The organism is Paraprevotella clara YIT 11840 (assembly GCF_000233955.1).
Lineage (GTDB): Bacteria > Bacteroidota > Bacteroidia > Bacteroidales > Bacteroidaceae > Paraprevotella > Paraprevotella clara.
Map to the genome: position 1 here is coordinate 1 of NZ_JH376586.1, position 57,305 is coordinate 57,305.

Below are 57,305 nucleotides of genomic sequence, written 5' to 3' on the forward strand. Positions count from 1 at the left end.
GTGCCCTTTTTATCTATTTTTTCCTAGCGCGCTTCTTTCTCTCCTTGCTATTTTTCCATAATCTAGGTCATTATTCCGTTGTTTAGCGGGATGGAGTGCGTATTATGGTGGGGAGTGGAGAATATAGTTCAGGAGTATGCTTACAGTCTGGCCGAAGGATGTCTGAAGGCTTACTGAAAGATGACTTTCTCTATTCTTCAGTGGTAATATGTTGTATGTTAGGGCGTTCTCGGGATAGATGAAAAATGAAGCATGATTTGGAAAACTTACTGGGGAAAGGATGATTCTATGTCATTTTATATCTTGGTGGTTAAGAATAAATAGCATAGTTCGTCTGGTTTAAATTCGTTACTTAGGATTTTGTTTCAAATTTATCTCTGCTATCGTTTAAGATACAAACAAAAGCGTTATCTTTGTGAATGTCATGAACTACATCAGAGTTACTTATGCCTAAAGATAAGGCTAGTCCTAGAGTAGTTTCCTATGACAACAGTATATAAAGGGATTTATGTCTAAATTTGTTTGATTATAAAAAGTAAAGTGATGACTCACATCAATATAAAAGAAATCTTATGGAAGTTGCATATAGATAGCTTGACAGCGATGCAGCAAACCACGGTTGAGGAATACAGAAAAGGGAAAGACCTGGTACTTTTATCTCCGACCGGATCGGGAAAAACGATCGCTTATTTGTTGCCTTTAGTACAATCTTTAAAAAATGAGAATGTTCTTCAAGCTGTAGTATTGGTACCTTCTCGTGAGTTGGCATTACAAATAGAGCAGGTTTTCAAGTCTATGGGAACGGGCATTCCTGTTATGAGTTGCTATGGCGGCCGTCCGGCCATGGATGAGCACCGTACGATGAAAAGCTTGAATCCACAAGTTATAATAGGAACTCCGGGGCGTATGAACGACCATTTAAATAAAGGAAATATCGATGCCTCACATGTTCATACGTTGGTGATAGACGAATTTGACAAATGCCTTGAGATGGGCTTTCAGGAAGAAATGTCGGAGGTGATTGCACAAATTCCGTATTTGAAACGTCGCTTCCTTCTCTCGGCCACAGATGCGCCGGCTATTCCTCGGTTTGTATCAGAGGGAGATTTTTTGAAATTGAATTTCTTGGAAGATGAAGAGCAGATTCCGGAACGTATAAAGGTTTATACGGTGAAATCTCCAGAGAAAGATAAGTTGGAGGTCTTGTCCAAGCTTTTGTGCTATTTGGGAGATAAAAGTTCTTTGGTTTTTGTGAACTACCGTGAAAGTGTAGAACGAGTTTACCGTTATTTGCTTCAAGAAGGAATCTCGTGTGAGATGTTTCATGGAGGAATGGAACAGAAGGACCGTGAGCGTGCGCTTTACAAGTTCAGTAACGGATCGTGTAATGTGTTTGTTTCAACGGATTTAGCCGCGCGGGGACTGGATATACCCAATATAGACCATGTTATCCATTATCATTTGCCGCTCAATGAAGATGCTTATATTCATCGTAACGGTCGGACGGCGCGGTGGGATGCTTCCGGAAATGTCTTTCTCATATTAGGGCCGGAGGAATACTTGCCCGAGTTTATACAGCAGATTCCTGAAGACTATGTGTGGGAAGGGCCTAAGCCCGAGCCTGCCAAGCCCCAGTGGGTAACACTTTATATCGGAAAAGGAAAAAAGGATAAAATCAACAAGGTGGATATTGTGGGGTTCCTGTCAAAGGTAGGAGGATTGGGCAAGAGCGATATCGGGCGTATAGATGTGAAAGAACACTATGCTTTTGTCGCTATCAGGCGGAATTTGCTAAAAGAAACCTTGGCCGCCGTGTCCGGACAAAAGATAAAAGGCATCAAGACGATTATAGAAAAGACAAAATAAGATTACGAGTTGTAAGTGCAGAAAGCTGTTTTTTATAATATATGATAGCAAAAAAAGCGCTTGACTTAAAAAATGTGGCCTCAATCGTTGCTTTTATGGATTTTATTTTCTACTTTCGCAGATGTTATGCTTAGAGTAACTGATAATTAATCTTAAGTTTTACAATTTAGATGAAGAAGTATAATTTTAATGCAGGTCCATCCATGTTGCCGCGTGAAGTAATAGAGGCAACAGCAGATGCATGCTTGGATTTTGAGGGTAGCGGTCTTTCCCTGATGGAAATTAGCCATAGGGCAAAGAACTTCCAGCCTGTAGTAGACAAGGCTGTAGAACTGGTAAAAGAATTACTCGACCTACCGGCCGGTTATTCGGTTGTTTTTCTGGCAGGAGGTGCCAGTACGGAATTCTGTCGTGTTCCCTATAATTTTTTGGAGAAGAAGGCAGCTTATTTGAATACAGGTACATGGGCCAAGAAGGCTATGAAAGAAGCAAAGTTGTTCGGTGAAGTGGTTGAAGTTGCTTCTTCGGCCGAAGACAACTATACCTATATTCCGAAAAACTTTACGATACCGGCTGATGCAGATTATCTGCATATTACGACAAACAATACGATTTTCGGAACGGAAATGCGTTATGATTTGGACAGTCCTGTTCCTTTGATTGCCGATATGTCGTCAGATATATTCTCCCGTCCGGTAGATGTGAGCAAATATAATTGTATATACGCCGGAGCACAGAAAAACGTATCTATGGCCGGAGTGAATATCGTTATCGTAAAGGACGAAGCTTTGAATAAAGTAAGCCGCCAGATTCCCACAATGCTGGATTACATGACCCATGTGAAAAACGGTTCCATGTTCAATACGCCTCCGGTTGTACCCATCTACTGCGCCATGAAGAATTTGGAATGGGTGAAGAAAAACGGCGGAGTAGAGGCTATGGCTCAGCGTGCAAAAGAGCGTGCAGACATGTTGTATACCGAAATTGAACGTAACAAGTTGTTCCGTGGAACGGCAAAGGCGGAAGACCGTTCATATATGAATATTTGTTTTGTAATGAACGACGAATACAAAGAATTGGAAGCCGACTTTTTGCAGTTTGCTACGGAACGCGGCATGGTGGGCATAAAAGGCCACCGCAGCGTAGGCGGTTTCCGTGCTTCATGCTACAACGCACAGACGATAGAGGGCGTGCAGGCATTGATACAAAGTATGAAGGACTTTGAAGCTCAACATTAAAAGGCTATAAAGACAGGCACGCCTTATACAGAGGTGTGCCTGTTTGTTTATGGGATGTATTTAAATAAAATAACTATGGCTAAAATATTGATTGCTACAGAAAAACCGTTTGCCAAAATTGCAGTGGACGGTATCAAAGAGGTTGCAGAGACAGCCGGATTGGAAATCGTTTTATTGGAGAAATATACGGAGAAGGCACAACTTCTGGCGGCAGTGGCCGACGTGGAAGCCATGATAATCCGCAGTGACAAGATAGATAATGAAGTTTTTGATGCGGCAAAGAACTTAAAGATCGTTGTCCGCGCCGGAGCCGGTTACGATAACGTAGATTTGGCGGCTGCCACCGCACACGGGGTGGTGGTGATGAACACTCCCGGTCAGAATTCCAATGCCGTAGCCGAACTGGTGTTCGGTATGTTGGTATTCGCCGTACGTAACTTTTATAATGGAAAGGCCGGTACGGAGTTGAAAGGAAAGAAATTAGGAATCTTGGCATACGGTAATGTCGGTCGTCGCGTAGCGCATATCGCAAAAGGCTTCGACATGGATGTTTATGCATACGACGCATATTGCCCTGCGGCGGCTATAGAATCCGATGGGGTGAAGGCAGTCTCTTCGCAAGATGAATTGTTTGAAAAGTGCGAAGTGGTTTCCTTGCATATCCCGGCTACGGCAGAGACGCGTCAAAGCATCAATTATGCCTTGGTCGGCAAGATGCCCAAGGGAGGAGTGTTGGTCAATACGGCCCGGAAAGAGGTCATTAATGAACCGGAATTGCTGAAGTTGATGCAGGAGCGTACAGACCTGAAGTATGTCACGGACATCATGCCGGAAGCGGATGCAGATTTCCGTATGTTGGAAGGCCGTTATTTCTCTACACCTAAGAAGATGGGTGCACAAACAGCCGAGGCCAATATCAATGCCGGAGTGGCTGCGGCTCATCAGATTGCCGCATTCTTCAAGGACGGATGTACGAAATATCAGGTAAATAAATAATCGTAGGGGCTATGGCTTGGGTTAAACCGTTTAAGGGGCTTCGTCCGCCTAAGGATTTGGTGGAACGGGTAGAGTGTCGTCCGTACGACGTGCTCAGTTCGGAAGAAGCCCGTATAGAGGCAGGCGACAACGAGATGTCGCTCTATCATGTGATCCGTCCGGAGATAGATTTTCCGGAGGGAACGGATGAATACGCTTCATGTGTGTATGAAAAGGGGGCAGAGAATTTTGCCAAATTTCAGCGTAACGGCTGGTTGGTGGAAGACGCTAAGCCCATGTATTATATTTACGCACAGACCATGAACGGGCGGACACAGCACGGCATCGTGTTGGGAGCTTCGGTCAAGGACTATATGGACGGGATAATCAAAAAGCACGAACTGACGCGGCACGAAAAGGAAGAAGACCGTATGAAGCATATCCGTATTACGGATGCGAACATAGAACCGGTCTTTCTGGCTTATCCCGATAATGCCGCGTTGGCTTCTTTGATAGACCGATATGCAAGGCGTGAGCCGGAATATGATTTCGTGGCCCCGATCGACGGTTTTCGCCATCGGTTTTGGCTTGTGGATGATGAAGCGGATATTGATGCGATTACGAAAGAATTTGCAGCCATTCCCGCATTGTACATAGCAGACGGCCATCATCGCACGGCTGCGGCAGCTTTGGTGGGACAAGAGAAAGCTTTAGCCCATGGAGGGACGCACCCCGAGGCGGAATACAATTATTTTATGGCCGTGTGCTTTCCGGCAAGCGAACTGACTATCTTGGATTACAACCGCGTGGTGAAAGACCTGGGGTGCTATACCTCAGATGAGTTCTTGCAGGCTTTGGAGAAGGATTTCGAAGTGACTTGCATGGGCGGTTCGGCGTACAAACCTGCGCAGCCGCATGAGTTTTCGCTTTATCTGGATGAAAAATGGTACAGGTTGCGTGTACTTCCGGGACGTTTTGATGAAAACGATCCGATAGACGTGCTCGACGTGACTATCAGTAGCCGGCTTATCTTGGATGAGCTTTTGGGCATTAAGGATTTACGTCGGGATAAGCGGATTGACTTCGTAGGAGGACTGCGTGGTTTGGATGAACTGAAAAGACGTTGCGACAGCGGCGAGATGAAAATGGCGTTAGCATTGTATCCGGTGTCTATGCAACAAATCATGGATATAGCGGATTGTGGGAAAATCATGCCCCCAAAAGCTACTTGGTTCGAGCCTAAATTACGCAGCGGACTGGTGATTCATAAACTTTCATAAAGAAAAAATAATTATCTTTGCAACTCCGGTTGCCGGTGGAACCCGGCGGCCAGAGTTTTTTGAATAGGAAGGATATGGAAGGAAATGACGTATATAAGACGATAACAGCAGCGGCGGAAGGAGAATATAGCGAGAAGCGGAGCAAGTTCCTGGCTTTCATTCATCCTGTGCATACGGTAGACGAAGTGAAAGAGCAAGTGGAGTTCTATCAAAAGAAGTATTACGATGCGCGCCATTGTTGCTATGCCTATATGCTGGGACACGAACGGAAGGATTTCCGTGCCAATGATAACGGAGAGCCCTCCGGCACAGCGGGCAAGCCGATTCTGGGACAGATTAATTCTTACGGACTGACGGATGTTTTGATTGTCGTCATCCGTTATTTCGGTGGAATCAAGTTGGGGACGAGCGGTCTGATACAAGCCTACAAGGCGGTGGCTATCGAGGCTATACAGGCGGCCCGGATTATAGAAAAGACTGTGGACGAGGAAATCACGTTTTTCTTTGAGTATCCTTTCATGAACTCCGTCATGCGCATTGTCAAGGAGGAAGAGCCGTCTATTGTCCGTCAAGGGTATGAACACGATTGCAGCATGACGCTGCGCATCCGGAAAGGGAGTATGCCACGCCTAAAATCGAGACTGGAGAAAGTGGAGACATTGAGGTTTGAAGACGATGGAGAGTAGAAGAGGGAAGTGTCAGATGGAATAAAAAGAAACGGTGTGTTCCGCCAGAAGAGGGGAACACACCGTTTCTTTTTTTGATATGGGGTCAGGTTTACAGATTATTGCATTCATCCACCCATGCCGTAGCCGACGCGTCGCTGGGCATTCGCCAATCTCCACGAGGACTCAGGCTACAGCTTCCCACCTTAGGACCGTCGGGCAGGCAGGAACGCTTAAACTGTTGCGAGAAGAAACGACGGAAAAACGTTGTCAGCCATTTCTTTATCGTTTCGTCAGTGTACTTTCCGGCGAAAGCATATTGGGTCAGATAGAATATCTTGGACGGGCGGAAGCCGAAACGCAAGGTATAATATAGGAAAAAGTCATGCAGTTCGTAAGGACCGACCAAGTCTTCTGTTTTCTGGCTGATGTTGCCATCTTCGTCTGCCGGTATCAGTTCGGGGCTGATCGGTGTGTCCACGATATCCAACAAGGTGGCTTGGGAGGATTCGTCGATGACGCTGTCGGCCACCCACTTGACCAAATGTTTCACCAACGTCTTGGGGATAGAGGCGTTGACGCCATACATGCTCATGTGGTCACCGTTGTACGTGGCCCATCCCAAAGCCAGTTCCGACAAGTCACCGGTTCCCACTACCATGCCATTCATCTGGTTAGCCACATCCATCAGAATCTGCGTACGTTCGCGTGCCTGTGCGTTTTCATACGTCACATTATGGTTGGCCATGTCGAAATTCAAGTCCTCGAAATGTTGTATGCAGGCCTTTTTAATGCTGATTTCTCGCAGGGTTACCCCCAGGCTTTTCATAAGGTTGACGGCATTGGTGTAAGTACGGTTGGTGGTTCCGAAGCCGGGCATGGTCACGCCGACGATGCCTTTGCGCGAGAGTCCCAATTTGTCGAACGTTTTGGTGCAGACCAATAAGGCAAGGGTGGAATCCAGTCCGCCGGAAATCCCGATGACTACGGTCTGGGTTTGTGTATGTACCAATCTTTTGGCCAGTCCTGCTATCTGTATGGCAAAGATTTCCTCGCACCGTCCGTTCAGTGCCTTTCCTGCCGGAACAAAAGGCATCGGATTGACTTTACGGCTTAATTCAATGTTTTTGGAAGCAAACAGTTCGGTGTCTATCTGTATGACGTCGTGCGATTTCAACCGGGCTACAGAAGCGCTGAATGTGGTGTTCACACGCCTTTCCGCACGCAGGCATTCTACGTCTATTTCGCTGTAAACCAGTTGTTCTTTAAAAGAGAAACGTTCGTTTTCCGCCAACAGCACTCCATTTTCGTAGATAAGTGCCTTACCGGCAAAAACAACATCCTGTGTGCTTTCGCCGAATCCTGCCCCCGAGAATACATAACCGGCGAGACATCTTGCACTTTGTTGTGCCAACAAGGCTTTGAGATAGTCCTGTTTGCCTACGCCTTCGTTGTCTGCACTGAGGTTGAAAATGATTTCAGCTCCCTGGAGTACCAATTCGGAACTGGGGGGAATGGGAGCCCATACGTCTTCGCAGATTTCCACTCCGAAACAGCAAGAGGGAGTATTGAAGACCAGGTGGCGGCTCAGCGGCACCATTTGTCCGCAAATCAATACATTGCTGTTTCCGTGCACATCGCCGGATGTGAACCAACGTTGTTCATAGAATTCCTTATAGTTGGGCAGATAAGTTTTGGGGATAAGCCCTAAAATCTTCCCTTTTTGTATCACTGCCGCACAATTCAGCAGCGTACCGTGGTAAGCGACAGGCAGTCCTATGATAGAGATGATGTCTAATGAGCGGGTGAAGTCGAGGATGCTGATAAGGCACATTTCCGCTTCGTCGAGCAGCAGTTGTTGGGCAAATAAGTCGCCGCAAGTGTAAGCCGTGATGCTAAGTTCCGGAAAACAAATGATTTCTACGCCTTTACCTTCCGCCTGAATAATCAAACTTTCAATTTGTTGCGCGTTGTATTTGCAATCTCCTACTTTTACGCCGGGGATGGCTGTGGCAATTCTGACAAATCCGTAATTCATGTTGCTATGTTTGATATTTGTTCCTTGAAGATAAAAAAAGAGATTAAGAGACTGATAGTGAGTTAGATTTATTGTCGTTACCCATAAAGGGGTTACGAATTAGTTATAGTACAGATGTTTAGGTTCTCTGCGCTTTGCATAACTTCAAAAAACTCCTGCTCTTATTATACTGCAAAAATAATTCAAAAAAATGACATACCAATGGATTTTATCGGATAAATATCCGGGTTTCCGCATATAGTGTTTTCATATCCCATTTCATCGTAAAAACGTCGCCTCATAAATTCAACGACCATTTTACGACAGGGACATAACCGAAAGAAATATCCCCCGTTACGACTCAATTCGCGAGTACCGTAACGGGGGACAATTCTTTATTGCCGGTTCTGTACGGCATACTTCGTAACTCATACACTTCTCTTTTATTCTGGCGAAAGCATAATGGTTTTCCTTTTCAATTTCGCCTCTGTTTCGTCATCCTCCATATCCGTCTTCAGTGGATCGCTTCGAGGGCGTTCCGTTATCAGTCGCAAAGGAAACTTCGGGTTTTGCCGGTAAAACAAGGTCAAGCCTCCTGTTTTTGAAAAAATCTCCACACCTCCGTTGTCGGGTAGTATTTTTTCAAAAAACCTTGTTTTCCCCAACCGCTTCGTTTATGGGGCAACTGAAACGAAAACGACCGAAGCGACCGGAAGACGCATAAAAAAAATGTCGGATTACGAGAGGCGAAAAAGAGAACGAAACTCAACTCCCTCAGCTCTCAAATCCGCATAAATAAAAAATCAAAAAGCGAAAAGGATATGAAAGCAGGACAATACATAGTGCAGACATTGCGGAGATTGGCAACCGCATTATTGAGAGCCATTTTCGGTACAATCCTTTGGGTAGGTGCTTCCGTCATCGGCATTGCAGGCGAGGTTATCTGAGGAGTGTTCCGTATCGTGTTGGGCGTGTTTGTTACGCTTGTTTCAATAATCGCCTTCTTCGGCTTTATCGTATGGTTATTAACAATTTAACATCCAAGTATATGAAAACGAAAAGACATTCAAAGACAGCATCACAGCAGTGCAGATATTACGAGGTGGACAACATCTTCGAGTATATGGTGGAAACCTATATCAACGGCAATTTCAGCACCTTTCAGCAGTTATTCCGAGAACTCCGCAAGGACGCAAGGGAGGACTTCATGGACTTTCTGTTAAGCGAGGTAGAGCCAATCTATTGGCGAGAGATTTTGAAAATGACCATTCTGTAACCCATTAAAACGACTGACGATATGAAGACAACAGACCATTTCAAGAGAACGATACAAGCCTATTTGGAACAAAGGGCAGCGGAGGACAAACTCTTTGCGGTGGCATACCGCAAGGAGGACAAGAACATAGACGATTGTGTAACCTACATTCTCAACGAGGTGCAACGGAGCGGTTGTAACGGCTTCACGGACGGAGAGGTGTACTCTATGGCAGTCCACTACTATGACGAGGATGATATAGAGGTCGGAAACCCCCTTTCTTGCCAAGTGATGGTAAACCACACGGTGGAACTCACGGAGGAGGAAAAGGCGGAAGCACGAAAAAGAGCAGTCGAGCAGTACCAGCAAGCCGAACTCCGCAAGATGCAGGAACGCAACAAGAAGCCGACCGCCAAGCAAGAAACCAATGTCCAACCCTCATTATTTGATTTAGGCTTATGAAACCGAGAACACGCATACAGAAAGAGGTAGTCCGTCTGTCAAACGGACTGCCCAAACCGACCGAAAGTCAGACCGCATACGCATTTGAGCATTGTTTCAAGCACTATGCACACCGCACGAAAGGCGGTATCATCACTTGCACCGAGTGCGGACACCGATGGAAAAGCAAGCATCAACTTGCCGAAAGCATTTGCGGATGCACCTGCCCACATTGCGGAAAGGAACTTGAAATCCTTGATACACGCAAACGGGTATTCAGGGAGAACGCATATTATTCAGTCATCACCACACGGAAAGGCTATCAGGTGGTACGCTACTTTATGGCAAGGGCAACTTTCAAGGTGGGACAGCCTGCCGAATATTCATTAAACGAAGTAGTGCAGTGGTGGTTCGCACCAAGCGGAAAGTCGGAAATCATAGCAAGGCTCAGAAGTATGCACACCCTATATTACGATATGTGGAACGAATGGAGTGATATTGCATTGAGGGGTAACAAGAGCCATAAGGCATACGACATTGACGCATACAAGACCTACCCGACAATCAAGGTCATACCCGAACTGAAACGCAACGGCTTTGATGGGGACTTGCACAACCTCACTCCGCAAGAGTTGTTCCCTGCCATTCTTACCGACAGCCGAGCGGAAACACTGATGAAAGCAGGACAATATCCGATGTTACGCCATTATCTGCATCGTACTTTCAATATCGGGGACTATTGGGCGTCCATTAAAATCTGCATCCGTAACGGCTACACCATATCCGACGGCTCTATGTGGTGCGATATGATAGACTTGCTCCGTCATTTCGGCAAGGACACGCACAGCCCGAAGTATGTTTGCCCGACCGACCTCAAAGCCGAACACGACAGGTTGGTACGGAAACGCGACAGACAGAGGGAACGCGAGCAGTTGAAGGAACGGAAGCAGGAAGCGAAGAAGTACGAAAAGGAATACCGCAAACTCAAAGGCAAATTCTTCGGTATTGTCTTTACAGACGGAACACTGAACATCCGTGTATTGGAAAGCGTGGCGGAATTTGCGGAAGAAGGAACGGTAATGCACCATTGCGTGTGGTCTAACTCCTACTACCTCAAAAAGAACTCCCTCATCCTTTCGGCTACCATAGACGGGGTACGCATTGAAACGATAGAAGTGTCGTTAAAGACATTCAAAGTGGTGCAAAGCCGTGGAGCGTGCAACCAAAACACCGAGTACCACGACCGCATTATAGACCTTGTGGACAGCAATATGAGCCTAATCCGCAAGCGAATGAGAAAAGCAGCATAGTATAAACTCTAAAACGATAATGATATGGAAGTAAGAATTGAAAGCATGGTTTGTCTGTGGGACGATAAAATCCCCACTTTGTTCCTTGAATTTGTAAACCTCCTCACATTGACAACAAGTGAGGAGGGGTTAAGGAAAGGTATAAAGGAGTTTGCCGAAAAGCACGAACTTGACAGGTTCTTCCTTTACGGCTTCGGCTCTCACCACTTCTACCTGCACCAACGCTATACAAGCAATCCCGAAATGGTGATGAAGAACAGAATTTTATCAGTACACTTCTAATAACATAACACATAAGGATATGGACAGAAAGAGAAAGCTTCATTACTACAAGTATATCGTCAAAAGGCATTTGAACGATATAAGGGCACATATCGGACAATCCAAGAACGAAATGGAGAGAAGCTATTACCGCACCCGCTATGCCGCCCAATTAAGTATCTATGCCGAAGCACTCGGCATACAAGAGAGATATTTGGAAAGATTTATTCAAAAATAGACGATTATGACAACACGAATGACCATCAACGGAGTAAGTACCTGCACGGAAGCAGGTACGGAGAAATACGAAAGTTTCCAATCGGGTTTCGGCAGACGCAAGCGGACACTTGTGCAATACGACTACCGAAGCGAGGACGGAGAATTGTTCTCCTGCGTAAAACCGACATTGGACGAGTGCCGAACCGCAAGGGACAAGTGGCAGAACAAGAAGCAAGGAAAGGAGGAAAGACAATGAACGCAACCTATCAAACGATAATCGTCAAGTTCAAGGAAACGATAACGGAATTGAACGGCATTTTCAGTGATGTGCAGTTTTGGGGAGTGGCAACCCTCAAAGAGTGGATAGACGACTACGAAAGCACCCGTTTCACGCAGACAGACAGCCATACGGCAGTCATCACGAGCGAATACAATATGGAGTGTGTGAAAGAGTGGTTGCACAGGCATAGCGAGATAGCCGAATTGACAGAGTATTAACAGCGTGAGGCGGTGGAAACACCGCCCTCACCCAAAAACAAGTATTGAACAGATAAAACAGAGTATATTATGATAGCACAGACGATTTTACAGCAGATGGGAGGACATAGATTTGCACTCACGACCGGCAGCAAGGATTTTATCGGTTTGGGCAACGGCTTACTGATGAGCCTTTCACGGAACAAGACTTCCGCCAACCGCCTTGAAATCATTTACGACGAGGGGTTAGACCTCTATAATATGCGTTTCTACCGCAAGACATTCAGCAAAAAGACCTTCGAGAGCAAGACGAAAGACATCGCCAAATACGAGGGGATATATTTCGATATGCTGGAGGAAATCTTTACGGAGGTAACGGGATTAAACACCCGACTTTTTTAAGCGGTGGCGGCATTTGCCGCCGCTACTTTCTTTCAGTGAGCAAGGGGCGGACAAAGAAAGTAGCAAAGAAACCATTGTCTATAATCTGCGATTAAAGCACAAAAGTATATTTCTATGAAAGAGGAAATCAGACAGAACGGTAAAACGGTATTGGAGAGCGAGGATGGCTTATCCGTCGGAATGATATTCAATAACCTTACAGGGGTAAACTTGAAAGGTCTGGAGTATCGGAACTATTTGGATTGTGTCCTGCTTCCAATGGGACTGAAAAAAGGAACGTTGGAAATGTTCCCGGATGGTGTTCCCGTGAAAAGCGGAACGATACGGTAATCGGAATACCCCAAAATCAAAAGCAGCCTGCCGAACGGAATCCGGCAGGCTGTCTTGTTTTTAAGATATGGCTACTCCATATTTACCGTCTTTCCAAACAGCCTTTCCATATCCCCGTGCATACGGCTCATCTCACCTTTTACACCTGCAAATTCTCGAATATAATCTGTTTGGGCAGTATCTTGTGGCAATAATAACCCGAACCGAAAGGGGGGCGACCCAACTTGTTGTATTGCACCCGCTTGTCAAACAGAAGCAACTGCAATTCCCTGTCCTTGAACAGTCGGTATGGTGCTGCATCGTTCAGCCACATATTGGACATCAGCAAGGCAAAGGGTTTCCGGAAGGACAGGCATCGTTCAAAGATCTCCTTCTTGTTGCCAAACGGAGGATTTGAAACGATGATGTCCCAATATTCCGGCTCATAATCGAAGAAATCCTTTCCCGTCAGGATATGCGAATGGACGACCTTGAAGCCGTGTTCCTTCAATGCCAACACGAACTCGCTGTTATCCGTATCGAATGGACACCATATAACCGCTTCTTACGGCAGGTATTTGATGATGGGCAATACCGCATGACGAGGCGTGTACCTCTCATTGCTCTCCTTTGTACTTTTCATCTGTATCATAGACATAGGCTATCTCCACGGTTTTACGACAACCAACGAATCCAACGGCTTGTGTATAACCGGCGGATTAGTACCGGAGTCCACATCTTCGCCTTCATCCCCGTTGTCGTGGTTGAAGTCAAATTCCAATTCGCAGGACGTGCCGAAATTGTCCTCCACGACCACGATGAAATTCTGCGACTCGTCGCACTGTGAGGTATAATACAGGCGGAACTTCTCGTTTTCAAGCAGGTAGCGGTCATTGGGCAGCAAGGTCAGGTTGTTGTCCAAAGAGAGCGAACCCTCCCCGTCATACTGAAAATACCGTATCGTGTAGAGTGCATCGGCAAACTCTCCCGACCGTTTGAGTTCGCACCGTATCTCGGCGGTTTCTCCTTTCACCAGCTCCTTCGGAACGGGCATCGTCTCCACCGTAAACTCGTAGGACTGCTGTACCTCCAATTCGTCATTGCAGGAGGTCAGGCTGACAAGTGCGGCAACCATACAGCCGCACATACACATATTGATTATCATTCTTTTCATTGTCATTTCGTTTTTAATCAGTTAATGATGAATTTAATTCCCAATCCATACTGCGTATGGAAATGCCCCGTGCTGCCTCCCCAGAGGAAACGCTCACGCACGGAAGCGGTCAAGGCAATACGGTCTGCCAGATAGACCTCCATTTCAAGGGTAGCGGCACAGCCGTATATGAACGCATCCTTGTTGTTCAGCCGGGAGCCGTCATAAAGCAGTTTCTCGCCCCAATTCACGGTCTCATACCCGACAAGAGCCGAACCGCCAATGTAGAGGAACATGATTTTCCTGCGGTCGGAAAGGAAGTTGTAATAGAAGCCGCCCTCCGCCGTGAACTGCGATACCGGCAACCTTATCTCCCTGTACGGCTTGTAGCGTTGCAGGTATTCCGCCCCATATATCCATTTGTTCCCTCCTTTCGTATAGGACGAGAGTGCCGCTCCGAAATAATATCCGGCTTCATTCTGCAAATCACCCGTGTAGAACCCGTCTGCCATGCCGCCCCGAAGTTCAATGCCCTTCATCTTTGGCAGACAGCGTTGGGCATGTGCCTGCCCTGTGAACAGGGCAAGCGACAAAACCATCAATAACAACACCTTTCTCATATCAGCGTACCTTCAGTTCGTTTATGACCTTTGCCAGCACCAAGTCCCCGTTTTCCACGATGAAAGACTGATGGCGACCTCCGTTCTTCTCGCACAGTTCGATAACAAGCTGTTTGTCATCGGGTATGGTAAACTTCGGCAGGCAGAACACCGTGCGTTCCGACTGTTTGCCCGCTACACGGACGGTATAATTGAAGGCTCTGACAGGAAACAGTACCTGTTCCTGAATGGCAGTACGTTTCGCCATTTTCTTGTCCACGACCTTGAAGTTGATATAATCCACATCGAAAGGCACGTTTGACGAGTTCTTGATTTCCGTACGCAGATATAGCAGGTCATTATGCACATAGATACCTTTGAGTACATACTGTATCCCGAAACGCTTGCTGCCGATATGCTTTACAATACGCTTGTCCTCCTTGTGAACCGACTTCATAATCAGGTGTACCAGCATGGGACTTTCGCTTCCGAGTTCTTTCAGATAGATTTCCTGTGCGTTGTTCGGACGGTTTACCGACTCGCCATCGTGGATGAAGTCGCACATCTCCACGTTCAGCAACAGTGGCTCATCGGCATACTTCACATTAAAGGTATAAAATGAACCGTCCTCCGTAATCACGGACATATTCGTCTCGTTTTGGAAGTTCTTCACGGTAGCCTTCACACGGATGACATTTTCCGCCCCGTCCGCTTTACCCGCAATGAGGTTGGGCGAACCCAGATCCACATAGCGGACAGATGCCGGGAACAGGATATGGACGGTCTTGTCATAAGTAACCTCCAATCCGTGAGGGGGTATCATGCGGTCGAACATCAGTTTGCGGGAAAGTCCGTGATACAAGTCACCGTTCTCCGTCTGTTGCGGATAGACATCCTTTTCCAATTTCAGTTTCTCCGTCTGCCCTGCCGCCGTTTCTTCTGCGGTTGCCGTAACCTCTTCCGTAACCTGCGAGGCGTTGTTACCGTTGCTGCCGTTTTTCACTTCCTGTGCGTTTGTGGCACATACAATGCCCATCGAGAGGGCGAACATTAAAAATATTCTTTTCATTTTACTTTGGATTTAGTGGTTTATAAAAAAGTTGATCAATCAGTTTTCGTATTGGTAGAGCAGGACTTTGTAGCCTGCCTTCAGGTGGACTTTCACGGTACGCATCTTTTTGGCGATATACTGGCTCGTGCCCTGTATCACACCCTTGCCCAAGTCGGAAGCGAGCTGCGCCCCGGCATTGGTGGATATGTTGATGCTTGAACCGAGCGAACTGCCCATGTTGGCGGCAATCTCCTTGACGGCATCAATCTCCATAGAACCGGGGATGAAGATACCCTCCTGACCGTCGCTGTCGAATACAGCCAGCTCCACGGGAATAATCGTCCCTCCATATTCAATCGAGGTGAGTTCGATACCGAGCCGTTCACCCTGTACCCTTGCACCGCCCACGACAACCGTGTTACGGGGGATAATCCTGCCTGCCAAACGCATTGGCTCCAGCAACCGCAGGCGTACCGCCTGCCCGTCGGTAATCGTCTGGTCGGCATGGACGCAGGCGGCAATGGTATTCTTGCTTTCTTCGTCCGTCATACCTATGGCGGTGTTGAACCCGAAGTTCCGTTCATCCGTATATCCGGCGACAAATTCCGCATCACTCATCGGTCGGGCCAGCGAGGACACGACCCGTTCCCTGACCTGACCGACCGGCATAGCCACCGCCTTCCCGTTTCGGACTGTCGGTTTCTCGTTTTCCTCCGTAACCGTATTCTCTTGCTGACCGTTCTTTCCGGTGTACTTCGCCGCCAATTCGTAGGACTTCTCCAGCAAGGCTATCTGCTCGTCCATAGACGAGGGCTGCTCCTGCTGTTGCTCCATCATCGCCTCCAATTCTTCCACCCGTTTTTGCAGTTCCTCCTTTTCGGGGTCTTCTTCGGGACTGTCGTAAAAGTTGCCCAATGTGGCGTTGATGTCCCGGTAGGCACTTGCCGACGAGTGTATCGCCGTCGGAGTCCGGTTTCCGCCACCCGTGTAGCCCGAAGACGAGCCGCCCGGATTGAGCAGGTCATAATCCTCCTCGCTGTCCTTGCTTTCCTGTTCTCCCTCTTCGCTTTCAAACAAAGAGGCAAGGTCTTGCACGGCACGGTTTCTTTCCCGCCTCTGCTCTTCGAGTTTTGCCTGCTCGTAGGCTTTCTCCTTGTCCCCGATAATGGCGGCATCCGTCGGAAGCGGCATATCGGTATTGAAGCCCGTTCCGGCTTGTTCCGCTGCCTTCTCCTCTGCCGAAGGTGCGAAAATCAGCCACATCAAACCGAGAAACATAAGTCCCATAAGCGGATAGACCAGCATCTTCTTTCGCTTCTGCCTTTGTGCCTCCGTCAGAGGCTCTTTCGGGGTGTTCCCTTTCTCCCCGTCAGGTTTCCTTCTCATCAGTTCATTCCACTTCATAGGCAACGAGTTTTTCAGCCGGTATCATGCCGGCTTCGGTTTCACAATCGGGAACTTCCGTATCATAGTCATAAGGTACTATGCCCCGTTCACGGGAGGGAAGTTCCAGCTTCTCTATATGTTCCATCTCCAGCCGTTGTCCTTTGCCCTTGCCGAAGTCGCATACGGCTGCCGCCAGCATCACGAGGCAACCCGCGGCGAAGAGCGAGAACATCACGAGGACGGTCGTAAGACGTGCTTTCGGGGAAAGCGACTCCAGACGCTCGCGCAACCGTCCTTCAAGGGCGTCGCGCCATCCGGTAATCCGTTTTATTGTTTTCTTCATGCTTCTATCTTTCAATCGTTCGTAAATCTTTATTCTCTAAAATGGTAAAACCCTCTATGGTAAACCCGTTGGGGTTGTCGTCGCTCCGCGTGGCGTTCAGCAGACGGCACGAAGTGACAAGGCTCCGTTCGGTCACGTTGCTCTCACGGATAATCATCTGCCGTGCGTATGCGGTCGCACTGTACGGGTAGTTGTCGAAACTGCACACCACGCTGTCCACCTGCAACACCTGATTGATATTGCCCGCGATGATACGGTTGTAATAACCTTTCTCCGTGAAATCGGCATAGTAGTTATAGGCACTCTTGTCCGCCATGAGCAGGGCGCGTTTGAGGTTATGCTCGATAGCACTCTTTTCGGGAGACAGCGTAAAAAACAGCTCGTGAAAGCGTCGGACGTGTTCCCTCGCCTCTGCCGGGCGGTTCTGCGACATATCCTGCGAGAGCGCGAGCATCAGCGACTTGCCGTTGTCCAAGACATAGATTTTCTGCCGCTGCGCCTCCGCAAAGCGGAACGCGCTGAACACGGAACAGATGACCACAAGCGAACAGGCGGCAACGAACACTGTCCCGAACAGGCGTATCTGCCTGAAGGATGTTTCGATATTCTTCAATGACTTAAATTCCATAATAATTTGCTTTTAACAGGTTTAACTTCTTCTGAACAGTTTCCCGGCTGCGGACTTCGCCATGCTTCCGGCTCCCTTGACCAATTTCCCGGCACGTCCTGCCGCATTACCGCCTACCGCTCCGGCTACACTTCCGCCCAATGCTGCGGCTGTACCTATATTGCGACCGTAGTTGCCTATTCCACCTCCGGCATTGATAATCCAGCCAGCCACTGTCGGGATAGTGAAATAGCCCACGATACCTATGATGAGAAATGTGATGTAAACGCCGTTGCTTGCCTCGATACTGAAGTTCGGGTCTGTCTGCAAGGCTTCTATATCATTCTGAAGCATCAGTATCTGTATCTTGGCGAGTATCGTGCTGAACAGGTCGGAAACGGGCAGCCACAGGTATATCTGTATGTAGCGGCAGAACCATTGCGACAGCGTGGAATGGAAGCCGTCCCACACGCTGATGGCAAAGGCTATCGGTCCCAGAATGGACAGCACCACAAGGAAAAAGGTACGCAGCGTGTCTATGATGAGTGCGGCAGCGGCAAATAGGAGTTCCAGCACCTCACGGAAAAAATCGCGTATGGACTTTTTCATGTTATAAGCACCACGCTCTATATACATACCCGCCATTGTCGCCATGTCGGAAGGCGACCAGCCCAATTCCTCCAACTGCTTGTCAAATTCCTCATTCGACACGAGGAATGCCGTTTCGGGATTGCGTACCATAGCCTCGTATTCCAGCTTGTCCTTCTGTTCCTGATAGCTGTTCATGTCGAATGTCTGGGATTCGAGCATCTTGTGCGTTCCCTGCACGACCGGACTTAGAATAGCGTTCATTGAACCCAAAACCAGTGTGGGGAAAAACATAATACAAATACCGAGAGCGAAAGGGCGCAGCATAGGATATACGTCTATCGGCTCGGCTTTGGCAAGCGACTGCCATACCCGGACAGCCACATAGAGCAGTGCACCCAGTCCAGCCAGTCCTTTTGCCACGGAGGTCATATCACCGCACAGCGGCATCATCTCGTCGTAGAGGACACGCAGTATCTGGTGCAGGTTGTCAAATTCTCCGCCCATATTACCAATACCTTTCGTCAGCGTTTCCATACAGCGACATGACACGGCTCACGTCGCTCTTCTTCCTTGCCCGCAGGTAACTGACGGAGATATTCTTGTTCGTGTAGTACGATACCATATTGCGGTAACGCTTCATGGAGTTATAGCATCTGTCCACCACGTCCATACGCTCCTTGTCTGTCATTTGCAGGGTGGTAATGTTTACCACGTCCTTCATCTCCTTGAGCAGATTGTTGCTCTCCTCCAGCAACTTCGTGTAGCCGAAGGCGATTGCCGTAAGCTCTTCCGGTGTGAAGTTCTCGTCCTGCAACATCAGTTGGAAGCTGGTTACATAGATGTCGGAAATCTCGCCCACCATAAGGATGGTGTTCTTCACCTTGATGCCGTCTTTGACAAGGTCGTTCACTTTTTTCAGGGCGTCGTAGTATTTCTTGCCCTGTTCATAAATCTTGACCGTCTCCTTGAAGTTGCTGATCATGTTCTTGGCTGTCGTGGTGGTCTGCGTGATGTTCTTCGCCGCGTTGATAATACCCTGCGCCAGATTGGTGGGGTCGGTTACGACCCACTGTGCGTTTGCCTTGCCCGTGCACAGCAGGCAGAGGCAGCATAATATTAAAATTTTCGATTTCATATCTGTTTCTCTTTTATGGTTTATAAAATTGTTTTCAAAATCCCATTCTCCTGCCTTTGGGCTTTTGCCGTTCCGGTTTGTCCGTCCCGGCTTCCTTAATCTCCGCTTTCGGTTTCACAGTCCCGAAGAGGTCGTCTGCATACGGTCGCCGTCCGGTCATCCTGACAAACCTTGCGTCAAGTTTCCGATAGGCGGTTTCCACCTGCCTTGTCCTTTCTTCCACGGGAGAACTGCGGTCTATGCCGTACTTGGCGAGGAAATCACGGTTGATGAACGGGGCATCGATGTTGTCGGGGCTATGCGCCAGCCGTTCCAACTTTTCCAATTCTTCGTTCAGCTTTTCCAGATACGGCACGGGAGGGCATTTGCAAAGGCTCTCCAATGCCTTTTCCGCCTTGCGGGTCAGTCGGGCATCGAGTTCAAGGAAGTCCGGCAGTTTTCCGTATTCCCTTTCCAATGCCGCTGAATCAACAAATCCGCTGTCCAGCAGATTGTGCAGCCTGTAATCGTCCGCCATATCGTACCGCAACAGGGCATACATAGACGGCTGACTGCCTTCCATAAGGAAATGGTAAAGTCCCGAAAATGCCCTTTCGCTTGCCCGGGTATCCGCATCCAAGACACGGACAGCCTCCTTTACATCGTTATTGTCAGGCGGGACGATACCACATTCGGGATGACGTTGCACATGGTGGCTCAACATAAATGTGTGCATTGCAATCAGGACATTTACCCGGTCAGCCTGTTCCGGAGCCATTTCAGCCTGCCCTTTGCGCCCTTGTTCAGCAAGGCGTGTTTCCGCCAATCTCCCGTAAAGTTCCCGGACATCACTTTCGGCAGCCTGTCGGGGTGTGCGGCACAAATCCGATTTCTGTATCAGACGGGCTATCTCCGCCACGACGGTTTCCGATTCATGGTAAATCCGCAACATTCTCGATACACCATTGTAATTGCCCTTGTGCAGCATATCTTCCGCCTGCTCCGACAATGCGTTCAATTTTCTGTAACCCGGTTCGTGAGCCATATGGCGGAACGCTTCGCTTTCCAAGCCTGCCTTGTGGTTGAGTTCCGTGTTCATAGGCTCGCTCCTTCTTTTTCTGCCGGTTCGCTGCTCTTGCGTACATAATCACCGTTGGGCGAGAAGGTCAGCACATCGGCAGCTTCATTATAAGCCACGTCGATACGGAAGCCGGTGTTGATAAAGAGGTTGCCGCCCTCTTCCTCTTGCAGCAGGTAGGTTTCGGGCTTCATCTGCCGGCTCAGTCCCGACCGCTTGAATATCGTAACCTTGTAGGCTTCGCCCTCCTTGTAAATCAGGATGTCGGGCTTGCCCGCCACGCTTTCCCAATTCCCGCAAAGGCGGTCTCTGGCTTGTTCGCTACCTCCGGCACAGCCTTGAAGCAGCAGGCTTGCCATTCCTATCAGATAGCTGCCCATCAGCAGCACTTGTCTTCTTGTCATATTCATACTTTCCTTGTTTTAACCGTTATTGTTTCTGTTCCTTTCTCTTTTCGGCTATCTGGCGGATAGCCGCCTCTATGTCCCCGCCCAACTTTTCAGCAAGGGCATACACCTCCATCTTTTCCGTCTCTTCGGTCGTGTACGCCAGATACTCCTGCGTACTGACCTCTGTGGCATAGACGGCAGACTGCGTTCCTCCCAAGCCTATCCAGACCTCCTTATACAGCCTTGAAGGGTCATTCGCCTGATTGATGGAGAGTACCTGCGCCTTCTCCTGGTCGGTAAGTCCCAAAAGCGACTGTATCGCGTCGAACTTGTTCATGAACTTGCGTTGGTCAAGCAGGATTTTACAGTCGGAGTTGTTGATGATGGACTCCTTGACTATCTCGGAAGAAATGATGTCTTCCACCTCCTGCGTCACGATAATCGCCTCGCCGTAGAACTTTCTGACCGTCTTGTAGAGGTACTTTATATAGGATGCCATGTTTGCCGAAGCGATAGCCTTCCAAGCCTCTTCGATTGCAATGACCTTCCTGATACCTTTCAGCCTTCGCATCTTGTTGATGAACAGTTCCATAATGATTATGGTCGTTACCGGGAACAGGATAGGATGATCCTTTATGGCATCAATTTCAAAGACGATGAACCGCTTGTGTAGCAAGTCCAGCTGCTTGTCGGAATTGAGCAGGTAGTCATATTCGCCTCCCTTGTAATACGGTTCCAGCACATTGAGGAATCCGGCAAGGTCGAAGTCTTTTTCCCTCACTTTCTTTTCCTCCAGCCTGATACTGTATTCCGTCTTTACAAACTCGTAGAACGAATTGAAAGAGGGTACGATGCTGTCATCCTCCCTGATACGGGAGATGTAGAGGGATACCGCATTGGAGAGAGCTACCTCCTCCGCGCGTGTGGCGGGTTCGTTATCCTTCTTCCACAGCGTGAGCAGCAGGGTCTTGATACTTTCCCTTTTCTCGATGTCGAAAACCTTGTCCTCCGTGAAGAAGGGGTTGAACGATATGGGATTCGTGTCGGTATAGGTATAATAGATACCGTCTTCCCCGTGCGTCTTGCGGTTTATCATCTCGCACAAGCCCTGATAACTGTTACCCGTGTCCACGATGACGATATGGGAGCCTTGCTCGTGGTACTGCCTCACGAAATGGTTCATGAAAAACGACTTGCCGCTGCCGGAAGGTCCGAGGACGAACTTGTTCCTGTTGGTCGTCACGCCCCGTTTCATCGGGAGGTCGCTGATGTCCAGATGAAGCGGCTTACCCGTCAGCCTGTCCACCATCTTCATCCCGAAAGGCGATACCGAACTCCGGTAGTTGGTCTCCTCCGTGAACAGGCAGACCGATTGCTCGATGAACGTGTAGAAACTCTCTTCGGACGGAAAATCCGCCTCATTGCCGGGTATGCCTGCCCAGAACAAGGTCGGGCAGTCCACCGTGTTGTACCGGGGCGTACACTCCATTGCGGCAAGCTGGCTGCCCGTATCGTTCTTTATCCGTTTCATCTCGTCCGCGTCCTCGCCCCACGCCATCACGTTGAAATGGGCACGGACGGAGGTCAGACCGAAGCTGTGTGCCTCGTTCAGATATTCCTCGATCCACTCCTGATTGATGGCGTTGGAACGGCTGTAACGGGAGAGCGACTGCATATTGCGGGCGGACTTCTCGAAGCGTTTCAGGTTCTCGTCGCTGTTGTCGATAAAGATATACTGGTTATACAGATGATTGCACGGGAGCAGCAGACCGAGCGGGCTGGCAAACGACAGGCGGCAGTCGCTCCGGTCGGTGGACAGCCGCTCATAACGGCTGTCCGTGGCTACATTTGACGGCATATCGTCCACATCCGAAAGGGTATGCAGGCAAAGCCGTTTGTCCCCGATACGCATCTCTCCGGCTGAAAGGGCGATGTCTTGCAGACAGGTCGCCTCTTCCGTGGACAGGGAGAAGTATTGCTCTATCAGTCCCGCTTTCCCTTTCGTCCCGGTAATCTCTTCATCGGAAAGGCGACGCAGGCGGACAAAGCCGGAGTCGTTCATAATCCTCACGAACTGATCCGTCGCTTCGAGGAACTTCAAAGCCGTGTCCCTGTCGCCAACCTCTTTCGGAATGATGAAGCCCCTGCACAGCGTACTGAAATTGCTTTGCCTGCGGTTGCGCTCTTTCGTCGTCTTCGTCAGGAACAGGTAGCACTTATGGTTCAGGAAAGGTCGCTCGTTGAAGTGCCGCTCGAAAGAGCGGCTCAAAAAGCTCATATCCTCCTTTTGCAGTTCCGGCTTGTAGTTCTCCTTGACAAACCAATCCTGCTTGTGGACGATACAGTAGTCAGGCAACACCTTTATAGCCTTGCACCACGCCCCGTGTATGGCTTCGTATTCCGCCGACGTGACGGTATAGATTTCTGGAAGCGTAACCTCGAAAGCGGCCGTGATGTCGGCATCTTTCGACACGATACAGCCGTTCTCCACACTCATGAGCGGAAACTTGCTTTCCAGCGTGGCGGCTTTCATAATGTTTCTCATCGCTTTGTCTCCTTTCTTCTTTTGGTTGTGAATAATCGGGAGAGGGCTTTCCGGTTGATGATGTAACGGGGACGGCTCTTGGAAGCAGCGAGCTTCATCAGAACGTGTTCCCCGTACTTGCGGTTCAGGTGGAACGTGAGCCACACGAGGATGGAGGCGGATACCGCCCCGAAGCCTATGCAGACGGTTTGCCCGACACCTGCCATATACATCACGACAAACAGGACGAAGACCGCCAGCAGACCGCCGCAGAATATGAACAGGTACTGCGCCTTCAGACCCTTGAACTCAACCGAGCGTCCTATACCCTTGTTGATGGTATATTCCATTGTCTCCTCTGTTTTGGAATTAAAGGAAGAAAGAACGGAGAATGGTTGCAGCCACGATGAGGAAAATACACGCACCGAACCAGCTTGCAGCCGTCTTGCTCGTGTCGGGGTCGCCCGAAGAAAACTTCCCGTACACTTTCACGCCGCCGATGAGTCCCACGACTGCACCGATAGCGTAAATCAATTTTGTTACGGGGTCGAAGTAGGATGTTACCATACTCGTTGCCTCCGTGATACCTGCCATGCCGTTACCTTGTGCAAAGGCTGAACTTGCAGCCAGAATAAGGGCTGCGAACAAGAAAATCTTTTTTGTCATAATAAACTGTTTTTTTTGTGCCGGAGGGGTGGATAGTCCCTCCGACGGGTTGATACTGTTTTTACTTTTGGATTTAGTGGTGCTGTTTTAGGGTACAACTACCCGTAATCTTTTTCTTTCATCGCTTTTCGTTTTTAATTGTCAGACAAAATCCCGGATGTCGAAGTCGTCAATGTTATCCGACAAGACGGGTATAGTTTGGGACCCGACCGACCTGACCTTCTTATTCCCCCCTTTTGAGATAGTAGGCTTATTCTCATAAAGGTCGATCAGTTCCCTTATCTTTCCGACAATGGCAGGTCTTTTTGCTGTCACTGTCTCATACAGTTCATTGCCCTTCATTTCGTGGAACACTTCTCCGGCTTTACGCTTCTCGGAGTCTGTCGCTTCGGTATTGCCAGCCGTGCGGATTGCCTCGTTCATGTCTTCGATGGTCGCTCCACTGGCATATTCCCCGGCTTCTTCCTCTTCTCCGCCCGCATATTCCACAGGTACATCGGAAAGGCGTGTATCGCTGAAAGCAGTGTCCAGCTCCTCATCAGGCAAGCGCATGGACGGCTGTTTCTCCGATTCGTCTGCAAAGGTAATATCGTCTTTCTCAATCGCTTTACCTTCAACGGAAACGGTAGCTTGTGGAACTGCCGTGTCTCCGGTCGTCCTACCTTTGGACATCTTGAACAGGCTTTTGCCCACGATATTCGTGTCGCTTTCCGCTTCCATCTGCCTTGAAGCCTTTTCCGGTTTCTCATCTTGTCGCTCCTGTCTCTTTTCATGCAGCAGGTAAAAGACCAGCCACATATTATAAAGGAGCAGGATGGCTATCAGTACATTCGTCATGGGCATCAGAGCAAATCGGGACTGCTGTTGCGCAGTCTTGCGTTGATTTCATCACGGTGGAGTTCGATATGCTCTTTAAGCACATTGTCAATGTAACAGCCTATTGTCATGCCATCCGAGAGTGTGCGGACAATCCGTTTGATTTTGCCATGTGTCTCTTTGCTGATATATACACATTGGCGTACTTCGATTTCTTTTGCCTCCAGATAACGTGAATAGCCATTTTCTGTACGGGATGAGGTTGCCTTGCCCGTATTTCTGAATAATTTTCTTAAACCTTTCATTTTATTGCTGTTTTAATGGTTGTTAATAAACATCTTCATAATTCTTTTTGTACAGTTTCTTGATAGCCTCCTCATATTCGATGAAGTGCTGTGTCAGCACGTGGTCGATGTAGCCTGACAAGGACAGTTCTCCTTTCCCGATAACCTGTACGATACGCATGATGCGGTCGTGGTATTCCTTGCATACATAAGCCATCTTACCGGAACGGGCGGGAGTGCGGGATGTCCTGATGAAACGCTCCAGATATTCTTCCTCTATGGGTACGGCTGTCTGCTTTACGGGACGTGCCCGTTTTTCTCCGCCGGATTCCCGTGTGGGTTCTGCCGCCGTACCGTTGCCGGTTTCCTTGCCACTGTCCCTGCGGGTGGCGGACGGGGGCAGTTCCGGGCGGAAGGCTTCCAAGAAATTGCCTGCATCTATGTTCACATCAAGTTTCTTTGCCATAGCTTACGGTTTTGCTTTTACCAACGAGAGGATTTCTTCCACAAGGGCATCGATGTTGCTGCCACGGCACAACAGTTTGTCGGGAGGGAAGAGTGTCGAGCGGAACAAGGCTTTGTCCCCGTCTTCCGGACCCTCTTTACGGAAACGCTTGCTGTCCGGGATAAAGTTCTTCAGTATGGTAAGCCCCATTTCCCCTGCAATTTTCTCGTAAATATCGTAGAGGTCGGTCTTTTCCCTTTTGTCCACCATGTTCCATAGCAGATACAGACCTTTGATGTTGGATTGTCCCGTACTGACGAGCGTGTCATTCACAAGCCCGGCGAAGGTCAGGGAACTTTCCATAACCACACGGTCAGCCGCTATCGGACAAAAGATATAGTCCATCGTGGCGATGGTGTTGATGACCCCGTGATTATTCACTGTACCGGGAAAGTCAAAGAAGATGAAATCGGGCGGGGTGTCAGTGTCAAGGAGGCACTTGACGGTTTCGATGGCATCTTCGGGACGGCTCTCCAATATCGGGTACGCCCGTTTGGAAATTTTCTTGAACTGCTCGAAAGCGAGCTTTTTCAGGTAGGGGTTGCGTTCAACATTCCTCAGGTCTCGTTCTCTCATGTCCGTAACGCTGAACTGCGGATAATCACAATCCACCACGACTACATTGTAGCCTTTTACATAGTGGAGGAAACTTGCCGTCAGTACGGTAAGTGTCGTTTTTCCTGCACCGCCTTTCTGGGTAGAGAAGGCAATAAAAATCGGATCTTTCTTCATACGCTTTTCTTTTTTTATGGTTGATACTTATGTTATTATTTCAGGCATACAGCCTGTTTGTCTGTTTCTTTGTCGTCCTGTCAAACCATTGGTCAGATTATCTGACCTCCGGCTGTACGACCTGTATATGTTATGGTGTGCGTACCTGTAGGCAAATACATATATCCGTATGTCCGGCAGCTGGCATTATGATTTGTCTGTATATCGGTTTGCCGTATGACACACTGGCAATCTTACTTGCAGGTCTGTCGGTGTGTCAGCCGTATGATACGAACATCTGTCTGCCGGCTGTCCGAATAACCGTAATACAGGTTTGTCAGCCATTTCGTCTGCAAATAAACAAGCATTTTTGCATACCGACACCATGTCGGAACCAAGTGGAAGCAAGTGGCACAGGTGGCAGCGAGTGGAACAGGTAATTTCTTGATTACGTGCGTATAATAGCAGTAATTTTGCGCCCAAGCGACAAGGAACGCCGCCGATGTTTCATCGGCTGTTACAGACAGTTTGCCCCCAATCCGTCCGAAGGCGGATTTTTGTGTTCACCGGAACACAGCAAGGTATCTTTTCAGCGGCTCAAAATGTTTTGAGCATCGCGAAAAGTCCCTTGCCCTTGCAGGGGGCTGGCTTCCTCTCCGAAGTCGGGAAGCCTGTCTGAAACCTCCGGTTGGGAATATCAAAAGCGGTGGCTTATGTCGTGATACCACTAAATCCAAAGTAATATGACAGAAAAAAGAAAAAACAGGACGGGGAGAATCCCCAAGAATGACCCGGCAGTGTTCCGCTACACTGTCCGTTTCAACGAGGAAGAACACAACCGTTTCCTCTTGATGTTCGAGCGTTCAGGCGTATCGGCACGGTCTGTATTCATCAAGGCGCACTTCTTCGGGCTGCCGTTCCGTGTGCTGACAGAGGACAAGAACCTCGTGGAATACTATACACGGCTTTCCTCTTTTCACGCACAATACCGTGCCGTCGGGAACAATTACAACCAAGTAGTGAAGGAACTGAAGAGCCATTTTTCCGAGAAAAAGGCAATGGCATTGCTGTATAAATTGGAAAAATGTACGCTGGAGCTGGTCGCCATCAGCCACGATATTGTTCAACTTACCAAAGATTTTGAAGCCCGATGGTCGCAAAAATCAGTATAGGAAGTTCACTTTATGGTGCATTGGCGTACAACGGGGAGAAGATAAACAAGGAGGAAGGACGGTTGCTTGCCACCAACAAAATCTTCGACAACTGCACGGGCAAGCTGGACATCGCTCGTGCGATGGAGGATTTCAGCCGCTATCTTTCGCCTCATATCCGCACCGAGAAACCGGTTATCCATATATCGTTGAACCCCCATCCCGATGACCGTCTGACAGACACCGAGCTGGAGGGCATTGCAAGGGAATATATGGAGAAGATGGGGTACGGCAGTCAGCCGTATATAGTGTTCAAGCACGAGGACATAGACCGCCATCACCTGCATATCGTATCCATTCGGGTGGATGAAAACGGGCGTTGCCTGAACAATGCCTACAATTTTCACAGGAGCAAAACCATCACGAGAGAGATGGAGGAAAAATACGGACTGCACAAGGCGGAGCGCAAGCGCAACCGGCAGGACAATCCGTTGCGAAAGGTGGACATATCGGCTGGGGATGTGGGAAAGCAGGTAGCGAATACCGTCAAGGGAGTGCTTGCCACATACCGTTTTCAGTCGATGGGAGAATACCGGGCATTGCTCTCGCTCTACAATGTGGCAGTGGAGGAACCGCGTGGCATCGTGAATGGTCGGGAGTACCACGGGCTGGTCTATTCCGCCACGGATGATGCCGGGAACAAGGTAGGCAATCCGTTCAAATCGTCCCGCATCGGAAAGGGTACGGGGTATGAAGCGGTGGAAGCCAGATGTGCCAAATCAAAGGAGTATATCAAGGAGAAGAAACTCGCCGAAATGACAAAACGGACTGTCCTTGCAGCACTGCAAAAGACCTTCCACAAGGAGGAATTTGTCCGGCTGCTGCATGACAAGGGCATAGATACGGTATTCCGCTTCACCGATACCGGGCGTATTTACGGGGCGACATTCATAGACCACCGCACGGGCTGCGTGTTGAACGGCTCACGGATGGGCAAGGAACTTTCCGCCAATGCCTTGCAGGAACATTTCACACTGCCGTTTGCAGGAGAGATGCCGATACCGCTTACACTTCCGTCGGACAATACTTCTGCGATGGCTGTCGGGGACAGCGTGGGCGAAGAGTGGGAATACACTTCCGGCTTGGGACTGCTATCCGGTGATTCTTCGGGAACGGACGCACAGGAAGAAGCTTTTGCCCGCAATCTCAGAAGAAAGAAGAAAAAGAAAAATCAACGTAAAATCTAAAAATTGAAATTATGCAACAGGAAGACGATTTAAGGGCTTTGGCGAAAATCATGGATTTTCTCCGGGCAGTGAGTATATTGTTGGTGGTAATGCACCTTTATTGGTATTGCTATGAGGCGATACGGCTGTGGGGTGTGGACATAGGTGTCGTGGACAGGATTCTGATGAATTTCGACCGCACTGCCGGATTGTTCCGCTCCATTCTTTACACGAAACTTTTTGCACTGGTACTGCTGGCATTGTCCTGTCTGGGTACAAAGGGGGTAAAGGACGAGAAAATCACTTGGACGAAGATATGGGTGTCGCTCGGTACGGGTATCCTATTGTTCTTTTTCAACTGGTGGATACTCGATTAGCCGTTGCCTCTTGTGGCTAATACGGCACTATATACGGTTACGATAGCCGCAGGATATGTATGCCTGCTTATGGCGGGAACGTGGATGAGCCGCCTGCTGAAGACAAACCTGATGGACGATGTTTTCAACAACGAGAACGAATCCTTTCAGCAGGAAACACGGCTTATAGAAAACGAGTATTCGGTCAATCTGCCGACACGGTTTTATTATAGGAAGAAGTGGAACGACGGATGGATAAACATCATCAATCCGTTCAGGGCTTCCATCGTTCTCGGAACTCCGGGCAGCGGAAAATCATACGCCGTGGTCAATTCATACATAAAGCAGCAGATTGAGAAGGGTTACTCGATGTATATCTACGATTTCAAGTTTGCAGACCTCTCTACAATCGCTTACAACCACTTGATAAATCATCTGGACGGGTATAAGGTAAAGCCGAAATTCTACGTAATCAACTTCGATGACCCGCGAAGAAGCCACAGGTGCAACCCCATACACCCCGACTTCATGGAGGATATTACGGACGCTTACGAGAGTGCCTACACGATAATGCTCAACCTCAACAAAACATGGGTGCAGAAGCAGGGCGACTTCTTCGTGGAATCGCCCATAATTCTCTTTGCCGCGATTATTTGGTATCTCAAAATATACCAAAACGGAAAGTATTGCACCTTTCCTCATGCGGTGGAGTTCCTGAACAGAAGGTACGAAGATATTTCCCTATACTGACGAGTTATCCGGAATTGGAAAACTACCTCTCTCCATTCATGGATGCGTGGCTCGGAGGGGCGGCGGAGCAGCTTCAGGGGCAGATTGCTTCTGCCAAAATTCCGCTCTCGCGTATGATTTCACCCCAACTCTATTGGGTGATGTCGGACAGTGAGTTTACGCTTGACATCAACAATCCCGATGAGCCGAAAATCCTATGCGTGGGAAATAATCCCGACCGCCAGAACATTTACGGTGCAGCACTCGGTCTGTATAACAGCCGTATTGTCAAACTTGTAAACAAGAAAGGCAAACTCAAATCCTCGATAATCATAGACGAGTTGCCGACTATCTATTTCAAGGGTCTGGACAATTTGATAGCGACGGCACGAAGCAACAAGGTTGCCGTGTTGTTAGGCTTTCAGGATTTTTCGCAGTTGGTTCGCGACTATGGCGACAAGGAAGCCAAAGTCGTGATGAACACGGTCGGCAATCTGTTTTCAGGGCAGGTAGTGGGAGAAACGGCAAAGAATCTGTCCGAGCGTTTTGGCAAAGTGCTGCAAAAGCGGCAGAGCATCACCATTAACAGGAACGACAAATCCACTTCCATCAATACCCAGATGGACAGCCTCATTCCCGCAAGCAAGATTTCGGGACTGACACAGGGTATGTTCGTGGGAGCTGTGGCTGATAATTTCGGAGAGCGTATCGAACAGAAGATTTTTCACTGTGAGATTGTGGTGGACTCGGAAAAGGTAAAGCAGGAAGAGAGCCGTTATCAGAAAATCCCTGTCATTACCGACTTCACGGACGAAAACGGTAATGACCGTATGAAAGAAACGGTGCAGGAAAACTACAATCGTATCAAGGCAGATGTGAAACAGATAGTAGCCGATGAACTGGAACGCATAAAGAACGACCCGGCATTATGTAAGTTATTGCCAGATAAATAAATGTATGACAAAAAGCAGACGATAGCAATACAGCATCGTCTGTTTTTATATAGTGCCTTTTAGAGAGATAGTTTCTTCCTCCAACAATCAATATCGTCTGCAGGAACGGCTACCCATAACAACTTTTTAGGTCGTGTACAAGCTACATACACAATACGGAGTTCTTCATTATTATGAATACAGTATTTGGCTGAATCATTCAAAATAGTCGTATAGTTCGTATGAACAGCTCTTTTAGAGAGAAATACTAAAACTGCCTCTAATGTCATTCCTTTTACAGAATGAATTGTTCGCAAATATGAACGTGCTTGTTGTAATTCTTGATTAGATGTTCTGAAAAGTGATTCTATACTAACATTCGCTTTTCTCAATGCAACCATTAAATTTATGCCTTCCCGTTGAAGTTCTGCAATCCAATTAGATAATGTTTTATTCGTTGAAGGTAGTTTTCTGATAAAATCAAGCATTTTTTCTCGATACGACCTAAATCCTACTTCGGCTATTTCCTTACGTATAGTACTTGTGGAAACATACCGTACTTGCTTTGTTATTTTATAGTAGCCTTTTTCAATAAGAGCTAATCCTTCCGTGTATTTTCCTTGATCAATCAGATATTTTCCATGTACGACGTCCCTGACGCCGTAGTGTCCGTTTACCCATGGGCTATTCTGTTTTGCTGAATTATCATTGTTTGTCAATCCGAAATATGTCTCCCCAAAACTTTGTCCTCGAAATACAACAGCATATTCAGATTCATTCAATCCCATCTCATTACATTTTTGGATGAAATCATCAGTAATTTGATTGACTGACTCCGGAGTGCTGAGGTGACCTATCAGGCATGGATGTTCAGCATAATCTTTGTCTATAGCTATTGAATTCATTGCATTTCCAGAAAAACTATTAGCCAATTGACATATTTTGTCGGAACTTCGCCTATTTTCCGTCAAATCCAATGAAAACCAATCCGGACTATTGTATTTCTCCATAAATAGATGCGGATTAGCTGTATTCCATTCAAAAATAGCTTGGTCTGGATCTCCAATCAGCATAATAGAATCAGCTCCACGTTGAGATAATATGTCAATTATTGCTATTTGCAACTCAGTGGTATCTTGCGCTTCATCTATTATTAGGATTGGAAATCGCTGAACAATATTTTGTGCTATTGAGGGATATTTGTTTAATATTTTGTACGCAAAATATGTTGCATCAGCCTGATTTGCTTTTCCTTGCGCAAAATGAATACGTTTCGTCTCAATAATGTCTTTAACATCTTTCCTGTATTTTCCGTCTTTATTCCTCATTTGGCTCCAAGAAAAATTAAATTCTTGTGCTGTAGCCAATGGTATAGGTTCTCCATTTAGATTGAAAGACACTTTATCTACAAAATAATTTGGATCAATGATTTTTGTCCTATCATAGTTCCGTTTTGAAGCATCGTAATCATACCATTTATTAAACTCAGTTCCTACGATTTCGGGACGACAATCACATCCCATTACCAAGTGAGCATAAGGCAAGAATATGTATGTGTTTATAAAGCTGTCGATTGTCCCAATAAATGATGGATAAGATATATTGGGATAACCGAAAGTGTCTTTCAATTCTTTTTTGATTACATCACAAGCAGTATTTGTAAAAGATACTGCCGCTATTCCTTGATGTCTTGATAAGTTGCTTTCACGTAACAATCTGGCCATACGTGCCGCTACCGAAAATGTCTTACCACTTCCCGGACAAGCTTTCACGACACTTCTCGGCTCGTTGCAATCTACGACTGCTTGCTGTTGTGCTGATAATTGAATAGCCATACTCTTATTCTATGGATACAACAAACAAGATAGCCTCCTTAATATAATCAGGTACATCAAAGGCGTCCTCTGTTTCTAATCGGTCGCAGAGTTGTAAAGCAAATTCAGCTTTATCTTTATTTTGTGCCAAACTTTGCATCAAAGTCTGTGCGTCAAATTCAGATTTTAATTTTTCTGTTTTAGGATGAAGTTTACGATATACATCTCGCATTATGGTTTTATTCTGTTCAGATTGCTCGAACAAATCGTATTCAAGAGTATGGGGAGCCAAACATACTTTAAGGTTGTGTTTCTCTAAACCTTTTGCTTTCTGTGCTCTGTCGGATATCTCCTTGTCCTCGTTGGGATCGCTATCAGTAATAATCGCACATTTCGATAATAGACGCTTTCTCTCATCATCATTGTTGAATAATAACCCAAAATGATTGAATGCAACACCTCCGATATTGACTAATTCAATCCCACTTTTACACAAGTCTATTTTTTCGGTCAAGAATTTCTTTGCGAGAATTGGAATAATAATCGCTTCTGCGACACCTTCCACTAACAATACGCCATTAGCGAAAAACAATTGAGCTTTTGTCGTGTCTAAGAATTTTCGTAAATGTCGTTTACTTTCTTTCGGATAATCGTCTTCCGATAATTCGTCAAAAGAAAATGACTTTATAATACTTTGTTTACGTTGCAAAACCGAAATATTATTGACATCTGATTTAGCCGTAATCGTTGGAGAATGTGATGTTACAAATACTTGTAATCCTTTGCTTTGTAACTCATTCAGATATTCAAAGAAAGTGTTTTGATACTGTGGATGTAAGTGCGCTTCAGGCTCTTCAACAAGCAAGGCATTATATATTTCCAACTCATGGTCTTCGCATCTGTTGATAAGGTCTCCCAACACGACAGAAGTAAAAATAAGATTATTTTCACCCAATCCATTTTGAGATAAAGCAAAGTATTTTTGTTCTTTCCCAGCTTCGATCGTTTTATAAACCGGACATTTTAATTCGATACCTCGTACAACATCCGAAAATTCGCGTCCGACATAGCGCATTTCTATATCAGGATGTTTACGAGTTATTCCCGTACCTTCAAGATGTGTATTAACTTTGTCCTTTCCCGCGATTAAAATATGTTTCCAATCATCAGCATCATTCTCGAACACTTGATATAGTTTTTTTGCGAGCGATTTTTTCTTTTCCTCATTTAGAGGTATGCTTTCATCGCCTTTGTCATATTTCGTAAGTTGGTTGAATAACTGAGATGTCTTATTGTCGTAAGAATATGGTCGCAGACAACTTACGGCATCCCTTAATGGACTTAAATAGGTATAGAAAATTTCTTGTAATGATTCATATGGAACTTGTTGCCCTTCATTATCACCACCCCATATTATTCGCTTGAAATATTTTTTCTTACCATTATTTTCTTGGATAAATTTTAGGTGTAACTGTATTGTTTGCTTGTCTGGATTATCCTTATCTTGTGATATGAAATCATAGAAACATTCTTTTTCAATTGAAGCATTTCCAAATTTAAATATCAAGTCAAATTGTATGGTATTGTTGGTCTCTGTCGGATTTTCAGGATTGAGATGCAAATCACTTTCTTGAATATAAACAAGATTGTCGGGTTTACCACATCCAAGGCATATGCGCAATGCATCTATTATTGCAGTCTTACCCGAATTATTTTCACCTATTAGGATATTTATTCCACTTTTGAAATAGAGCGTAATATCATCAAATACCCTGAATTTGCTAATATGTAATTGACTTAGATACATTGTTTGCAATCTTTATATATTTCTATAACTTCAAATAATTCCACCTGTCCACTACATGAAATTCAACGTAAGGACAGGCATCATGTACTACCCGTTATCGTTTCAGCAATTCCTTTCCCTTGTCGGTAAGACGGTATTTCTGTCGCGGATGTTTCGGATTTTCCGGATAAATTGGTTCCACCAAATTCAGCCTTGTGGCTGGATACAGGTAAAGTTCCAAAAAATTACTTTTGTCCTTCAGTCCTATTATACCCATAATCTCTTTGGTCGAAAGCGTCTGTTCCCCAATTGCGGACAACACTTTCTCGACTTGTGGGGCAACTGTCGGGTGACTGTCGGGTGACTGTCGGGTAACTGTCGGGTCGTACCCCACAGTTTTCCGGGTATATCGGAAAATAACCCATACACTGTTTCCGTCGGTATGGAACTCCGGGGCAGGAAGACCTACACGCTGACATTCGCTTATCATAAGCCCGATGCCCCGTCCCCAACTTTCCAACACCTCACTCTTATACAGGACATTCGCTATAATCTGGTTTTGCGGTTCTGAATTGTGTCCGCTTAATAGTTTTTCCATCGTTATGTCAGGCGGGAAAGTTCCGCTGTTCTCTATTTCCACTCGGTCGTCATAGATGGCAATTCCTACCGAACTGCCGGGGCGGTGGTACAGACGGTGACAAAGGGCATTTGTACAACACTCTCTCAAAGCCTTGTAAGGGATTTCCAACTCTTCCTCCCGATACAGTCCTTCTATCTTTCCCGAAAGGGACAAATGTTTGAAAAAGAACGCCATTGCAGCATCCAACAGAGTGTAGATATTACCTGTAATACGCTGATTGTCTATGAACTCGTCTTTTGTCGTACCTTTGAAACGCGCCAGCCGAAGCAGGCATTGGGGATAGTAATAGAAATTACTACCGAATAGGACAGCGGAAGCATTGTTCAGTTTTCCGTCATGCAGCAGGTTGAATTTTTCAAGGATGGTCGGTAAATCCTCCCTTATGGTGGCTTCGGGCAAACGACCGCACCGGATACCTCCGCGTACCGCACCCAAGATGGCGTGTTCGTCAAGATCGGATATTTTGAGGTCGGGATTTGTCATTGTCTCCCAACCGTATTTTCCTCCCCGCTGTATCAACAGGTGGTTATATTTATCTTGCGGCATCAAAGTGGTTACGTTTTCTATACGCATATATGGTCGTCCCCTATAGCAGAAAGGACGTTCCATTCTTGCACTCTCCACGTGTAAAGCGATGACTTTCTTTTCGCTGTCAGGCATAGGAACATAGAAAATCTGAACATTGACACTTGGCTCAAGCCGGCTGATGGCTTCACCTATGGTTTCTTTGGTTTTCCCGGCAACATCTTGTCCGATAATCTTTCCTTCATCTGTTACCCCGAACAGCACCGTGCCGCCTTCTCCATTAAGAAAGGCACAAAGCGTTTCCATACCGCGCTCCAACTGCCCGGTAGTTTTCTTAAACTCAATATTATCTGTTTCTGTATCAGAGGTTATCAAGTTCTTTATATCATCTAATGTCTCTAATTTCATTTATAAAACAGGTGGTCTTAATTATTCTGCAAAATTACAAAAAATACGGGAGATACCGGTCATATCTCCCTATGAAACAATCTATTTTCTCATTCTGTCTTTTTCTTCATCCATATCCATCCGTCTGTTGAGTTTCTCCTGCATCTTGTCAAGGAAATAGGTACGGCTGTCGTTCTTGCGCAACTTGATGTCCGAATAGATATGATAACAGTCCTTTGCCTCCACTCCGAACAAGGAATAGAAGAAAGCGGACAGTTCACCTATGGACATTTCCCCGCCATTGATACAGCCCATTTCAACCATGCCGTACAACATTTCGACAAGGTCTGAGGCTTTGCCTGTCCATCGCAGGGTATTTTCGGGTTGCGGAGTTTTGGGTTTCGGGGTGGATGCGGATAGTGGTGGCACTTGTGGGGTAAGGAATTTCTGCGTTTTCCGCACAAAGGCAAGGGCTTTGCGTATGTATAAGCCGGAAATGCTATTCGCTTCGTTCTCGCTGAGTTTGTGATGAAACTGCAATTCCGTTTCCGCATAGGTCAGGGCAAGAATAGCACGATGTATATCCATACCTTCTATGCACAACCGGATTACTTTGTCCGTAAAATCCCGGTATGCAGGATGCAACTCATTATGATTGTCAGCCTCATTGATGCGACGGAAGAAATCCGTTTCCGTCAATATGATGTATTCCATTTGTCATTTCTTTTTTCGGTTATTAACTCTGTTATCTGTATGCGCACATAAACTATTAAGGCAAACGGAGTTCCAGCAAATGACAAATTAAAATGGAGTTGTTTGTATATCGCTTAAAAACAGCAATATGGATAGGGAAAATAATTTGGAACCACTTTTTTAATAGTGGCAAAAGGCGTAAAATGATTTAACGGTGTCAAGACACTTGACGCCAAACAATGACAAAAGTAACTTGATAATCAATCTATTTCAATAGGTCTTGCTTGATTTTACGGAAAACTGTCAGCGACATTTCATCATTATAGGATGCCGTTTTGACTACTTTCCAATTATTTTTCGGCAGTTCCTGCTGGTACAGGGACACGCCGGAGCCAAGCATGACGGGTATGGTATATCGGACTATTTCGTCAATCAGGTGCATCCGAAACATACCGTTGATAATACTTCTTGTTTCTTTGGTGGCTTCAATCAGATAGGTGAAACTGTCAGCCTCATTTTCTCTCCAATCAATCAGCATTGACAATGAAATATTTTCATTCAACTGACGTATGGCAGCATCCTTTAACTTCTCTATCTCGTCAGAAAGGACAGCAGGCAACTCGTTATAATTGTCTATCATGTATCCGTCGATAGACTGGACGGTGAGCAGTTGTACTTTAGCCATATCATCCGGTATTTAATGTTTTCCGACCGGAAACCGTCCCCAAAAAAGAAGCGTGCAATCCACGCTACTTCAAGTGTAGGCTCTGGTAAGCCCCTAAACGAAATACGTGAATGCACGCTATGCGAAAGCATAGCATAAGCATCACGCAATTAGCTTCGTTTAGTTTCAATTTACCAGATTTACACTTGAAACGCCTTGCGGTCTTATGTCTATATCAAAAAGTGGAGAAGCTGATGCTAAGCCACTTATGTTTATTCAAATGTTATGCAAAAGTGCTTATACACACTCCTGCAATTTGCTTGCAAAGATACTCTTTTTCTGCGGAATATCTATCATATCCAATCTCTTTTCTATTGTATGTTATACTGTTCCAGCTTTTTATAAAGGGTTGGAGGACTTATTCCGAGCAGTCTTGCCGCCTGCCGTTTGTTCCCGTCCGCCTGTTTCAGTGCCTTTATAATACGCTCCTTTTGTATCTCATCATCAATCAGCGAGAAGTCTGAATTGGCATATACGACCTCTTCGGGCAGTCCCAATGTTTCGGTTGTAATCATTCCGTTCCCTGTCATCAGCACAGCGGTCTGAATGGTCTGACGCAGTTCACGGACATTGCCCGGCCAATTATATAGCTGCAATCGTTCCGTGGCTTCTTCATCCAACCCTGACACGGATTTGTTCAGTTCCGTGTTCATTTTATCAATGAAGAACTTTGCCAACGGCAAAATATCCTCCCTGCATTTCCTGAGCGGTGGCAGTTCTATGACAAACTCCTGAATCCTGTAATACAAATCTTGACGAAACCGTTTTTCTTCAACCGCCTTCTTCAAATCTTCGTTGGTTGCGGCTATAATCCTTATATCGGCAACTTTATCCTGACTGCCTCCGACAGAACGGTATGTCTTGCTCTGTATGGCACGAAGCAGCATCTGTTGCACTTCCATAGGAAGATTGCCGACCTCGTCAAGAAACAGTGTACCGCCATCGGATTCTCGAAAATAGCCGGCTTTGTTATCAGTTGCACCTGTGAACGCACCTTTCTCATGTCCGAAGAGGGTGGATGCAGCCAAAGACGCGGATAGCAGACCGCAATCGACAGCAACAAACGGTTTGTTAGCCCTGTCACTCAAACGGTGTATCTTCTCGGCTATATGCTCTTTGCCTGTTCCGTTTTCTCCCAATATGAGAACGCTGATATTTGTGGAGGCGACCAACCGGATGCGGCGGTCTATGAACTGAAAAGCCTCGCTTTCCCGTTGGAATATGTTTTCTCCATTTGTATTGGCAAGACTCTTCCTTTTGAGTAAGTTACGGATAACGGGCAGTAACTCATCTTCCAATTTCCGTTTGCTGATGTAGTCGTCAGCTCCCGATTTCATTGAACGGACGGCAGTAGGAACTTCATCATAGTCCGTCATAATGAAGAATGGGTTACGATGTCCTGTTTCACACATCAGTCTCAACAGTTCTATTCCGTCCCCGTCAGGAAACCGAAAGTCGGACAGCACAATCTCATCCGACCGGACAGCAGATAGTGCTTTCTTGGCTGCCGCGAAGCTGTATATCTTTTCGATGGCTATCCCTTCCTTTGCCAGAAGATTGCCAACATAATCACAATACACCACATTATCGTCTATGACAATCACTTTTCCCATAAGCCCTCCTTCGTTTTCCGGGCAAGACGGATAATGCAATCGCAGTTATTCAATACGGCTTGCACTTTCTCGTCCAATTCCTCACTTTCATATTGTGGCTTGTGGATTAAGTCGTACAGTTCCCTCAAAGGATAGTCGGCATTGATTAGCATCCACGAACTGCGCAGGTGGTGTATCATATTGTCCAATTCTGCCATATCTTTTTTCTCGTAAGCCTCGCGGACTTCTTCCATTTCCTTTTCCGTTTCAGTGATAAGCCGTTCCAGAGATCCGGCATTATCCCCGTATGCAAGCAGCGGAGACAAATTGATTTCCTGCTTCTGTGTTTTATGTGTGGCACTCTGGGAGATTGTTTCCAGCAGCTCTTTGGCAGAGAATGGCTTGAACAGGCAACCACAGAAGCCTCCAGCAAGCAATTCCTTTTCCGCACTTTTGTCCAATGCCGTAGATACGGCAATAGGAATGGTTCTGGAGTTGCCTATATCCGATGAGCGCAACAGTTCCAACACTTCATAACCGTTCATATCCGGCATTTTCATGTCGGTAATCAACAGGTCATACTTCCGTTCTCGCATCATATTCAGCAGTTCATCGACATTCCGACAAGTATCGCAACCGATTCCATAACGAACCGACATATCCCGTGTCATTGTGAGTTGTACCGGGTCGTTGTCCAATATCAGAACAGAAGTGTCCTGTAAGTTTTTGAAATCATCAAGGATGTCATCTTTCTCGACAAATCCTTCGTCTGCCTTGCTTAACGGAATACATACCGTGAAACGGCTTCCGCTGCCGGTCATGCTTTCCACATAAATCTTCCCTTCCATAAGCGTAACAAGTTCTTTGACGATTGGCAGCCCAAGTCCGAAGCCGTCCTGTGTGGCGGCATTTGTCAGGCGTTCAAAGGGACAGAAAATCTTCTCCCGCTGCTGTTCCGTGATACCGCATCCGGTATCTGAAACTTCAAGTGTAAACACACCGTTTGAGTATGCTGTTCTTAATGTGATGTTTCCTCTTTCTGTAAACTTCACCGCATTGGAAAGAAGGTTACTTCCTATACGGAGTATCATATTCTTGTCCCCGGTAACGATTTCATTTTCACAAGCATCTATATTAAATGCAAGGCTTTTCTTTTCCATCAGCGGCAAGAACTCCCGTCTCAATGTATTCGTTATACACTTCAAACGGAACGGTTGCGGACACACCTGTTCTTTGCCATTGTCCAAACGGAAATAATTCATCAGGTCGCCGAGCATGGACGACATTCTACCGACTGAAAACTGTATTATCTGAATATGCCGTATGCGCTCTTCCGGGTTGTGGTCTGTCGCAATCAATTCTATATTGCCGCAAATGGCAGTCAATGGGGAACGCAACTCATGAATAATGGTTTGCAGGGTCTGGCGTCGAGCATCGAGTAGCTCATCGTTTTCATTCAGACTCCGGTGAAGTTTATTTATCAGCTTCTCCTGTTTTCTTTTTGCTCGTTCTTTCGCCCGGATGTCCCGTTGGATAATCCAATAAGATACCATAAGCAGGATAATGGCACTAATAATCAAGATCGTTACAATTACCGCCGAGCGTTCATACGACTCTTTTATATACTGTTCCTTGTTTTGAAATGCCACTTGTGATTGTTCGTTCAACTCTTGAAGCAGCGTAGATAATTTGCTGTTCAGTTCCTTATTCTGCACACGCAGGCTATCTGTATTGTCGCTTATCTGCTGTTGGCGTGAAATCAGCTGTCTGTTAAGAGCCTGAAGCGAGTTGGACTGCATAGGGACTTGCACGGTTTCCTTAGCCCCGAAGAAACCAGCGATACCTTTCTTCTTACGAGTCACGGTACGGGAACTTGTTGCCTGCTCTGTTACTGTCGGCAACTGTTCCAACAACAAGCTGTCTTGCCGTTGATGGATTTTCATCGTGTGGAACAGATGTTCTTCTTTATTCGCCAACAGAATACGAAAGGTATCAATCTGGTTGAACGAGATAAACTCACTATAATCCCGTTGTAGAATTTGCAAAAGGCTATCAACTTTTTGCCGCCGCAACTGATACTTTTGGTAATCTTCATCATCCCATATAATAGCGGATTCCCCCAAAGTGGCAAGAACCGTAATATGCTGATGGGCTGCATTTATGGTTTGACTTGCCTCTCGAATTTTAACAAAATCTCTTTCTATTTCATTCACTCGGTTACGCTCATGAAACATTGTAGCAGCCATACTACAGATGACTGCTACCAAGATGATGTATCCTATAAGTATCCTATGTTGGAGCAATAATTTCATGTTTCTCAGAAGACGAGTAAGAATTTTTATGTTTTTAATTCTTGGAATTGTCTTTGAACCCTTTTATATGTAGAGGACATCTTATGCATCCCGTTTCTTATCTCCTTTGCTTGAGTATTAACTGCGATAGCGCAAAGATATTTACATCTCTTGTGTTTACTGTTTAATCTGTTTTAGAACTATAACAGTCTTGCAGTTTCGAGCTGAACATTTCTCTCAAGGCTATACGCATCCCATTTGTAAATGATTCATTTATGTAAATAGAATCAGTCGGGCAATGCTTGGTGCACAATTGGCATTGGATGCAATTTTCTTCATTCATCGGCAGTAGGACATCGCTTTTTTGAAAAATGCTCATTGGGCAAACTTTCATACATTTACCACACTTAATGCACGAAGTCGTATTAAGAAATACCACATTGCCGCCTGCTATTCTGCTTTCTCCTTTTAGACGAATGGCAACACCTTGTTCGTATTCAGCGACAGGTGCTTTGGCAATGGAAGAAAGCGGGTTTAGTTTACGTTGTAGTTCTTCTGCAAACAAACGGGCTTTGAATAGGTCATTGGTGTTAGGTCTGTTTTTATTATACCCATTTATCAATACCCAAGGACCTGTTCTGTCAAAGCCCACACAAGAAAATTCACCGATAAGGTTAGCCTTTTGGCGTTTTAGTTTTTCTTTCAGTGTTTTGTGATAGTTTCCAATAAACGGACGGCAACGAGTGGAAAATATAAAAACATTCTTTCCCTGCAATGACAATGCTGAAACAAAACGCTGTAACTTAATATTATGTTCGGCAAAATGAATAGCAGATCCGAAGCCAATCAAATTATACTTTGACAGGTCTATACCGGATGTATCCGTTTCTATTGAAACCAAATCTGCTGAAAGTACTATGCCCATACTTTCAGCAATCTTCAACGTATTTCCACTATAGGTTGATGAATAGAATATAATCGTTTTCATTTTACTTGTTTTATAATTGTTTCCGGTGTTCCTGGTCTGCCGTTCACACCTTTATAACCAATGAAATTTAATGTTGTTGGATCAAAATAGTAAGAACAGCTCCAAAAGACAGATAAAAATCCTGTAAGACTAACTGTAATTTTGTTTGAGTTTATTCCATCAAATTTCTCTGACCCCTTGGCTTCTGCAACCATTGCGTATAGTTCTATATTATCTGGACGAAAACACTCGTATTTAACCGTGCACTTGTCCTTCAATAATATTCCTGCATTATAAGCTATATTTTGATACCAAACATAGCCTTTGCTTACAATCGTTTTAGAAATAGACTTACCCTTAAATTTCCCTACAATCGAGTATTTACCGTTATGCAGTTCTATAGTTAAATCAGTATTTGACGGTTGGCTTACAACATTCCATTTTTCTGTTTGAAATGACTTGTTCATAACATACTCGTGCTGTTCGTTGCCTTGTGTCACAGATAGGTATATTTTTTCATTCGCCCTTTTTTCTTGCCAAATAATTGCAGTTTGTTGCCCATCATATTCGAAAATATAATTTGTTCGTTGAGCGAATATCGGTAATGAGAAAAATAATAAGATTACGGAAAATGGATATGATTTCTTCATTTTATTTTTGACATCAAAAACGTATCAACATAATTTGATATAACACCCTTCAGTTCGACCCATGCTTCCGGCTTACTAAAATCTATTCCGTTGAACATATTATACTGACGAGTAAATAATATGATATAGTTGATTGCAGCGATGATGATAGTTATCGAGAAGTTACAATCTCCACAGGTGCGCCCCAACTTCTTTTCCAATTCCATCTGCAATTTGTGACCGTTCTTTTCTCGTTCTATTTGTATTGCCTTAAATGAGGAATTGCCTGATAATTCCCAAACATATAATTCTTGCATAAGTTGATTGTTCTTCAAATATTCCAGCTGTTTTAATAACACCGCTTTTATTATATCCTGAAGATTGGACTTTGTAGCTTGTTCTACCTGACTTATAAATTCAGAATAAGCAAATGAGTAGAAATCATATTGTTTTGCCCAAGCCACTAACAACCCGTCTAAACCTCCAAAATAGCGATATATTAAAACCTTGTCGCATTGTGCTTGCCTTGCGATGCGATTAATACCAATTTTAGTAAAACCTTCTTCTTCGATAACCTTACTGACGGCTTCGATTAATCGTTTTTCTGTATCTTTTAATTCCATAATCCATTTTGTCACTAATCGGTGACAAAGGTATGTAACTTTCTGGTGACATCAAAGAAAAAAGGAATTTATTTACACTCCAATATAATCTTTTTAATACACGCACATTATGAGAATGCATTAAAGAAAATCAAAGTGGATGTTTTTTCAAATTATCAATTTCTTTCTGTACCCTGTCTAAAAATCGGGAAGCGTGTGCCCCATCCATTTGCGTGTGGTGGAACTGGAAAGAAACGGTTAGTGTCGTTTTCAGCAGGTGGCGTTTGTACTTGCCCCAAATGAGAAACGGATTGTTGAATATTCCGCTGTACATACCGACCGCTCCGTCTATTTCGTATTGTGCCAATGCGGAAGTGCCGATAACCATACTTTCCATTAAGTCATGGTTCGTGCAACTTCCGGCGACTTGCTTTGTCAGTTGCAGGTAATGTTTGTTGAACAGGTCTAAATCATCCGTGAAAGGAATGTCACACGAACTTACTTTGCCCTCTTTGTTGGCGACAATGGTATTTACCGCTATGCTGTCATATTGCATCAGTTTGTCGTCCACGGGGAGCATATAAAACTCCTTCACGCCGGTTGCTGCTTTGCCGATACAGTAGCACATCAGCATATTGAATTTCATTTTTTCTTTTCGGCTGATTCTTACGAGACGTGACACATTGAGTGTCTTAAAGAACGTCACCATTGGCATAGGTGCGTTCATCCACATTTCAAAGGCGTATGCCCGGCTGGTTTCTTTGGGATTTACTTCTTTCATACTTATGCTATTTTCATTTAATGAATTAGGCAGCAAAAGTAGGGGAAGCATTTGAACCCGGATAGAACAAAAGAGACATTTATACAGGATTGGTGAACAAGTCGGAATAAGGATTTGCCACTTTCAATAAAGACATGGGTGTATATCCGCTGAACTTCTTGAACTCCCGTATAAAGTGTGATTGGTCTGCATAACCACTTGCGTAAGCTACTTGTGCTTGGTTGATTTCGCCCGATTGATGTTGCATCTGCTCCAGTGCTTTTTGAAAACGAACAATACGGGTGTATTCTTTGGGATTAATACCTACCAATGAATTGAATAGTCGCTCAAATTGCTTTTTACTTAGGCAGGCGATAGAGGATAGTTCGGTTATGGGTGTTGCGGGAGCAATATATATTTGTTTTATTGCCGCAGTAATTCTTTTAGTCTTATATGTCGCATCAGATAACGTATCTGTAATTTGAGACAACAGCCATTCTTCTATATGATTTATACAACGGTTGTTATCTTCGCAATCGAATATCCGTGCAGCCAGTTCATTCAAATTCGTGCTTTCAATGTCGTAACCTGAAACTTCCTGATTATAAAAGAGTGATGTCGGTACATTCAAGAATGTACTCATGGCATGAGGTTGAAATACGACCACTACCATTTCGATATTTTCATCAGCATACAGATGTGATGAAAAATTAACTTGACCGCTGATAGTTAGTTTGTTTTGTGTGGTATTCAGTTCGGGAATATACAAAGGTTTTCTCTTATGAAAGATGATTTGAGGGCAGCCAATAGGAAAGGTTAAGGTATTAAGAAGCTGGTTGCTTTTGAATACCCAATAATACCTGACGTAAGGTTGCAATAACTTACAAGGTTTGTAAAACTTGAACTCATCTTGAATCATTCTGCAAAGGTAGTAATTATCGTGCTGATAACTAAGTAAACAAGGCTTAAACATCTTATGCTCTTGAATATGAAACGACTGCATCGTTATAATAATACAGTCGTTTCTATGATAAACTCAGATTTTAACTCCTTTTGATCGGTTTTCGTCCTTAATATAAAGCCCGGGATGTCCGTTTTGCACATTTTCCTCATTTGGCTTAACTTGTTGTACATTATTCTCCTTTTCAGTGACTTCGGGAGTAGGTGGAGCCAATTCCAACTGAATTTTGCGGTCAAGGGCGGCAAGTTCCGACTTCAATCCTTTCAGTTCATCCTCCTTGCGCCATGTCTTTCCGGCAACCTCCTGCAATACGGGCAGGTTCGTTTCGTGGGTTTCGTTCTTTGCCTTGTACTGCTCCACAATCTGCGGTATGCGTTCCAATGCGTTGAGAAAGTTCATTGCCGCCGCTTTCGTATCAGCCATAGCCACCTGACCGTTGTTATACCGGTATTTGTAATGCCCCTCCACGACAAAACGGTTTTGGGTAGCCGAAACGCCGTCTTTCAGTGTCGGTTCGCTGATGACATATATCGGGAAACCGTACAATTCCCCGACACGGGCATACAGCCCTCCCGTTGTGGCGTTCTTGGCAATCTCCTGCAATCTTGTACCGATACTCTTCTCGTCCGTTGCCGTCAAGCCGTCCAGCGTGATACGGTTTATCTTGTTGCCGTCCTTGTCAGTTTCGGCACGGGAGAGTAGGGTATTGTAGTCCTCCGTCATTTTCTCAATGATGACCTTGTTGTTGGCTATCTCCGTCTGAAGACCGTTCAACTTTCCTTCCGCTTCCGCCCGTGCTTTGGCGAAAGATTTCCTTTCACTCTCCAAAGCCGCAATCTTTTTCTCCAATTTCGCCTTGTCGAGCAAGTCGGTATTCCCTGACAGGATAGCCATATATTCCGAGAAGTTCATACCGGACTTCTCATCCATAGCCCCCTCGTCAATGGTACGTGCGCCCATAGCCCCGCTTTTAAGCTGGCTGATGAAAGTCTGCTTGCAATGCAGCAGGTTGAACTTGTAGCTGTCAAGCGACTTCGATACGGCATAAATGATAACATCCACTTTGTTGCCCGCGAACAGCTTGGCAACCTCGTTACCTTTCCGCACGGCACGTCCGTCCCTCTGTGCAAGGTCGGACGGACGCCACGGCGTATCAAGATGATGCACCGTAACCGCCCTCTGCTGTGCGTTCACCCCCGTTCCGAGCATACTCGTAGAGCCGAACAGTACCCTGACACTGCCGTCGTTCATGGCACTGATGACCGCCTTTTTCGCTTTCTCCGTCTTGGTTTCCTGTATGAAGCGTATCTCATGTGCGGGAATACCGTAATCCTCTATCAGTTTTCGTTTAATCTCGCTATACACGCTCCATTGTCCCGGCTGGTAAGTCCCTAAATCCGAGAATACGAACTGTGTCCCTTTCTGTTCATCATATCTGTGATAGTATTCGGAAATCAGCTTGGCGCAATGGCTCGCCTTGTTGTCGGGATGGTCTTCGTAATCGGGACTTATCATTCGCATATCCAATGCCATCTTACGGGCATAGTCCGTAGCGATGAGCATCTTGGCTTTCTCTTCGGTTTCCGACAGTTTCTCCCTGCCGAGTATCGTGGCATCGCCCGACTTGGCAAACTCCATCAGCTTCTGTATGAACTCTTCCTGCTGCGGTGTAGGCGGAATGTCATGCAGTATCTCGTTCTTTTCAGGACGATCCACGCCCACATCCTCCGCCGTGCGGTAGTCCGTTATCTCATTGTAGAACATAGCCAACTCCGGCACTTTGATAAAATAGCGGAAGCGTTCTTTCTGAACGATGTTGTTAGTCACATTAAATTCAAAATCGGTTGTCTTCTTAGCAAAAATAGCAGCCCACGCATCAAAGCAACGAATATCCTGCCTTTCCAACTCTTTCGGACGAAGGTACTTGAACAGCAGGTACAGTTCCGTCAGCGAGTTGCTGATGGTCGTACCCGACAGGAATGTAGCCCCCAAATCCTTTCCCGACCGTTCCTGAATGGTGCGGATGGCATAGAGCATATTGAGAGCCTTCTGGCTTCCTTCCTGATTGCCCAACCCGGCGACACGGCTGTGCCTCGTGTTGAACATCAAGTTCTTGAATTGGTGGCTTTCGTCCACGAAGATATGGTCGATACCCATCTGCTTGAAATCCGCCACATCGTCCGTGCGGTGTTCTATGGCGTATGCGACCTTTTCCAACTTGGCGGCAAGGTTGAACTTACGCACCTCCAACCCCTTCAGCACGGCTCTCGAAATATCCTTTCCCTGCTTTTTCAGCACTTCGAGGTTTTCTTCCACCGTGTCCAACTCCGCCTGCAAGATACGCTGCTGTAATTCGGGGGATTGGGGAATCTTTCCGAACTGGTCGTGCGACATGATCACGCAGTCGTAGTCGTTGTTCTTGATGTTGTTGAAGAACCTGACACGGTTGGCGGTAGCGAAGTCCTTCTCCGAGGCATAGAGTATCCTCGCATGGGGATAAGCGGTGCGGTAGCACTCCGCAATCTCAGCCACATTCGCTTTCAGACCGATAATCATCGGCTTATGCACCAGCCCCAACCGCTTCATCTCATACGCCGCCATGCACATAATCAATGTCTTGCCCGTGCCCACCTCGTGGTCACAGATGCCGCCGCCGTTCTGTTTGAGCATCCAGACGCAATCCTTCTGGCTGGCATAAATCTCGTTTATGTTGTACCGTCCGGAAAGGGCTTTGATGTCCAAGTCCGGAAAAGTCTGGTGCGAGCCGTCATACTGCGGACGCACGTAGCAGTTGAACTTCCGGTTATACATATCCGACAGCCGTTTCTTGAACTCCGGCGACTGCGCTTCCAGCCAATCGACAAACCCGCTGCGGATTTCGTCGATCTTGGCATTGGCAAGCTGTATGGCTTCGCTGTCCCGCACCTTGATGTCGTTCCCGTGGTCGTCCTTGCCGATACTCTTGTAAATGTCCGGCACGGTGTTGTGCAGGGCGTGTTTCAGGAGGTTGATGCCGTCATACCGCTTGTAATATCCCTTCACGGCGAACTGCTCGTAAATCTTCATATTCCTGTGGTCGCACGAGACGGTAAACTCGTCTATGCTGTCCACGTATGCGATTTTGATGTCCACCCCGTATAGGTATGACATATAGGAAGAATAGATGCCGGTCGGTATCCAACGCTCTCCGAAGTTGAAATCCAACTCTTCAAAAAGGATGGGTTCCGGTGTAGCGTCTTGCAGGGCTTTGAGCGACTCTTCGGCGGCAGGCAACATCGGGTGTCCTTCTTCGTTATCCTTGTTCTCCTGCATCCAACGGGACACCGCTTCCGCTTTCTGTACCACGTTCCCGGCTATGAAACGGTCTTTAATCTCGTAACATTCCTCCGTCGGGTTGTAGTAGATACGCCCCTTGAGTGCTTCGGTCAGTTCGTCTTCCGTATTGCCGCACAGCCCGCACATATACTCTAAATTCACATTCCCGTAGCGGTTTAGCGAAGATACGAGTGCTTCCTCCGGAGTGTCCACGCTCACATTCTCTTCCGTCGAGAATGATACGGGACGATTGAAGATGTCCGCCTTGACAAACAGACCGTTCTCCCCACGCTCCAACGAAAGGATGTTCCGCCCGGAGGCATCCATCATAATCAGCGTGGAGTTCTGTTTGGCGTTGAGGTTGCCGTAACGCATCACGAACTCGTCGTAATAGGTGTTCAGGTTTTCACGATGCCGGGTGTGTGCCGTCCGGTTTTCCGCTTCATAGGCATACAGCCGTTCATAGGAGTTCCGTAACGAGATATACAAGTCAGCTTTCTCTTTCTGCAATCCTTGCAGGTCGAGCGGATGGAATGTCGCTCCGTATGGCGTAATGCCTTTCAGATAGCCTATAGCGTATGCTTACCGTGTTTACCCTGACAAGCGAGCCTTCTTTCAGATGCGGTTCCATAATGCCGGTGAACGGGCGGGGCAGCATTTCCTCCTCGTGTCTGCGTTGCCTCTCTTCCGGCGACAAAGCCGCCTCTTCATCCCGTATCTGCTTTTCCACTTCGGCAATGCGGCGTTGATGTTCCGCCTCAAATCCGTTTTCTATTGGATAAACCACCTGTGCCGTTTCCGTTGGAATCTCCTGCCTTGCTGCCGGTTCTTCGTCGAAGACAAGAGCCTGCTGCACAGCCTTTGCCTCCCTTGTCCGCTGCCGGAGTCGTGCCCTGCCTTCCACGCCAAGCCCCATCATCGCCTCATAAAAGCCGTTGATGGGCGGGTTTTCGTCCCAATCCAGCGAGGCATAGATGGCTTCCTGATGTACCTCTTCCTCCGTCATCATACCTTTATCGGGCGGTTCTTGTCTTGTCGGTAGTGTTTCAACAGGTTGGCGGTTGAACAGACCGGATGCCTCCGGCTTCTTTTTAGGACTGACTGCATTTTTGCCATTGTTTTTGTTGCTTTTCTTTTTGAATGGCTTTGATTCCATCTGCCGCCGTTCTTCCGTCGTAAAGCCGAACAGGTCGTACAGGGTCATCACGGGAGCTTCGATTTCCGGTTTCTCATCCGCATGGACAGTCGGTTTCTGTTCTTCCGTTTTTTCTGGAGCCGGATTGTTTTTCACTTCCACGGTCTGTGTTTCCTGCCGTACCGTTTCTTCCGCATCGCGGATGCCGCCTGAATACAGCCGCATAACCAACCGCTTATGCAGGTTATCGTCAAGCAGTTTATGCAAGTGTTCCGCTATACCCTGTACTCCTCCCTCATGTTCATAGACCATTGCAGGCTTGCCGTATGGGTCGGTGTCCAATTTCGATTTCGTACAGACTATCTGTTCCTGATGCTCGATGAAGTAACGCCCGGTATTGACCCCGTGCAGTGTCCCCGTCTGCGTAAACAGTTTCTCGTCTTCCGTCAGTCCCTCTTTCCGGGTATCCTTTTGCAGAATAATCAGGTCGCTGCCCACTTCCGTGTTGGCGTTTTCGGTAAAGAGGTTGTTCGGCAGACGGATGGCGGAAACAAGTCGTGCCTCTTTCAGCATTTCAAGCCGTACCGGTTCGTTGCGAGGGGAGTTCATTACCCCCTGCGATGTAAGGAACGCCACGATGCCGCCGTCCCTTACCGTGTCGATACCTTTCAGGAAGAAATAGTTGTGTACGGCTTTCTGTGCCATCTTGCGTGTGGGGCTGTCGCTCATGGCAAATGCAGGGTCGAAGACCGCCACCTCTCCAAACGGCACATTGGATATGGCAAGGTCGAAAGTACCGTTGAACGGCTTTTCTATCTTTTCAAATCCCGACACCCGTATCTTGTCTTCCGGGTAGAGGTGTGAGAGAAGCCTGCCTGTCAACAGGTCTTTCTCAAATGCCATCACGTCCGCCTGCGGCGAGTGTTCCTTGACGGAAGATATGAACGCACCCATCCCCGCCGACGGTTCAAGTACCTTCGACGGGGTTACTCCGTAATCTTTCAGTACGGAAACAAGCGTGTCCGTTATCTCTTTCGGGGTATAGAAAGCCGTCAGCACGGAGGCTTTCAGAGAATCCATGTACCGTTTGTACTCCATGGCGCTGCCGCTGTTGTCACGGATGAGCTTATGAAGTTCCACGGTCATGGAAAACAGTTCGAGGTCTGATTTTGCCCAATGGACGGCATCCGTCAGTGCAGTGGCGGGATTGAGGATACATTTCAATCCGCCGAAACCGCAGTATTGTTCCAATACAGCACGCTCTTCGGCTGTCGCCTTGCGATGCTCTTTCTCCAACGTGAACGCCGTCCGTATCGCCTCGATGTTCCCCCTCAGTTTTTCCTTGCGGTTAAATGCCATGTTCGTCGAGGTAAACGGCTATCGTTCCGCTCAGTTCCGAATAGAGGCTGTCGTATTCCGATGACAGGGCAAAATCATCGGAAAGCGGATAACCGGAAAAAGTTTCTTTGAGTCGGGGCAACAGGACGAGAGCCAGCCTGCGTACCTTTTCTGCCGGTACATTCGTTCCGAACTCGTTTTCAAGAATATCGATGACGGTACGGAACTCCGAGAAATGAAGTCCTTGCAGCAGGGCTTTCATCGCCAGCTCCTGCGCTCCCTCCACGGAGTAGCCGACGAGCCGCGCCTGCTCGAAAGTGTCGGCGGCAAGGTCTTCCCTTACTGCCATAAAGTCTTTGTCAGAGGATTTGTCGGGATGGTTCTCTATGAGATATTTTTGCAGGTATAATCCGTAATAGGACAGTTCGACCTGCCGGTTCTTTTGTTTCATCTTACTTTGGATTTAGTGGAATTATTGAATTGTTGCTGAAAGCGGAGGACGAGGAAGAAAAAGGCACTCAACGTCCCCGTCGAGTGCCACCACTAAATCCATAGTAAAATAAGCGTATCGACCTTTTAACAGGAAAACAGTTTATTCCTATGAATCAGTGGCAAAATTACTCAATTATTTTCTTTTTCTTCCCGGTCTTCCTGATTTTTCCTTCTTTTTGGGAAACTCGAAAACGGTGTTGAAGTCCCCGTCAAAGGAGACGATGGCACTGAACGGTTTGCCCTGCTTGCTCTTGAAGCCGTTTAACAGCCCCGTGTGCCCGTTGGTTATCAGTTCCGTCATATCCTTGTCGGACAGGGTCTTTCCGGCAATCTGCCGGAACAGGGGCAGAGAACAGGCAGGGTTGTCGCACCGCACCACCTTTCCGTAGAACTGCATACGTCCCGTGCCGCATTTCGGGCAGCTGCAACCGGAGTCCTTGTGCCCGAAAATCTTGTCGCAAGAGAGCAGTTCGGTTGTAATCTTGCGGGTATAGGCTTCAATATCCCTCATAAACGCTTCGGCAGGAAGTTCTCCACGCTCGATTTTGGCAAGGGTGGCTTCCCATTCTCCTGTCATCTCCACATTGGCGATGTCCATCCCCCTGACAATGGAATAAAGGGCAAGCCCCTTTTCGGTTGGCACGAGAATCTTCTTGGAACGCACGATGTATTCACGTCGGAGCAGTGTTTCGATGATGGCGGCACGAGTGGCGGGAGTGCCGATGCCGCAATTCTTTATCGCCTGACGGACTTCCTCATCCTCTATCTCCTTGCCGGCGGTTTCCATAGCCGCCAGCAGGGTCGCTTCCGTGTGGAGCGGTTTGGGTTTGGTTTTCCCTTCCGTCAGCGAGCATCCGATAATAGGAATCTCGTCCCCTTCATTCCATTCGGGCAGCACCGTCTCTTCCTCTTTCTCACGAAGGACACCGCGCCATCCGGGTTGTCTGATGACACAGCCCTTTGCAACGAACTCTTCACCGCAGGACTCGGCTTTGATGGTGGTCATGTCCTTGATACATTTTTGCGAGAAAGCCTCCAGCATACGGGCGACAATCATTTCATAGAGGGTGATTTCCTCTTTGGCGAACAGGAGCGGTTTCACTCCGGTAGGCAGCAGTGCGTGGTGGTCGGTCACTTTCGTGTCGTCCACGCTTCGACGGGTGAGTTCCCTCATCTGTCCGGCAACGGCACTCCATTTCGGGTTTTCCTTCAATCCTTTCAACAGGACAGGAATATCGGCAAACACATCTTCGGGAATATACCTGCTGCCTGTTCTCGGATAGGTGATGAGCTTCGACTCGTAGAGTTTCTGGACAATGGCGAGTGTCAGCTCCGCCGTGAAGCCATGCTTCGTGTTCGCGTCTTTCTGAAGCGAAGTAAGGTCATACAGAAGCGGTGTCTCCTGTATGGTCTCTTTGCGTTCCACGGAAAGGACGGTAGCCGTCTTGCAGTCCTTCAACCGGTTATATACTTCGGCTGCTTCGGTTTTCACTTTCCATTTTTTCACGGACGAGAATTTGGCGATGCTGTCCGCATCGCTGCCTTGTGCCGTGAAATGGGTCTGGAACACGTCTTCGGGGACAAAGCGTTTGTTTTCCCAGAAACGGGCACATACCATAGCGAGCGTGGGTGTCTGCACACGCCCCACGGAATAAGTACCCCGCCCGGCAGCGACGGTCAAAGCCTGCGTACCGTTGATACCCACGAGCCAATCGGCTTCACTGCGGGATTTGGCGGCAAAATAGAGGTTGTCATACTTGCTTCCGTCTTCCAATGCCGCCAATCCTTTGCGGATAGCTTTATCGGTCAGCGAGCTGATCCAAAGACGGTCAAACGGCACGGTACAGCCGATGTAGTGGTACAGGTAACGGAATATCAGTTCCCCTTCGCGACCCGCATCCGTCGCCACGATGATACGCTCGCTCTCGTTGAACAGTCCGGTAATGACCTTTATCTGCTTCATCACCCCGCTGTCGGCTTTATAGCCTTTCTCCGTGCGTACCTGTCGGGGCACGAGGGTGAACACTTCGGGGATGACCGGCAGGTTGTCCCTGCAAAATCCTTTGATGCCGTAACCGTCAGGCAAAGCCGGTTGCACCAGATGCCCGAAAGCCCATGTCACATAATAGCCGTTTCCATGCATATAGCCTTCTTCCGGTTTTGTCGCGCCCACGATACGGGCGATTTCACGAGCCACGCTCGGTTTTTCTGCAATGATTGTCTTCATATTCTTTTATATTTACGATGGATTTAGTGGTGTTATTTTTATAATCTCTGACCTTTGGGCTTGTTCTGCTGACGCTGCTGCCTTTCATTGGCTGGGGCGGTCTGTCCCTGCTGCAACGGTTCCTTGACGTGCTTCGTGGCTTCGTTGGTCTTGCCCTCGTTGTTCACGGCTATCTGGGTACGGCTCTCGTTGGACGGGGCGACCTTCTGCGCCGTGTCCGGATTCGTGTCGTAACGGAACGGACGACCTTTCTCGTGGTTGAACTTGACGTATATGGTGGCAGGATTACCGTCTTTATCAGGTACTTTTTCTAATCTTATGGTCTTGCCGGAGATATAGTCCGCCTTTTGTTGTTCGTTGAGCTCGACTCCTTTCCATGTACCAATGGGCTTGATGTTGCCATCCTCATCCATCCAAGCACGACCTTTTCTTTTTCCCTGCTCTTGATCTTGTCCATTTCTTTGCCCTTGTCGCTCTCCCTGCCAGATACGTGCGTTTCGCGGCACGAACTCCACGCCTTTGTCTATGGCACTGACTTGCAGGATGGCGGGGAACTTGCGTCCGTTTGCAAGCTCTATTTCCTTGCGGACATAGCCTCCGCTCTTGAGCAGTGCCTGTTCCGTTTCGCTGATTTCGGTCTTGCCGATCTTGTCCGTGATGCGTACCTTGTTTGCCGGCACGTCCTCAATCTTGTTCGTAAAGCGGTCAATGCTGATAAAGGAGGGGATAATCTCTCCCGTTTCCTTGTCCACCAAGTCCACGACACGACCGAGGTTGCCTGTCTGTTGGAGTGCTTTCTTTTCTTCATCCGTGAAGGTGTGTCCCTTGTGCGGTTCATCCAGCCGGGCTTCCTTACGCACGAAGTCGGGAACAAAATCCACGCTGCCGTCCGGCAGCCTTTTGAGTTCCAGCCGTGCGCCGAGTTCCTGCCTTTCGCCCAAGACCTCCACACGCACCGTCAGGGGTTCGGACTTCCGGTAGTTGAGCATCTTATCCAGACTTTTGGACGCCACAAGATCGTCACGGGTCAGTCCGTACTGCGCCTCGAACTTGTTCCAATCAATTTTACTCTCGTCAATGGGCTGATAGCCTCTTTTTTCTGCCGGGGTCTCCTGACCGTTTTCCGGCTGTCGGTTATTTTTCTGCATATTCTCTTCGTTGGGGGTTTGTTGATTATGGTTGTCTTGCTTCTCTTCTTCCGATACTGCCCGTGCATATTCCGAGGTGTCCACCTTGTGCGGGGCGAGCAGTTCCGCATTGACGACGGGGTCTTTCAGAAGTTCTTTCATCGCGTCGATGAGCTTGTCAGCCTGTTCCGCCGCAATCCGGTAGAAGCCGAAGCGGTAAGGCTCTTTGCACTGTCGGTAGAAGTTCTTGAAGAAGTTGTCTATGACATCGCCGTGCCGGTCAAATGTCATGAAGTCTTTGGTGTTCTCCGCTTTGGCGGGAACCCGTTTGGGAGTGCCGTCCGCGTTCAGTCCGGCGACAACGCTGATTTCGCCCGTCTTCTCGTCACGGACAATCAGCACATCCCTTTCATCTGTCTTTTTTGCCATACTGGTCTATTTTTTAAGTGATACATTGATACGGGCTTTGAACTGCCCGATGTTTTCTTTTTGAAAGTCCTTCATGTACTTGGCTATGAAGTCCAGCACATCGGATTCCTTGTAGTAGGTCTTGTGCCAGAGCAGGTGGTAGGCAAGCGCACCGTTGCTGCGGTAGCGTTGCAGGGAACGCTTGCTTACCTGAAGCAGCAGGCACAAGTCCTGATTGTCAAACAGCCGCTCGCCGTCCAAGAGCTTGACCTCCTTCAAATCCGTGGGAGCGTTGCTGCCCGTCAGCGAGGCGATGAGCCGCTCGTGCCTGTCAAGGCGGTCGAAGACCTGCCGCATGAACTCCCGGAATGTTTCCTTGTCCAGTGTATCCATAGGCTTTACTTGTCGGTTTCATGGTTACGGGACTTGCCGTTCATACGAGCCTTGTAGTTGTGTTTGAACTCTTCCAGCTTTTCGGGGTTGCCGATGATGAGACCGTCTCGGACAAAGCGTTCCACCTCTTTGAGATGATACCGGCAGTTGTGCCCGACGACGGAGTAGGCGATGCGTCCGGCATCACGCATACGTTGCAGGGTGCGTTGGCTGACATTCAGCATTGCCATCACCTGACGGGTCGTGAGCCACACGTTTGTCTCTTTCGACTGTTCTTCTTTCTGCTTTTCCTGTTTCTCGATGTAGGAGGATATTCTTTCAATCCGTCCGACCAGTTCCTTGTAGGCGGAACTTTCCAATGTTACGATTTCCATACGCTTTATTTTTGATTACGGTGCAAAATTCCGAAGAAGTCGGCAAGCGGGCTCGGTAGGTACGCATACGGTACGTGAGATTTTCTTTTCCGCTGTCCCCGTTGGCTTGCCGTGACTGTGCCAAAGACAGCCGCAAGACGGGAAACGGGCACGGCAACCAGACCCACATTGTACTTTTGCGCAAAACTCAAAATCTGAAAATATGGAAGTAGTGATTATCGAAAAGAAGGCTTTCGAGGCGTTGCTCGCGGATGTGGCAACGCTTATGGGAAAAGTGAACGTGCTGTCGCGCAAATGCAATGACAGACGGTTGTCAAACTGGCTGGACGGGGAAGATGTGTGCCGTATGCTGCGCATCAGTCCCCGTACCTTGCAGACCCTGCGGGACAACAGGCTGATTGCCTGCTCGCAAATCAACAGGAAGTTCTTTTACAAGCCGGAAGAGGTGGAGCGGATTTTACCGTTGGTGGACTGTTACCGACCCAAGAACGAGACATAGACAGAACAATATAAACCCACTAAATCCGAAGTAATATGAATGAGAATGTATTGACAGCGGAAAGCGAGCCATTGGCAACGCTTCTGCAAGGCATCAGAAAAACTGTAAAGAAGGCGGTCAGGCTGACCGCCGAATACCGTCCGCCACTGAACGGGGAACGCTACCTGACGGACAAGGAGGTGGCTGAACGGCTGAAAGTAAGCCGCCGGACATTGCAGGAATACCGCAATGCAAGATTGCTGCCTTTCATTGTATTCGGTGGCAAAGTCCTCTATAAAGAGTGCGACATCGAAAGGCTGCTGGAAGGAAACTACCGCAAGGCGATACGGTAAGACAAAGGCGGACAACCCTCAAAAGTTGCCCGCCTTTGTCATGCTCCGGTTTAACAGATGAAACCGCTTCGCAAATGCAGGAAGATGGGCGGTTGTTCCTTTGCCTCCGCTGTCGCTTTCCGTACCAGCCATTTGCGGACCAAGGCTGTATAATAGGTGTTGAAGCGATAGGCAAGAGGAACGATAAGTTCCATATTGAACACATCGAGGTTTACACGCCCGTCGATACGGACGGTACGGCATACCTCGTAGTCGTTCAGAATGTCCGTTTTCAAAATACCCCGTATGGCATTGTTTACCGATGCCGCCGTAACATTGAAAAGGTCGGCGATTTCTGCCGCACTCATCCAGATATTCTGTCCCGTAAC

Annotated in this window: 54 protein-coding genes and 4 pseudogenes (1 of these 58 running past the window's edge); 20 read left to right on the forward strand and 38 right to left on the reverse strand. The window is 47.1% G+C overall.

The features are described 5' to 3' along the window. Positions 1–543 precede the first annotated feature (543 nt). The 5 genes from HMPREF9441_RS02910 to HMPREF9441_RS02930 all read left to right on the forward strand — a co-directional run bounded on the left by HMPREF9441_RS02910 (position 544) and on the right by HMPREF9441_RS02930 (position 6,045). Positions 544–1,866, forward strand: a complete 1,323-nt coding sequence (locus tag HMPREF9441_RS02910) for a DEAD/DEAH box helicase (RefSeq protein ID WP_008617816.1) — start codon at positions 544–546, stop codon at positions 1,864–1,866. 170 nt (positions 1,867–2,036) lie between these two features. Beyond that, on the forward strand, positions 2,037–3,104 hold the full coding sequence (gene serC / locus HMPREF9441_RS02915; protein ID WP_008617817.1) for a 3-phosphoserine/phosphohydroxythreonine transaminase: 1,068 nt from the start codon (positions 2,037–2,039) through the stop codon (positions 3,102–3,104). Positions 3,105–3,179: 75 nt separating this feature from the next. Next, positions 3,180–4,100: an NAD(P)-dependent oxidoreductase gene (locus HMPREF9441_RS02920; protein WP_172634906.1), complete on the forward strand. Its 921-nt coding sequence runs from the start codon at positions 3,180–3,182 to the stop codon at positions 4,098–4,100. A gap of 11 nt (positions 4,101–4,111) precedes the next feature. Beyond that, positions 4,112–5,359: a DUF1015 domain-containing protein gene (locus tag HMPREF9441_RS02925; protein WP_008617819.1), complete on the forward strand. Its 1,248-nt coding sequence runs from the start codon at positions 4,112–4,114 to the stop codon at positions 5,357–5,359. Positions 5,360–5,433: 74 nt separating this feature from the next. Next, entirely contained in the window at positions 5,434–6,045 is a 612-nt protein-coding gene (locus HMPREF9441_RS02930; RefSeq protein WP_172634907.1) for an IMPACT family protein, read from the forward strand. A gap of 91 nt (positions 6,046–6,136) precedes the next feature. On the opposite strand, the gene HMPREF9441_RS02935 is transcribed toward HMPREF9441_RS02930, so the two are convergent. Beyond that, on the reverse strand, positions 6,137–8,062 hold the full coding sequence (locus tag HMPREF9441_RS02935; RefSeq protein WP_008617821.1) for an NAD(+) synthase: 1,926 nt from the start codon (positions 8,060–8,062) through the stop codon (positions 6,137–6,139). 800 nt (positions 8,063–8,862) lie between these two features. Between HMPREF9441_RS02935 and HMPREF9441_RS19165 the strand changes: the two genes are divergently transcribed. From HMPREF9441_RS19165 to HMPREF9441_RS02985, 10 genes are all read left to right on the forward strand, one after another. Then, on the forward strand, positions 8,863–8,988 hold the full coding sequence (locus HMPREF9441_RS19165; RefSeq protein WP_008617832.1) for a hypothetical protein: 126 nt from the start codon (positions 8,863–8,865) through the stop codon (positions 8,986–8,988). Positions 8,989–9,089: 101 nt separating this feature from the next. Next, positions 9,090–9,317 carry a hypothetical protein gene (locus HMPREF9441_RS02945; protein ID WP_039864848.1) on the forward strand — a complete coding sequence of 76 codons (228 nt, stop codon included), beginning with the start codon at positions 9,090–9,092 and terminating at the stop codon, positions 9,315–9,317. A gap of 21 nt (positions 9,318–9,338) precedes the next feature. After that, positions 9,339–9,758 (forward strand): PcfK-like family protein, encoded by a 420-nt coding sequence (locus HMPREF9441_RS02950; RefSeq protein ID WP_008617834.1) that lies wholly within the window; start codon positions 9,339–9,341, stop codon positions 9,756–9,758. After that, complete coding sequence (locus tag HMPREF9441_RS02955) at positions 9,755–11,047, forward strand: PcfJ domain-containing protein (protein ID WP_008617835.1); 1,293 nt, start codon at positions 9,755–9,757, stop codon at positions 11,045–11,047. Before HMPREF9441_RS02950 ends, HMPREF9441_RS02955 begins: the two co-directional genes overlap by 4 nt. 24 nt (positions 11,048–11,071) lie before the next feature. Further along, entirely contained in the window at positions 11,072–11,329 is a 258-nt protein-coding gene (locus tag HMPREF9441_RS02960) for a hypothetical protein (RefSeq protein ID WP_008617836.1), read from the forward strand. Positions 11,330–11,348: 19 nt separating this feature from the next. Continuing rightward, positions 11,349–11,546 (forward strand): hypothetical protein, encoded by a 198-nt coding sequence (locus HMPREF9441_RS02965; RefSeq protein ID WP_008617837.1) that lies wholly within the window; start codon positions 11,349–11,351, stop codon positions 11,544–11,546. A 6-nt stretch (positions 11,547–11,552) separates the two neighbouring features. Continuing rightward, on the forward strand, positions 11,553–11,783 hold the full coding sequence (locus tag HMPREF9441_RS02970; protein ID WP_172634908.1) for a DUF3873 family protein: 231 nt from the start codon (positions 11,553–11,555) through the stop codon (positions 11,781–11,783). Further along, entirely contained in the window at positions 11,780–12,025 is a 246-nt protein-coding gene (locus HMPREF9441_RS02975; protein WP_008617839.1) for a DUF6956 domain-containing protein, read from the forward strand. Before HMPREF9441_RS02970 ends, HMPREF9441_RS02975 begins: the two co-directional genes overlap by 4 nt. A 69-nt stretch (positions 12,026–12,094) precedes the next feature. Continuing rightward, positions 12,095–12,406 (forward strand): hypothetical protein, encoded by a 312-nt coding sequence (locus HMPREF9441_RS02980; RefSeq protein WP_008617841.1) that lies wholly within the window; start codon positions 12,095–12,097, stop codon positions 12,404–12,406. Positions 12,407–12,520: 114 nt separating this feature from the next. Then, positions 12,521–12,736 carry a DUF7688 family protein gene (locus HMPREF9441_RS02985; protein ID WP_008617842.1) on the forward strand — a complete coding sequence of 72 codons (216 nt, stop codon included), beginning with the start codon at positions 12,521–12,523 and terminating at the stop codon, positions 12,734–12,736. A 71-nt stretch (positions 12,737–12,807) separates the two neighbouring features. Here the strand turns inward: HMPREF9441_RS02985 and HMPREF9441_RS02990 are convergent. From HMPREF9441_RS02990 to HMPREF9441_RS03075, 18 genes and pseudogenes are all read right to left on the reverse strand, one after another. Beyond that, positions 12,808–13,271: pseudogene (locus HMPREF9441_RS02990) on the reverse strand (tRNA (adenine-N(6)-)-methyltransferase). A gap of 105 nt (positions 13,272–13,376) precedes the next feature. Continuing rightward, positions 13,377–13,895, reverse strand: coding sequence for a DUF3872 domain-containing protein (locus tag HMPREF9441_RS02995; protein ID WP_008617850.1), 519 nt, complete (start codon positions 13,893–13,895; stop codon positions 13,377–13,379). Positions 13,896–13,906: 11 nt separating this feature from the next. Beyond that, a complete protein-coding gene (locus HMPREF9441_RS03000) occupies positions 13,907–14,488 on the reverse strand; it encodes a conjugal transfer protein TraO (protein ID WP_008617857.1) in 582 nt (193 codons plus the stop codon). A 1-nt stretch (position 14,489) separates the two neighbouring features. Next, positions 14,490–15,371: pseudogene (traN, locus tag HMPREF9441_RS03005) on the reverse strand (conjugative transposon protein TraN); the annotation flags it as partial. A 204-nt stretch (positions 15,372–15,575) separates the two neighbouring features. Further along, complete coding sequence (gene traM, locus HMPREF9441_RS03010) at positions 15,576–16,922, reverse strand: conjugative transposon protein TraM (RefSeq protein ID WP_008617860.1); 1,347 nt, start codon at positions 16,920–16,922, stop codon at positions 15,576–15,578. Next, positions 16,909–17,247, reverse strand: coding sequence for a TraL conjugative transposon family protein (locus HMPREF9441_RS03015; RefSeq protein ID WP_008617866.1), 339 nt, complete (start codon positions 17,245–17,247; stop codon positions 16,909–16,911). The genes traM and HMPREF9441_RS03015 overlap by 14 nt, the downstream gene beginning before the upstream one ends. Before the next feature lie 4 nt (positions 17,248–17,251). Further along, complete coding sequence (gene traK, locus HMPREF9441_RS03020; protein ID WP_008617867.1) at positions 17,252–17,875, reverse strand: conjugative transposon protein TraK; 624 nt, start codon at positions 17,873–17,875, stop codon at positions 17,252–17,254. Between the two features lie 21 nt (positions 17,876–17,896). Continuing rightward, entirely contained in the window at positions 17,897–18,949 is a 1,053-nt protein-coding gene (traJ, locus tag HMPREF9441_RS03025; RefSeq protein WP_039864835.1) for a conjugative transposon protein TraJ, read from the reverse strand. A 1-nt stretch (position 18,950) separates the two neighbouring features. After that, a complete protein-coding gene (locus HMPREF9441_RS03030) occupies positions 18,951–19,580 on the reverse strand; it encodes a DUF4141 domain-containing protein (protein ID WP_008617869.1) in 630 nt (209 codons plus the stop codon). Positions 19,581–19,614: 34 nt separating this feature from the next. Next, positions 19,615–20,658 (reverse strand): hypothetical protein, encoded by a 1,044-nt coding sequence (locus tag HMPREF9441_RS03035; protein WP_008617870.1) that lies wholly within the window; start codon positions 20,656–20,658, stop codon positions 19,615–19,617. Continuing rightward, positions 20,655–21,047, reverse strand: coding sequence for a DUF3876 domain-containing protein (locus HMPREF9441_RS03040; protein ID WP_008617872.1), 393 nt, complete (start codon positions 21,045–21,047; stop codon positions 20,655–20,657). The genes HMPREF9441_RS03035 and HMPREF9441_RS03040 overlap by 4 nt, the downstream gene beginning before the upstream one ends. Positions 21,048–21,066: 19 nt before the next feature. Next, a complete protein-coding gene (locus HMPREF9441_RS03045; RefSeq protein ID WP_008617873.1) occupies positions 21,067–23,571 on the reverse strand; it encodes a TraG family conjugative transposon ATPase in 2,505 nt (834 codons plus the stop codon). After that, positions 23,568–23,900, reverse strand: coding sequence for a DUF4133 domain-containing protein (locus HMPREF9441_RS03050; RefSeq protein ID WP_008617874.1), 333 nt, complete (start codon positions 23,898–23,900; stop codon positions 23,568–23,570). The genes HMPREF9441_RS03045 and HMPREF9441_RS03050 overlap by 4 nt, the downstream gene beginning before the upstream one ends. 19 nt (positions 23,901–23,919) lie before the next feature. Continuing rightward, positions 23,920–24,216, reverse strand: a complete 297-nt coding sequence (locus HMPREF9441_RS03055) for a DUF4134 domain-containing protein (protein WP_008617875.1) — start codon at positions 24,214–24,216, stop codon at positions 23,920–23,922. Positions 24,217–24,357: 141 nt separating this feature from the next. Continuing rightward, positions 24,358–25,053: a hypothetical protein gene (locus tag HMPREF9441_RS03060; protein ID WP_244949589.1), complete on the reverse strand. Its 696-nt coding sequence runs from the start codon at positions 25,051–25,053 to the stop codon at positions 24,358–24,360. A gap of 5 nt (positions 25,054–25,058) precedes the next feature. Then, the gene (locus HMPREF9441_RS03065) at positions 25,059–25,337 is read right to left on the reverse strand and encodes a DUF3408 domain-containing protein (protein ID WP_008617877.1); all 279 of its coding nucleotides are present in this window, start codon (positions 25,335–25,337) and stop codon (positions 25,059–25,061) included. 22 nt (positions 25,338–25,359) lie between these two features. Next, the gene (locus HMPREF9441_RS03070) at positions 25,360–25,782 is read right to left on the reverse strand and encodes a DUF3408 domain-containing protein (RefSeq protein ID WP_008617878.1); all 423 of its coding nucleotides are present in this window, start codon (positions 25,780–25,782) and stop codon (positions 25,360–25,362) included. A 3-nt stretch (positions 25,783–25,785) separates the two neighbouring features. Further along, complete coding sequence (locus HMPREF9441_RS03075) at positions 25,786–26,553, reverse strand: ParA family protein (protein ID WP_008617879.1); 768 nt, start codon at positions 26,551–26,553, stop codon at positions 25,786–25,788. Positions 26,554–27,275: 722 nt separating this feature from the next. Here HMPREF9441_RS03075 and mobA point away from each other — a divergent pair. From mobA to mobC, 3 genes and pseudogenes are all read left to right on the forward strand, one after another. Then, a complete protein-coding gene (gene mobA / locus HMPREF9441_RS03085; RefSeq protein WP_008617882.1) occupies positions 27,276–27,704 on the forward strand; it encodes a conjugal transfer protein MobA in 429 nt (142 codons plus the stop codon). Then, on the forward strand, positions 27,683–28,930 hold the full coding sequence (gene mobB, locus HMPREF9441_RS03090) for a conjugal transfer protein MobB (protein ID WP_008617883.1): 1,248 nt from the start codon (positions 27,683–27,685) through the stop codon (positions 28,928–28,930). The genes mobA and mobB overlap by 22 nt, the downstream gene beginning before the upstream one ends. Positions 28,931–28,938: 8 nt before the next feature. Beyond that, a pseudogene (mobC, locus tag HMPREF9441_RS19015) lies at positions 28,939–30,947 on the forward strand (conjugal transfer protein MobC). Positions 30,948–31,006: 59 nt separating this feature from the next. On the opposite strand, the gene HMPREF9441_RS03110 reads toward mobC, so the two are convergent. From HMPREF9441_RS03110 to HMPREF9441_RS03200, 18 genes and pseudogenes are all read right to left on the reverse strand, one after another. Then, complete coding sequence (locus HMPREF9441_RS03110) at positions 31,007–32,761, reverse strand: ATP-dependent helicase (RefSeq protein ID WP_008617890.1); 1,755 nt, start codon at positions 32,759–32,761, stop codon at positions 31,007–31,009. A gap of 4 nt (positions 32,762–32,765) precedes the next feature. Then, positions 32,766–34,547 carry an ATP-dependent nuclease gene (locus HMPREF9441_RS03115; protein WP_008617891.1) on the reverse strand — a complete coding sequence of 594 codons (1,782 nt, stop codon included), beginning with the start codon at positions 34,545–34,547 and terminating at the stop codon, positions 32,766–32,768. A 94-nt stretch (positions 34,548–34,641) separates the two neighbouring features. Continuing rightward, a complete protein-coding gene (locus HMPREF9441_RS03120; protein WP_008617893.1) occupies positions 34,642–36,099 on the reverse strand; it encodes an ATP-binding protein in 1,458 nt (485 codons plus the stop codon). Between the two features lie 81 nt (positions 36,100–36,180). Next, a complete protein-coding gene (locus HMPREF9441_RS03125; protein ID WP_008617895.1) occupies positions 36,181–36,792 on the reverse strand; it encodes an RteC domain-containing protein in 612 nt (203 codons plus the stop codon). 244 nt (positions 36,793–37,036) lie between these two features. Further along, positions 37,037–37,456: a hypothetical protein gene (locus tag HMPREF9441_RS03130; protein ID WP_008617910.1), complete on the reverse strand. Its 420-nt coding sequence runs from the start codon at positions 37,454–37,456 to the stop codon at positions 37,037–37,039. A 350-nt stretch (positions 37,457–37,806) separates the two neighbouring features. Continuing rightward, positions 37,807–39,108, reverse strand: coding sequence for a sigma-54-dependent transcriptional regulator (locus HMPREF9441_RS03135; protein WP_008617911.1), 1,302 nt, complete (start codon positions 39,106–39,108; stop codon positions 37,807–37,809). Beyond that, complete coding sequence (locus HMPREF9441_RS03140) at positions 39,096–41,399, reverse strand: hybrid sensor histidine kinase/response regulator (RefSeq protein ID WP_008617912.1); 2,304 nt, start codon at positions 41,397–41,399, stop codon at positions 39,096–39,098. The genes HMPREF9441_RS03135 and HMPREF9441_RS03140 overlap by 13 nt, the downstream gene beginning before the upstream one ends. Positions 41,400–41,562: 163 nt before the next feature. Further along, positions 41,563–42,366, reverse strand: a complete 804-nt coding sequence (locus HMPREF9441_RS03145; protein ID WP_008617914.1) for an EFR1 family ferrodoxin — start codon at positions 42,364–42,366, stop codon at positions 41,563–41,565. Further along, positions 42,363–42,995, reverse strand: coding sequence for a hypothetical protein (locus HMPREF9441_RS03150; RefSeq protein ID WP_008617915.1), 633 nt, complete (start codon positions 42,993–42,995; stop codon positions 42,363–42,365). The genes HMPREF9441_RS03145 and HMPREF9441_RS03150 overlap by 4 nt, the downstream gene beginning before the upstream one ends. After that, on the reverse strand, positions 42,992–43,597 hold the full coding sequence (locus HMPREF9441_RS03155) for a TetR/AcrR family transcriptional regulator (RefSeq protein WP_008617916.1): 606 nt from the start codon (positions 43,595–43,597) through the stop codon (positions 42,992–42,994). Before HMPREF9441_RS03155 ends, HMPREF9441_RS03150 begins: the two co-directional genes overlap by 4 nt. 130 nt (positions 43,598–43,727) lie before the next feature. Beyond that, positions 43,728–44,357, reverse strand: a complete 630-nt coding sequence (locus HMPREF9441_RS03160; RefSeq protein ID WP_039864841.1) for a CatA-like O-acetyltransferase, family 2 — start codon at positions 44,355–44,357, stop codon at positions 43,728–43,730. A 79-nt stretch (positions 44,358–44,436) separates the two neighbouring features. Beyond that, complete coding sequence (locus HMPREF9441_RS03165; RefSeq protein WP_039864844.1) at positions 44,437–45,255, reverse strand: helix-turn-helix transcriptional regulator; 819 nt, start codon at positions 45,253–45,255, stop codon at positions 44,437–44,439. 117 nt (positions 45,256–45,372) lie between these two features. Further along, a pseudogene (locus HMPREF9441_RS03170) lies at positions 45,373–51,106 on the reverse strand (N-6 DNA methylase). Beyond that, positions 51,096–51,536, reverse strand: a complete 441-nt coding sequence (locus HMPREF9441_RS03180) for a DUF1896 domain-containing protein (RefSeq protein ID WP_008617924.1) — start codon at positions 51,534–51,536, stop codon at positions 51,096–51,098. Before HMPREF9441_RS03180 ends, HMPREF9441_RS03170 begins: the two are co-directional and overlap by 11 nt. A gap of 174 nt (positions 51,537–51,710) precedes the next feature. Next, a complete protein-coding gene (locus HMPREF9441_RS03185) occupies positions 51,711–53,804 on the reverse strand; it encodes a type IA DNA topoisomerase (protein ID WP_008617926.1) in 2,094 nt (697 codons plus the stop codon). 38 nt (positions 53,805–53,842) lie between these two features. Beyond that, positions 53,843–55,360: a DUF4099 domain-containing protein gene (locus HMPREF9441_RS03190; protein WP_008617928.1), complete on the reverse strand. Its 1,518-nt coding sequence runs from the start codon at positions 55,358–55,360 to the stop codon at positions 53,843–53,845. A 6-nt stretch (positions 55,361–55,366) separates the two neighbouring features. After that, positions 55,367–55,732 (reverse strand): helix-turn-helix domain-containing protein, encoded by a 366-nt coding sequence (locus tag HMPREF9441_RS03195; protein WP_008617930.1) that lies wholly within the window; start codon positions 55,730–55,732, stop codon positions 55,367–55,369. Positions 55,733–55,737: 5 nt separating this feature from the next. Next, a complete protein-coding gene (locus HMPREF9441_RS03200) occupies positions 55,738–56,106 on the reverse strand; it encodes a helix-turn-helix domain-containing protein (RefSeq protein ID WP_008617936.1) in 369 nt (122 codons plus the stop codon). Between the two features lie 202 nt (positions 56,107–56,308). Between HMPREF9441_RS03200 and HMPREF9441_RS03205 the strand changes: the two genes are divergently transcribed. Further along, positions 56,309–56,605 carry a helix-turn-helix domain-containing protein gene (locus tag HMPREF9441_RS03205; RefSeq protein WP_008617941.1) on the forward strand — a complete coding sequence of 99 codons (297 nt, stop codon included), beginning with the start codon at positions 56,309–56,311 and terminating at the stop codon, positions 56,603–56,605. A 35-nt stretch (positions 56,606–56,640) separates the two neighbouring features. Continuing rightward, positions 56,641–56,937, forward strand: a complete 297-nt coding sequence (locus HMPREF9441_RS03210; RefSeq protein WP_008617943.1) for a helix-turn-helix domain-containing protein — start codon at positions 56,641–56,643, stop codon at positions 56,935–56,937. A gap of 50 nt (positions 56,938–56,987) precedes the next feature. Here HMPREF9441_RS03210 and HMPREF9441_RS03215 read toward each other — a convergent pair whose 3' ends face one another. Next, a protein-coding gene (locus tag HMPREF9441_RS03215) for a hypothetical protein (RefSeq protein WP_008617945.1) crosses the window boundary here: on the reverse strand, positions 56,988–57,305 show its 3' portion. It continues 42 nt past the right edge of the window; only the last 318 of its 360 coding nucleotides appear in the window; the start codon falls outside the window, past its right edge; its stop codon occupies positions 56,988–56,990.

Bases quoted from the DNA above. Each gene is read 5' to 3' on its own strand.
- HMPREF9441_RS02910 (WP_008617816.1), top strand. From the start codon at position 544: ATGACTCACATCAATATAAAAGAAATCTTATGGAAGTTGCATATAGAT.
- serC (WP_008617817.1), top strand. From the start codon at position 2,037: ATGAAGAAGTATAATTTTAATGCAGGTCCATCCATGTTGCCGCGTGAA.
- HMPREF9441_RS02920 (WP_172634906.1), top strand. From the start codon at position 3,180: ATGGCTAAAATATTGATTGCTACAGAAAAACCGTTTGCCAAAATTGCA.
- HMPREF9441_RS02925 (WP_008617819.1), top strand. From the start codon at position 4,112: ATGGCTTGGGTTAAACCGTTTAAGGGGCTTCGTCCGCCTAAGGATTTG.
- HMPREF9441_RS02930 (WP_172634907.1), top strand. From the start codon at position 5,434: ATGGAAGGAAATGACGTATATAAGACGATAACAGCAGCGGCGGAAGGA.
- HMPREF9441_RS02935 (WP_008617821.1), bottom strand. From the start codon at position 8,062: ATGAATTACGGATTTGTCAGAATTGCCACAGCCATCCCCGGCGTAAAA.
- HMPREF9441_RS19165 (WP_008617832.1), top strand. From the start codon at position 8,863: ATGAAAGCAGGACAATACATAGTGCAGACATTGCGGAGATTGGCAACC.
- HMPREF9441_RS02945 (WP_039864848.1), top strand. From the start codon at position 9,090: ATGAAAACGAAAAGACATTCAAAGACAGCATCACAGCAGTGCAGATAT.
- HMPREF9441_RS02950 (WP_008617834.1), top strand. From the start codon at position 9,339: ATGAAGACAACAGACCATTTCAAGAGAACGATACAAGCCTATTTGGAA.
- HMPREF9441_RS02955 (WP_008617835.1), top strand. From the start codon at position 9,755: ATGAAACCGAGAACACGCATACAGAAAGAGGTAGTCCGTCTGTCAAAC.
- HMPREF9441_RS02960 (WP_008617836.1), top strand. From the start codon at position 11,072: ATGGAAGTAAGAATTGAAAGCATGGTTTGTCTGTGGGACGATAAAATC.
- HMPREF9441_RS02965 (WP_008617837.1), top strand. From the start codon at position 11,349: ATGGACAGAAAGAGAAAGCTTCATTACTACAAGTATATCGTCAAAAGG.
- HMPREF9441_RS02970 (WP_172634908.1), top strand. From the start codon at position 11,553: ATGACAACACGAATGACCATCAACGGAGTAAGTACCTGCACGGAAGCA.
- HMPREF9441_RS02975 (WP_008617839.1), top strand. From the start codon at position 11,780: ATGAACGCAACCTATCAAACGATAATCGTCAAGTTCAAGGAAACGATA.
- HMPREF9441_RS02980 (WP_008617841.1), top strand. From the start codon at position 12,095: ATGATAGCACAGACGATTTTACAGCAGATGGGAGGACATAGATTTGCA.
- HMPREF9441_RS02985 (WP_008617842.1), top strand. From the start codon at position 12,521: ATGAAAGAGGAAATCAGACAGAACGGTAAAACGGTATTGGAGAGCGAG.
- HMPREF9441_RS02995 (WP_008617850.1), bottom strand. From the start codon at position 13,895: ATGACAATGAAAAGAATGATAATCAATATGTGTATGTGCGGCTGTATG.
- HMPREF9441_RS03000 (WP_008617857.1), bottom strand. From the start codon at position 14,488: ATGAGAAAGGTGTTGTTATTGATGGTTTTGTCGCTTGCCCTGTTCACA.
- traM (WP_008617860.1), bottom strand. From the start codon at position 16,922: ATGAAGTGGAATGAACTGATGAGAAGGAAACCTGACGGGGAGAAAGGG.
- HMPREF9441_RS03015 (WP_008617866.1), bottom strand. From the start codon at position 17,247: ATGAAGAAAACAATAAAACGGATTACCGGATGGCGCGACGCCCTTGAA.
- traK (WP_008617867.1), bottom strand. From the start codon at position 17,875: ATGGAATTTAAGTCATTGAAGAATATCGAAACATCCTTCAGGCAGATA.
- traJ (WP_039864835.1), bottom strand. From the start codon at position 18,949: ATGGGCGGAGAATTTGACAACCTGCACCAGATACTGCGTGTCCTCTAC.
- HMPREF9441_RS03030 (WP_008617869.1), bottom strand. From the start codon at position 19,580: ATGAAATCGAAAATTTTAATATTATGCTGCCTCTGCCTGCTGTGCACG.
- HMPREF9441_RS03035 (WP_008617870.1), bottom strand. From the start codon at position 20,658: ATGAACACGGAACTCAACCACAAGGCAGGCTTGGAAAGCGAAGCGTTC.
- HMPREF9441_RS03040 (WP_008617872.1), bottom strand. From the start codon at position 21,047: ATGAATATGACAAGAAGACAAGTGCTGCTGATGGGCAGCTATCTGATA.
- HMPREF9441_RS03045 (WP_008617873.1), bottom strand. From the start codon at position 23,571: ATGAGAAACATTATGAAAGCCGCCACGCTGGAAAGCAAGTTTCCGCTC.
- HMPREF9441_RS03050 (WP_008617874.1), bottom strand. From the start codon at position 23,900: ATGGAATATACCATCAACAAGGGTATAGGACGCTCGGTTGAGTTCAAG.
- HMPREF9441_RS03055 (WP_008617875.1), bottom strand. From the start codon at position 24,216: ATGACAAAAAAGATTTTCTTGTTCGCAGCCCTTATTCTGGCTGCAAGT.
- HMPREF9441_RS03060 (WP_244949589.1), bottom strand. From the start codon at position 25,053: ATGACGAATGTACTGATAGCCATCCTGCTCCTTTATAATATGTGGCTG.
- HMPREF9441_RS03065 (WP_008617877.1), bottom strand. From the start codon at position 25,337: ATGAAAGGTTTAAGAAAATTATTCAGAAATACGGGCAAGGCAACCTCA.
- HMPREF9441_RS03070 (WP_008617878.1), bottom strand. From the start codon at position 25,782: ATGGCAAAGAAACTTGATGTGAACATAGATGCAGGCAATTTCTTGGAA.
- HMPREF9441_RS03075 (WP_008617879.1), bottom strand. From the start codon at position 26,553: ATGAAGAAAGATCCGATTTTTATTGCCTTCTCTACCCAGAAAGGCGGT.
- mobA (WP_008617882.1), top strand. From the start codon at position 27,276: ATGACAGAAAAAAGAAAAAACAGGACGGGGAGAATCCCCAAGAATGAC.
- mobB (WP_008617883.1), top strand. From the start codon at position 27,683: ATGGTCGCAAAAATCAGTATAGGAAGTTCACTTTATGGTGCATTGGCG.
- HMPREF9441_RS03110 (WP_008617890.1), bottom strand. From the start codon at position 32,761: ATGGCTATTCAATTATCAGCACAACAGCAAGCAGTCGTAGATTGCAAC.
- HMPREF9441_RS03115 (WP_008617891.1), bottom strand. From the start codon at position 34,547: ATGTATCTAAGTCAATTACATATTAGCAAATTCAGGGTATTTGATGAT.
- HMPREF9441_RS03120 (WP_008617893.1), bottom strand. From the start codon at position 36,099: ATGAAATTAGAGACATTAGATGATATAAAGAACTTGATAACCTCTGAT.
- HMPREF9441_RS03125 (WP_008617895.1), bottom strand. From the start codon at position 36,792: ATGGAATACATCATATTGACGGAAACGGATTTCTTCCGTCGCATCAAT.
- HMPREF9441_RS03130 (WP_008617910.1), bottom strand. From the start codon at position 37,456: ATGGCTAAAGTACAACTGCTCACCGTCCAGTCTATCGACGGATACATG.
- HMPREF9441_RS03135 (WP_008617911.1), bottom strand. From the start codon at position 39,108: ATGGGAAAAGTGATTGTCATAGACGATAATGTGGTGTATTGTGATTAT.
- HMPREF9441_RS03140 (WP_008617912.1), bottom strand. From the start codon at position 41,399: ATGAAATTATTGCTCCAACATAGGATACTTATAGGATACATCATCTTG.
- HMPREF9441_RS03145 (WP_008617914.1), bottom strand. From the start codon at position 42,366: ATGAAAACGATTATATTCTATTCATCAACCTATAGTGGAAATACGTTG.
- HMPREF9441_RS03150 (WP_008617915.1), bottom strand. From the start codon at position 42,995: ATGAAGAAATCATATCCATTTTCCGTAATCTTATTATTTTTCTCATTA.
- HMPREF9441_RS03155 (WP_008617916.1), bottom strand. From the start codon at position 43,597: ATGGAATTAAAAGATACAGAAAAACGATTAATCGAAGCCGTCAGTAAG.
- HMPREF9441_RS03160 (WP_039864841.1), bottom strand. From the start codon at position 44,357: ATGAAAGAAGTAAATCCCAAAGAAACCAGCCGGGCATACGCCTTTGAA.
- HMPREF9441_RS03165 (WP_039864844.1), bottom strand. From the start codon at position 45,255: ATGATTCAAGATGAGTTCAAGTTTTACAAACCTTGTAAGTTATTGCAA.
- HMPREF9441_RS03180 (WP_008617924.1), bottom strand. From the start codon at position 51,536: ATGAAACAAAAGAACCGGCAGGTCGAACTGTCCTATTACGGATTATAC.
- HMPREF9441_RS03185 (WP_008617926.1), bottom strand. From the start codon at position 53,804: ATGAAGACAATCATTGCAGAAAAACCGAGCGTGGCTCGTGAAATCGCC.
- HMPREF9441_RS03190 (WP_008617928.1), bottom strand. From the start codon at position 55,360: ATGGCAAAAAAGACAGATGAAAGGGATGTGCTGATTGTCCGTGACGAG.
- HMPREF9441_RS03195 (WP_008617930.1), bottom strand. From the start codon at position 55,732: ATGGATACACTGGACAAGGAAACATTCCGGGAGTTCATGCGGCAGGTC.
- HMPREF9441_RS03200 (WP_008617936.1), bottom strand. From the start codon at position 56,106: ATGGAAATCGTAACATTGGAAAGTTCCGCCTACAAGGAACTGGTCGGA.
- HMPREF9441_RS03205 (WP_008617941.1), top strand. From the start codon at position 56,309: ATGGAAGTAGTGATTATCGAAAAGAAGGCTTTCGAGGCGTTGCTCGCG.
- HMPREF9441_RS03210 (WP_008617943.1), top strand. From the start codon at position 56,641: ATGAATGAGAATGTATTGACAGCGGAAAGCGAGCCATTGGCAACGCTT.